This window comes from Vreelandella sp. 162(4c), from assembly GCF_058152265.1.
Map to the genome: position 1 here is coordinate 3,036,302 of NZ_CM176981.1, position 57,671 is coordinate 3,093,972.

Consider the following 57,671-nt stretch of genomic DNA (forward strand, 5'->3'; position numbering starts at 1 on the left):
GGGGCTATCAGCGTCAGCGTGCCACGCTATCGACTGCCTGATGATGGGCATCAACGTATATTGGAGTGTATCCATTCGCTATGCAGTGACGCTGGCTTGGTGTAGTGCCTTGGCTTAAGGCGTAATGAGCATTAATTAAATAGAGTGTAGTGCTGTAGGCAAGTCGTGATTAGCTAATATTATTGCGAAATGCCTAAGTCTCTTCGGTAATGGCACTCGCGTAAGCAGTGCCCTCCCAGCGGCGCACTCGGGGAGGTTAAATATCATGATTGTGTAGTCGGTAGCTATGGGGGTAAAAAATTCGATTAGCTTGCTAACATCAGTCTATCATGCTGATTCAATTTTGCGATCCTTACGGCTAGCTCATGGATATACTGGATAAACGTGCTTTCTATTTGTTGGAGGTGAACAGCTGTGGCGGTATTCGCGCAGCGGCAGAGCATCTGCATATCAACCCTTCCGTGGTGAGCCGTCAAGTACGAGGCCTCGAACGAGACTTGGGTATGGCGCTGCTAGAACGGCAGGGGCGTCATGTCATGCTGACGGAAGCGGGCCAATTGGTGGTGGATAGTTTTCTAGCTCAGCGGCGGTTGAACTCAGAGCTGGGGGATACGCTGTCTCGTCTGCGTAACATGCAGGCGGGGAAAGTGGTGGTATCTGTAGGTGATGGCTTTGTGGATAGCTTCATCAATTACGTGATGCGACGGGTTTCGAAGCAGTATCCAGATGTGCTGATCGAGATAAAAACAGGTATTTACTATCCACGCGAACCCCATGAAATGGTGGCTAACGACGAGGTTGATATTGCTATTACCTATGGTCCAGTTTCTGATCCGAGGCTCATTGTGCACTCTTTTGAGCGAGGGCCGCTGTGTGCTCTGGTTGCACTGTTTCATCCCCTCGCCAGTCAGGAAAGTGTTTCGGTAGCAGAGCTATTAAAGCATAAGCTAATTTTTCTACCGGACGTGTCGGGTTCGCAGCAATTTGTCAATTCACTGTTTAGCGCCGCCGGGCAACCGGCAACGCCCAGCTATCGCTGCAACTTACATTCCGTTTCACGGAGAATGGCGAGTGCGGGTGTTGGGGTGTCATTTATGACGGCGGCGGCTGCGCGCAATGAAATAGAGTCTGGGTTACTTAAAGCGGTTCCCATTCAGCATCCTATGGCTGCCAGCAGTCAGGGCAACCTAGTGCGCCGAGTCGGCAGAAGGCTGTCGCCTGCTGCCGACTATCTGTGGAAACTTATGCTGACAATGCAGTGATGCTTAGCGGCATCAGTTAGCCATCATGTAAACGCCGGGGCCAATCGGCCATCCCATGGCTAGCCAGAACATCAGAAACGCAGACCAGGCGATCAAGAAGCTCAAGGCAAGTGGAAGCATGGTGGCGATGAGCGTGCCTAATCCCATATCAGGCTTGTAGCGCTGCATATACACCAGGGCGACCGAGAAGTAGGGGCTCATTGGGGAAATGATGTTGGTACTAGAATCACCGATGCGGAACATCGCCAATACAAAGGCGGGATCAAAGTCGATCATCATTAGCATGGGTACGAAGACCGGCGCCATTAATGCCCACTGTGCCGAGCCACTGGTCATAAAGACGTTAAGTACCGCGCTCATCGCAATAAACGCACCTACTAGCGGAAGCCCAGTAAACCCGGTGCTTTGTAGAATGTTTGAGCCTTCAATGGCAATGTACTGACCAAGCTCCGACCAACGGAAGTAGGCAATAAATTGCGAAATGGCAAAGAACAGCACGAGGGTGGGTGCCAGATCGCTAGCTGACTCGGCCATGTGTTTGGGCACGTCACGGCTACTGGTGATCTTGCTGGTAGTGATGCCATAAACCAGCCCAATAGTGACGAAGTAGATAAACATAAGCGGCACCAGCGAGCGTAGGAACGGTGATGGAATCAGGCCGCCCTCTTCATTACGCAGTGGCGATGCCTCCGGTACCACGGCTATTAGCACCAGCGCGAGATAAAGCAAAGTGGCAATGCCGACACGCTTGAGGCCTCGCTTTTCTGCCTCAGTCAATTCTGGTTTGACGATATCAGTTTTAAAGTCCTTGCCCATCGGCAGGGTACGTTGAAGTCTGGGCTCCACTATTTTATCGACAATCAAGGTGCCCATAGTCGCAAGTACAAATACTGAGCAGGCCACGAAATAGTAGTTGTCGATCGGTGACACATAGGCTCCAGGGTTGACTAAACGCGCAGCGTCAGTGGTAATGCCGGCAAACAGTGCGTCCCCTACGGTAATGAAGAGGCTAGCATCAAACCCCGCTCCAGCGGCAGCGTAGGCAGCTGCTGCACCGGCAATCGGATGTCGCCCAACCGAGTAGTACACCATAGCCGCTAAGGGAATTAAGATTAGGTAGTTGGCGTCTGATGCGATGCTGCCGCAAATGCCGGCCATAAATACACAGAAGGTAAGCAGAGAGGGTGGCGCTTTCGCCACACTGACCTGCATCAACGTTGACATCAGGCCGACTTTATCCGCCAAGCCAATGCCAAACATGACGACTAGAATCAGTCCCAGTGGGGGGAAGTTGACAAAGTTACTGACCACACTGGTCAACATGAACTCGATCCCATCCGATGAGAGCAGGCTGCGAACGTAAACCTCTGCATCGGTTTGGGGATTAATCGCAGAAACACCCAAGGTAGCGAGTATGGCGGAAATCATCACGACAATAGCCGCTAGAATGGTAAACAAAATAAAGGGGTGGGGCAGCTTATTGCCCACTCGTTCTATAGAAGAGAGTACGCCTTGCATCATTTTGACCCTTATTTTTAAACGTTATTTTTAAACCTGATGGCTTGGTAAAGGACTATTAGTAAGTGGGTTTTTAGTGCTTGGTTAGCAGTTCTTTGGCTAGGGCTACGAACATTCCGCCTGCCACTGGTAGGATTTGATCATTGAAGTCATAACGCTCGTTGTGCAGGTAAGCACCTTCGCCGTTGCCGACAAAAAAGAAGCAGCCAGGTACTTCCTGGAGATAAAAAGCAAAGTCCTCTGCGCCCATGGTGGGCATATAGTCCAACTGCTGAATATCATTGCTCACGGTGTGCTTGGTGGCTATAGACAGCACTCGTTCCGACCAGGCTTGATCATTGACTAGCGGGGGGACTTGGTGCAGGTGCTCCATATGGTAATAAGCACCATGCGCTGCACAAACACCTTGGGTCACTTGCTCAAGTTTTCCCGCCAATGCTTCTCGGGAAGAGGGTCGGTCGCTACGAATATTAACCAGTAGCTCGGCGTGGCCGGGAATAACGTTGGCAGCATCGCCAGCATGGAAGGAAGCTACTGTAATAACGCCCGCTTCCAGTGGCGATTTATGACGCCCTACCAGCCCCTGCAACTGTTGCACCAGCGATGAACCTATATAAATAGGATCTACCGCCAGGTGCGGCATGGCTGCGTGGCCAGAGACGCCTTCTATAGTGACTTTATAAGTGTCGTTTCCTCCCATTGCCGGGCCAGGTTTAACGAACAGCTGACCGGCAGGAAAGCCTGGGCGGTTATGGTAGCCAAACACGGCGTCCACTTGTGGGTTTTGTAGCACGCCCGCTTTAACCATTAAATCGGCACCGTTTCCACCTTCTTCGCCCGGCTGAAACAGCAGTTTGATATGGCCGCACAGCTCGTCCTGCATTGCCATCATAGTTTCTGCGGCAAGCAGCAGTGTGGCGGTATGTCCATCGTGGCCGCAGGCGTGCATTAGACCTTCTCGCTGGGAACGGTGGGCAAAGGCGTTGGTTTCATTAATCGGCAGTGCGTCCATATCGGCACGAAAAGCAAGCACGGGCCCTTCCCGACCTGTATCCAGTTCCGCCATGACACCAGTGGTGGCGATGCCTTCCGTTACTTGATAACCAAGTTCGCTAAGCCGCTTGGCAACGAGTCTCGCAGTATCGTTTTCTTGGAATTTAAGCTCTGGGTTCTGGTGAAGCTTATGCCGCAGTTGGGTGGCTTCATGCAGTTGCTGTTTTGAAAATACTTGCTCTGAAAACATGTCCTGTCCTTGCCGTTATCGATGTATTTTTTGGCGCTTTTACGTTAAGCGACTTGGCAGGCAGAAAAGAGGCAGTTGAGTAACGAGTTTGTTGCTTTGAAAGCAACATTGGTGGGGGAAGTGACCCCTTGCATGGTTGCACAAGCTATAGCGCAGTGTTCAGGGAGACGAGGATTAGCGACGAACCTATCGTCAAACGTTGAACGACCAAACGACAAGCCGCGGTGATGATGGATATTTTAAAGGCAAAACCACGGCCGTAGGGTGGCTCATGAGTATTCGCTCAGTGTCTCCGAAGTCGATGGTGGGGTCGAAGAGAACCAGCGCAACATAGCGAATGGTTTCCGAGCATGCCCGAAGGATTTCTGTGGACAGTATGAATCCGAGCGGCGGGAGCCAGGGAGACTCCGGGCGAGGCCCTGCATACCGAAGCACGAAGCGTTCCATGCTCTTGTCGAAGTGGTTGCCATGGATGCCTTCTTAGAGGCCACTATTACTACCAAAGTATACCGTGATGATTGAGGCCCTATGAGCTATCGTGTGCATTGTGGTATGCAAAGGTATTCAAAAGTATTCGTTTGCAGGTGTTAGCTTGATTAGCACTCTTGGTTTGTTTGGCCTGAGGACGACGGATGACCTCATGTGTAAAAACGTGGCCGAAGGGGCTGATAAGAAGGTGTTGACGTGTGAACTACCTGCTGATGAGGTGACGTTTGCCGATGCGCCCGTAGTGATTATTAGACAGCCAAAACACGGCCTTTGAGTCGTTATTAACATTGGCGCACTGAGGTTTATCATGGCGACATTACAGGAACACAGAACCATGACAGGTCATATTGAACAACCCGGCCTGATAAGAGCGTTGGATAAGGTTTGTAGATGCCTGGAAAACGCTCTTATTTTTGTTGCCGGATCTATGATTATTTGCGCCATGGCAATTACTTTTGTCGATGTCGTAATGCGTTATATTTTCAACTCGCCGCTTAATTGGTTTTTTAATTTAATTACCATGTATCTGCTTCCTGGGTCTTATTTTTTGGCGTTTTCTTATGCGTTGAGAATGGGAAGCCACCTGAAGGTTGATTATTTCAAAAGCAAGCTGCCTTTAAAATTTACCAGCTTTTGCCTTTTGGTCTTCGGCCTCATCGCCACATTGATGTTTAGCTATATTGCTTATACCTATTCTTTAAGGGCATACAGTGCCTGGCAAGAGAACGAGATCGTTTATGGCGTTGTGAGCTGGGTTGTTTGGCCGTCTGAATTTATTATCGCTATCGGCTCCTTTGTTTTCTCGTTCAGGTTGTTAATAACAACAATAAATAACTATGTTTCTAAAGGGGGCGAGCTGTGATGGTCATTGCTTTATCTTTTCTCTTTCTGTTTTTTCTTTTGATAATAGGCATTCCGGTTGCAATCAGTCTTGCGATATCCGGTGCTTTGGGAATTTTTCTAACCACTGGGATAGATGTCCTGCTGGGGATCCTATCGGCTTCGCCAGGCTCTGCTCTGACGACCTACGAGCTGCTCACCATTCCGATGTTTATCCTCATGTCGGAATTTATGGGGGTCAGCGGTATCACCGGCTCCCTGTTTAGCGCCATTGCCAAGTGGACAGACAAGATACAGGGTGGCGTGGGGATTGCTGCTGTTGTCACAGGTGCTGCTTTTGGTGCAATTTCTGGCTCCAGTACAGCGGCTGCAGCCACGCTGGGGAAAATCAGCACGCCCGCCATGCAGGCTGAGGGGTATTCTCCGAAAATGGCTGGCAGTATTGCCGCTATTTCGGGCACTATTGCCATGCTGATTCCTCCCAGTGTCGCACTGATTTTCTATGGGCTGCTCAGCGGGGTTAGCATCAGTGACCTTCTGATTGCTGGCATAGTGCCTGGCATATTGGTGACGCTCACTATCGCCATTACCATCAAGATTCTGATCATCCGAAATCCAGTAGCCTCTAATAATAAGACCTATAGCTTCCGCGAAAAGCTGACAGCATTGAAGGTAGCTACCCCCTTTCTGATGCTGTTCAGTGTTGTTACGGGATTAATCTACACTGGCATTGCCACACCCGTTGAGTCCTCGGCTTTGGGTGCACTAGGCGCACTTTTGCTTGCTTTTAAATCAGGCAATCTCAATGCTGAAGCATTCAAAAATGCCGTTATAAATACGTGCTGCATTTCTGCCATGATCGGCCTTATTGTTGTTTGTGCACATGTTTTCGGTTACTTCATAACCATGACCGGCATCACCCGAAACTTAGTCAACTATGTGGGGCTGCTGGATGTTTCGCCATACCTTATCTTGTTCTTTTTGGTGATCCTCTATCTGGTTCTGGGGTTGTTTCTAGACCTGATCTCCATTTTGATTCTCACTATTCCTGTGGTTCTTCCGGTTGTTGTTTCGCTCGGATTCGACCCGATCTGGTTCGGTGTGATCGTCATTTTGTTGGCTGAGATAGGTATCGTCACGCCACCGGTCGGCATGAACGTCTTTGTGGTGGCGAAAGTGGCCAATGTGCCTGTCGAGGAGCTTTTTTCAGGCGTCATACCCTACATCGTCATGCTGCTTGGTTTGATCGCTTTGTTAATAGCATTTCCACAGATTGTGCTGTGGCTTCCATCAACGGCTATGTACTGACGCGTAATGTTGGTAACTAGTCTTCGCCAATTTGTAGGAGTTTGGGTCAACGATAGATAGGGTTCATCTATATAAAGGTGGGTTAAGGTTTAAGCTTGTTGTAAAAACGTTATACCTATCATCAATGCACCATGCATTATTGGAAGATTTTGTTTATCCCGCTGTATTCATTAATAACTGGCACAAAAACTGAAGAGCGATAAAAAAAGGGAGTACCATCATGAATAACTATAAAAAGCACCTTCCACTGCTGTTGACGGGTGTTTTGGCATGCGGTTCAGTCTCCGCGGCAGAGGTTGAACCAGTGACATTGAAGTTTGCCGAATGGCTGCCCACCACTTCTTTTGCCATAGAGTATGGGGCCAACCCGTTTATGGAAAAGGTGGCGGAGCTCTCCGACGGACAGATACAGTTCGACTTTTATCCGGCAGAACAACTTGGGCGTGGTTCTGAATCTCTGACCTTGTTGCAGACAGGTGTGGCGGATATTGCCAACGTATCTCCGGCTTATATACCGGAAAAGCTCCCTTTGTCTGGCGTTGTTGAGCTACCGGAAATCGTAAAAAACTCCTGTAGCGCGGCGGATAGCTTCTATGAGATGGCCCAGCCAGGTGGGGCTATTTATGAAGCGGAGTTCAAGCGGCATCACATCCGCCCTCTTTGGGTGGGCAATATGGGGCGCTATCGAATACTGACCAACAACAGCGATATTTCGTCGCTCGATGACTTGAATGGTCTGCGAATGCGTACTGCCGGTGGACCTATGACACTCACCGCTGATGCTCTGGGTTCAAGCCCTGTCACAATGCAGGCTTCAGACGTACTAACATCACTCTCTCGCGGTACGCTGGATGGTGTGTATTACCCGCTTCGAGGCATCCTGGACTATGGCCTTGCACCAGCACTGGATCAATTAATTCCGAACTTCTCCGTCGCTAGCTTTGGTCTCACCTACTCGATTAGTGACCGAGTGTGGGAGCGCCTGTCACAGCAGCAACAGAATATTCTGGTAGAGGCAGGAAGGTACGCTATGCAAACCTACTGTGATTACGTGGATAACTCTGAACCGGAAATCATCCAGACACTTGAGGAGGAGTACGGTATTGCCCAAGTGCCCCTATCTGATAACGATCTTGAACAAGCACACGCCAACCTTGAAGGCGTCTATGACCGCTGGGCAGAACCCTTGAAAGCGCGCGGCCTGCCAACTCAAGAGGTAATTGAAGGTATGCAGTAAGTGGTGTCGCCGGGCTCAGCAAATGGCCCGGCAGTTTTAGGCGGGTGTGCAGGGCTGCGGGAAAAGCAGGCAGTTCACAGGAGAGATGACATGAGCAGAACAAAATTGCAGGGCAAGGTGCTAGCCAGTGGACTGGCGTTTCCTGAAGGGCCGATTGCCATGGAAGATGGCAGCATATTAGTCGTGGAGATTCAAAGAGGCCGCTTGACGCGTGTCCTACCTGACGGCGAGCTACAGACCGTGGCGGAGGTGGGTGGGGGGCCAAATGGGGCGGCTCTCGGGCCGGATGGGCACTGTTATATCTGCAACAATGGTGGATTCAGTTGGCGTACTGACGATGGCTACAGCCGACCTACCGGCGCTGCATCCGATTATGACGGCGGTTCGATTCAAAGAGTCAACCTTGTCACCGGCTCTGTTGAGACGCTTTACACCCACTGCCAGGGCGTTCCGCTGCATGGCCCTAACGATATCGTTTTTGACGATCAGGGTGGTTTCTGGTTTACCGACTTTGGCAAGAAATTTGATGACCGCATTATGCTGGGTTACCTCTACTATGCCCGATGCGACGGTAGCTCGATTCGCCGCGCGGCAAAGCATCTGCTGACGCCCAATGGGGTTGGCCTGTCGCCAGATGGGCGTATGTTGTACGTCTCTGAAACCGAAACCAGTCGGCTTTGGCGTTATCCGATCACCGCGCCCGGTGAGCTGGGTCAGGAGCCTTGGCCATCTCCCAATGGCGGCAAGTTGGTTCACGGCCTGCCGGGCTATCAGCGCCTTGATTCTATGGCTTTGGAAGAGAGTGGTAACATTTGTGTCGCTACCCTGGTGGATGGGGGGATCAGTGTTTTTTCTCCGCAGGGGGATTTGCTCGAGTTTCATGAAGCCCCTGAAGGGTATTGCACTAATATCTGCTTTGGTGGATCAAACTTGCAGACGGCTTACATCACTCTGTCCGGTTATGGTCAGCTGTTAGCTGTCCCTTGGCCACGCCCTGGTTTGCGTTTAAATAATCAATAACTTCACCAGAGAGCAAGTGCTTTGGAAGTGCTTGAATAAATGGATGTGGCAGAATGTAAATCACAACAGCGATTGCTGATTAGCCAGCCAGTAATGGATGGCTTGAGCACCTCGGCGTAGACGTTCAGCGACGTGCGTCAGCCCAGCCTCTTGAGTAAGCCACTGAGCGCTTCTTGTTTCCTGCCTGCATGCAGACTGGCAGATCCGTGCTTCTTAGCAGGTGCTGTCGGTCTATGGCCCGTTGGTGTCGAGGGGCGGCAAGGTCGTCCGCTCTACCCATCTTCTGGGTGATCTCGGCACTCCTCACTACCTCTATTGCGCTGATCGCCACGCCAGTGAGCTTGCTGCTCCAAGTCCCCCTCTCATTGAGATCGACAACCCCTTAAGGCTGCAGGTTTGTGAGTGCTTATAAACGTACCACACACCCTGAGCGGCCAACGGCTAATGGTCATTGTCACAGGCGCGTACATCCGGTCAGTGCATGGTGCCTGGCGGGGCGCTTTTGTTCAGGCGTTGTTATGGCGCTCGGATCGTTTCCTTCAGAATGTGAGTAGCGGTTAGTTATCGGTTTTTTGCCCTGCATTGCGACCAAAGTATGTCGTGATAGTTGCAGCGCTATAGGCTAGTGTGTGTATTATAGTATCCAACGGTATTCAAGAGTATTCTTATTGGAGGTGTTGGTTTGATTAGTACTATTGGTTTTATTGGCCTGGGGGCAATGGGTGAGCCCATGTGTAAAAACCTGGCCAAAGGGTCTGGTAAGAAGGTGTTGGCCTATGACCTTGCCTCTGAGCCGCTGGAGAGACTGGCGGCTGAGGGTGTGCAGAAGGGCGAGGACGCTCTGCAAGTGGCGCGCGAGAGTGATGTCCTCTTCCTGTCTTTGCCAAGTGGCCAGCATGTAAAAAGCTTGATGCTAGGAGAGGACGGCATTGCCAATGAACTCAAGCAAGGCGCTACAGTCGTCGACCTGAGCACAACCTCCGTAGAGGATGCCAGGTGGTTAGAGCGTGAGCTGCAGGCCTACAAGGTGAAGTTTGCCGATGCGCCTGTCGCGCGCACTCGGCAGGCTGCGATTGATGGCAACTTGTGCGTCATGGTGGGTTGCGCCGAAACCATTTACGGAAATATTAAAGAGCTTCTGCAGCACATTGCATCAGACATTATTCATTGTGGAGATGTTGGCGCCGGCCAGTTGGCCAAGATTCTGAATAACATGGTGCTCTTCGATACTGTGGCCAGCCTGTCCGAGGCATTGGTGATTTGTGAGAAAAGTGGCGCCGACCCTAAAAAGATTTTTGAAGCTATGTCGTTAGGGTCCGCAGATAGCTTTGCCCTGCGCAACCATTGCATGAAATTCATGCTCGAAAATGATTTCCCAGAAAAAAAATTCCCTACCTCATATGCATTAAAAGACCTCAGCTATGCGCTGGAACTGGCAGAGAATTACGGCTTGACGTTGGGAATGGCAGAAAATACCAAGTCCCTATTTCAGAAAGCTATAAAGGAAGGATACGGAGAGCAGTACTTTCCGGTCATCGTCAATAGTATGCGCAATGACTGAGTTTAGTCTTTAACGGAAAGTTAAATATATAACAATTACGAGAGGTGACTATGGCTTATACGAAGCAAGCATCCGTGCTGGCGGTGGTAATTTCCTTATGTGCAGCAGGCGTTGCCCATGCCGATACTCGATTGACGATTGGTTCTACATCCTCTTCGTCATCACATTATGGTTATTTCGTCGCCGTTTCGCAGATCATTAACGAGAATGTCGATGGTGTGCGCTCTTCCGTCATGGAGACGGGGGCAACCATTGATAACTTGAGAAGGATCAAACGTAATCAGGCCGATATGGGGTTAGTGACCACCAATGTTGCCTATGATGCCTATCACGGCGAGGGGGCGTTCGAGGGTAATGAAGTCCCCACTAATGTGCTATGGGTGTATGGCCCTTCGGCTCAGAATGTCGTAGTGAGAGCGGATGCTGGCCTGAACACTATTAGTGATCTGGAAGGTGTCAAATTCAACCCGGGTATTGTTGGATCGGGCACGGAAGCGACTGCCGAAGCGGTGTTTGATGTGATCGGTGTAACGCCTGACTATGTGCGTGGTTCCACAACCGACATGGTTAACCAGATCAAGGATAATCGTGTCAAAGGTTATGTGAAGAGCGGCAATGGCCGAATGCTGGATGCCTCCAGTATCGATATCGCCACTATGACCCCAGTTAATATTCTTGGCTTGAGCGATGAGCAGGCAGATGCCATTCGCCAGGAACTGCCTAGCTTGGGCATCATGAATATTGAAGAGAATGAGGCTGGTGATGACTATCCGGCATATACCACCTGGGCGTATGGCAACACGGTAAGTTCAAGAGCTGACTTGGATGAAGAGGTTGCCTACAACATCGTTAAAGCTATCGTCGAGCATCAGGATGCTCAGGCGGCCGCTTTCTCAGTTTTAAAAGATGCAGATATCCCAGAGATGACAATTGAGCTTGCAACGACGCCTCTTCATCCCGGCGCTATTCGCTATTTTGAAGAGCAGGGATATGAAGTTCCTGAGCATCTTAAACCCTAAGTTGTGAAATAAAGAGTGGTCGTTTTTATGAAATAGAGCTGACTTGAGTGTTAGCTCTATTGCCTTCTGGCGTGAAGTTATCTTCATGGTGAGACTTATGTTAGAAGCTGTTGAATCGGAATCACAGCCTATAGAAAGCACATCATCCAGGCTTCCTGAGGTGATAAAAAAGCTGGTTGCATTCTCACTTGGCATGATGATCCTTTATACGGGGATCGCTGGTGCTTTTGATTCTCTTGTGCAGCGTTCGGTGATGCTGGCAAGTGTGATTTTATTGGCATTCATGGTGTATCCGCCAAGTATAAAAGGACGTTTTCTTTTCCTGGGGCGAGCCATTGATGGCTTGCTGTGCGTTTTTGCCATTGCCGCGTGCCTTTATGTGGCCTGGAATCAAAACCGCATCCTCACGCAGTTGCCCATCGCTGGGGTGGTGGATATCACCTTATGTGTATTTCTGGTGATCACGGTACTGGAAATATGCCGACGCTCCGTTGGGATCGCGTTTCCATTGATGGTGTTGCTGTCTCTGGCTTATGTCTTCTTTGGCGATAGATTGTCAGGTGATTTTGGACATCGTGGGTATGGCGTTGAGTTGGTTGTCGAAACCCTTTTCCTGTCGGATCTGGGGTTGTGGGGCATGCTGACGGGTATTGGCGCGACGGTTATTGCCTCTTTTGTGCTGTTTGGCGCTGTTCTTATCCGTACTGGCGGCAGTAAGGTCTTTATGGATCTTGCCATGATCTTTGCGGCTAACCGGGTTGGTGGGGCAGCCAAGATGGCAACTGTCGCCTCGGCAGCATTCGGTTCGGTAAATGGTAGTGCGGTAGCCAATGTGGCCACCACTGGTGCTATGACTATTCCCTTGATGAAAAGGATGGGCTATCCCGCACCGATTGCTGGTGCTGTAGAGGCGGTGGCTTCCACTGGTGGGCAACTGACACCACCGATTCTTGGTGCGGCGGCATTTATAATGGCCGAGACGTTGGGTGTCAGCTATCTGTCGGTGGCGTTGGCTGCTTTGATCCCTGCGTTGATGTTTTATTCCAGCGTGTTTATGACCATTCACCTAATCGCCTTGAGAAAGGGAATCGGCGGGCTGTCGGAAGAGAACGATGTGCCCAAGATTAGGGATGCCATTAAGCTTTCTAAATCAGCACCGCTGTTAGTTGGTCTTGGGGTGTTGGTGGTGATGGTGTTAAGCGGTCGCTCGGTCGCTTTCTCGGCCTCCTTGTCCATCGTGGGAATGCTGATTACCTATACGGTGGCCGTAATAGTCCGCGGCGAAGGCATCAAGCCGGTACTGAACACTTTTGTTGACTCGTGCGTGGATGCTGGTTACGGAATATTGATCATTATCACGATGCTGGTAAGCGCTCAGATTGTTGTCGCGATGATAAATATGACCGGAGTGGGCGTGACAATATCGTCCTTGGCAGTTGGTCTGGGCGGTGGTTACCTGTTTGGTGTCGCCTTTATTGTGGCGCTGGCCTGCTTGCTGTTGGGCATGGGCATTCCGACAACCGCAGCCTACGTACTGGTAGCGGCGGTCATGGCGCCCGCACTAGTGTCAGCAGGAGTGGAGCCGATTGCCGCGCATATGTTCGTCTTCTACTTCGCGACCATTTCGGTGATTACACCTCCTTTGTGTGTTGCCGTATTTGTTGCTTCCTCGATTGCCGATACCCGCTGGGAAAGAACTGCGCTGCAGGCTGTACGCTTGGCAGCCGTCACCTACGTGATTCCGTTTCTGTTTATTACCTACCCAGGCGTTCTCTTTAACGGAGATGTGTCCCAGATATTGGAAGCGGTGCTGTCTGGCGCAGTGCTAGTGGTATCAGCGTCGATCGTACTCTCTGATATTTTTGAAAAAGACATGAAGAGGAAAATAGGCGCACTGCTGTGCATTGTATCAGCGGCTATGGCCATTATCCCTTCCCTTTATGCCCTGTTCGCGGGAGCAGTTGTACTGCTGTTTGTTCTAGCGTTCGTGAAGCCATTCTCCAGAAATGCTGCAACGTTAAACTAATACATATAACTAAATTGAAGGAATGATGTAATGGGTGAGATGAAGCGCTATCAACTTCGTATTGGCGATCAATGGTGTGATGCGGCAGATGGAAACGTGCTGGAATCGATCAATCCGCTTAACCAGCAGGCATGGGCATTGATCCCTCAGGCAACTGCTTCTGATGTTGACGCCGCGGTGCAAGCTGCACGACATGCCTTTGAAACCGAATGGCGGTCTACAAATGGCCTACAACGTGCTGCGCTAATGCACGAATTGGCTAATCTGCTCGAATCCGACACCGAGCGCATGGCCCAACTTGAGACCACCGACAACGGCAAGGTAATCCGCGAGACACGGGTGCAGATGCGTTTTGCGGCTCGCAACTACCGCTACTTTGCTGGCTGGGCGGACAAGCTCCAAGGCGAGAGCATTCCGCTAGACCGCCCTGAGCTGGTTGATTTCACTACTCGCGAGCCGCGCGGCGTGGCAGCCTTGATCACTTCTTGGAACTCGCCGATAGCGATCCTCGCCAACAAGCTTGCACCGGCCTTGGCGGCGGGTTGCACCGTTGTAATTAAGCCCTCAGAGATGGCGAGCGTGACCACCCTGGCTTTCGCTGAGCTGTGCGAAAGAGCTGGCTTTCCTCCTGGCGTGATTAACGTGGTGACCGGTGACGGTAGCGTAGGTGCGGCACTCACCGGGCACCCTGATGTCGACCTGATCAGTTTCACCGGCGGTACCGCTACAGGCAAGGCGATTTCTCGGGCCGCCGCCGAACATCTAACACCGGTGACCCTTGAACTGGGAGGTAAGTCGGCCAACATTGTATTTGCCGATGCTGATCTTGAGCAGGCTGTGACCGGAGCCGTGGCGGGGATCTTTGCCGCCGCCGGACAGACCTGTATTGCTGGCTCGCGACTGCTGGTGCAGCGGGACATCTACGATCAGGTGGTGGCGCAGGTTTGTGAACGCGCCCGGGCGATTCGTATTGGTGACCCTCGCGATGAGAACACTGAGATGGGCCCGATGGCGACCCAGGGGCAGCATCAACGAGTACTTGACTTCATCGAACGTGCCCGCACTCAGGGTGCTAAGTTGGCGGCGGGCGGTAGGGTGCCGCAGGGCGACGTATATGGTCGCGGCTATTTCGTCGAGCCGACGGTATTCTCTGATGTGGCGCCGGACTCCGAACTGGCTCAAGAAGAAGTGTTTGGGCCAGTGTTAGCGATTATTCCCTTTGATACGGAGGAGCAGGCTATCGCCATCGCTAACGGCACCGCTTACGGGTTAGTCGCCGGGCTATGGACGCAAAATTTGGCAAGAGCGCATCGCGTTGCCAGACAACTTCAGGTTGGTGGGGTATGGGTCAATACCTATCGCACAAATGCTGCACAAGCACCATTCGGCGGGGTCAAGGCCAGTGGTAGTGGCCGTGAGCGCGGAATGCACGCTTTAGATGAGTACCTTGAGATTAAAAACCTGATGATCGACTTGTCTAACGAAGCTCGCGATCCTTTTGCGATTCGTACTTGATTCAGTCGCCATCACTCTCAAAAAAGGCCTCTAGGCGGATCTTGTAAGCCTCGCGGATATGGCTCCGTGCCACTTTTTCTGCGGCTTCTGGATCACGTGCTTCAAGCGCGTTAATGATGGCTTCGTGCTCACTACGCGCGGCTTTTGCACGGCTTGGTTTAGCTAACGTGCTAGGCCCGAGCAACATCATTGCTTCGTGTAGTGAGTTCAGCATTTTAAGCAGATAGCGGTTGTGAGCGCAGCGGTAGAGGGTGCTATGAAACAGTTTATTGTTCTTAACTAGATCATGAGTCTCCTTTAGCCGTGCGTCGCGATCGCTAATTTCGCGCAGAAAAGCGATTTCAACCTCTGAAGCGTGCTGTGCGGCAAAGCCCGCAGCCGTTCCCTCTAGCATCTCGCGCATAGCATATAGCTCGCTAATCATGCTGTGGTCGAGTTCGGTGATGATGGTGCCGCGGATCGGGTCATTAGCGACCAACCCTTCAAGCTGTAAACGATTAAGCGCTTCGCGTACAGGCGTACGACTTAAGCCTATGCGCTCAGATAAGTCGACTTCACGAATCCTTGTTCCTGGGGGCAGGGTGCCTTCCTTAATAGCGTCGATGATGTAGCTGTAGGCCTGTTCACTGCGCGGTTCGCCGCGCTGATTGGCTGCCTGGTTGGCGTGCTTGCGTGGTTTGGATTCAGTCATGGCGACCAGCCTCAAGTTGCGGGTTAGACGAATGGCCATGATATGACAATGAACAATACTTGTCATTTTGAACACTGTTGGATACATTTGTATTTATTAGAATTTGGTGAGAGTTTTTACCGTCACCATCTCTTCTTGTTAGTCATCATGAGGGAGTTCCAATGTTGTCATCGACTGGAGAGCGGCTCAGTGAGGCCGATCTGACTGGCCATGACGTGCTGGTGATTGGTGGAGGTAATGCTGCGTTGTGTGCCGCTTTATCGGCGCGTGAGCAGGGTGCCAGCGTGCTATTACTGGAGAGTGCTCCACGTCAATGGCGCGGTGGAAACAGTATTCACACCCGTAACTTGCGTTGCATGCATCGTGAGCCCACCGATGTGCTGAGTGACGCCTACCTTGAGGATGAGTTCTTCGATGACGTTTGGCGTGTTACCGGCGGCATCACCAACGAAGTGTTGACGAAGCATGTGATTCGAGCCTCAGAAACCTGCACCGATTGGATGAAAAGCTACGGTGTGCGCTTTCAACCATCGCTGGGTGGCACTCTGCACCTGGGGCGAACCAACGCCTTTTTCCTGGGGGGCGGCAAAGCACTCGTCAATACCTACTACCAGGCAGCTGAGCGACTTGGGGTGACAATCCTCTATGAGGCTGAAGCTGAACAGTTGGTCTTTGATGACAACCGCTTTGACCATGCGTTGGTGACTTACAATGGCTCACCACGCAAGGTGAGTGCTAAGTCAGTGGTGATTGCCTCGGGCGGCTTCGAGTCCAACCAAGCGTGGTTGGAGGAAGCATGGGGAGAGGTCTCCCGTAACTTCCTGATCCGTGGTACTCGCTTCAACCAGGGTAAGATGCTGCGCAGCCTGATTGATAACAGCGCCATGGTGATTGGGGATCCAACGCAAGGTCACGCGGTAGCTATCGATGCACGCGCGCCCAAGTACGATGGCGGTATCGTCACCCGTGTCGACTGTGTATCCCTGGGGATTGTGGTTAACCGCGATGGCAAGCGCTTCTATGACGAAGGCGAAGACTTCTGGCCCAAGCGTTATGCCATCTGGGGACGGCTGATTGCCAAACAGCCGGGGCAGGTGGGCTATTCGATTACCGACTCCAAGGCGCAGGGGCGCTTTATGCCCTCAGTTTTTCCCCCTGAGCAGGCCGATACGCTTGAGGAGTTGGCGCTTAAGCTCAACCTGCCGGTTGACGCCGTACTCAAAACTGTCGATGAATTCAATGCTGGCGTACAGCCTGGCAACTTCGATCACAGTGTGCTCGACGATTGCCATACACAGGGTGTTACACCCGAAAAGACCCATTGGGCGCAGCGTATCGACGAGCCTCCATTCTACGGCTACCCACTTCGTACTGGCATTACCTTCACCTACTTAGGCGCTAAAGTCGATGAAAAAGCGCGTATGTACATGGCTAACGGCGAGTTGGCGGACAATGTTTTCCTAGCCGGTGAGATCATGGCCGGTAATATTTTAGGCCAGGGCTATGTTGCTGGCTTTGGTATGACCATCGGCACCGTATTTGGTCGCATCGCAGGCACAGAGGCAGGCAATTATGCAAAAGATTGACGCACTAATCGAAGAAACCCGCAACAACATGACGATCTGCAATGCCTGCCGGTATTGTGAAGGGTTCTGCCCGGTATTTCCGGCCATGGAGCGGCGTCGTACGTTCACTCCCGAGGATCTTAAGTATCTGGCCAACCTATGTCACAACTGCGGTGAGTGCTACTACGCTTGCCAGTACGCTCCGCCCCATGAGTTTGCCGTTAACGTACCGCAGTCAATGGCCAAGCTTCGTGTCGAGTCTTATCGACAGTATGCTTGGCCACAGCCGTTGGCCCGTCTGTTTGACCGCAGTGGCTTGCTTGCCGCCTTGGCACTGGCGGTAGGGTTGACGCTCATCCTGTTGATTGCCATTGCGCTAAATGGTGATCTGTCGGCACTGGTCACCACACAGCATAGTGGCGACTTCTACGCGCTATTGCCACATAACACCATGGTGGTGACCTTTGGCTCGGTGTCGTTGTTTGTGCTGTTAGCGTTGATCATGGGGATGGTGCGCTTTTGGCGCGAAAGCGGCGAGGGCGTAACTGGGCTTGGCGATGCCGAAAGCTGGCGGCAGGCACTCAAAGAAACTTTTTCACTCCAGCATCTGCACGGTCAGGAAGAGGCTGGCTGCACTTACCCAGATGCCTATCATTCGCACTGGCGGCGGCGCTTCCACCATTTTACCTTTTACGGGTTCATGCTTAGCTTCGCAGCGACCGTGACCGGCACCATCTATCACTATGTGTTTGGCTGGCAGGCGCCCTACGATTTTATCAGTCTTCCCAAACTGTTCGGTACCTTGGGCGGTATCGGCCTTTTGATAGGCCCGGCGGGGCTTTTGTACCTCAAGCTGGTGCGTGATCAGGACACTGCTGATGTGCGCCAGATGGGAATGGATGTGGCTTTCATAGTGCTGCTGTGGCTGACCGGCTTAACAGGCCTGTCCCTAATGCTGCTACGTGAGACCTCAGCCATGGGGGTTATGCTGGTGGTCCATTTAGGCGTGGTTATGGCACTTTTCATTACCATGCCCTATGGCAAGTTCGTGCACGGTTTCTATCGCTTATTGGCGGTCTATCGTAACGCCCTGGAGCGCAATCGCCTTGACCAATAAGCTTCTCTCCAGAGGCAGCACCCGCACGCCAGCCGACATAATATCGTCTGTAGGCCTCTACCAGGTGTCACCTTACCGCTTATCAAGTGGCCGCGAATCGACTTGTGACTAAGGTTATTAGCCATGAGAGGTTGCCCTCTCATGGTTGTTACGACGAAGACGCTGAGCGGCACGGAAAGCGTCAATGAGGAATTGTAGCCCTAGTGCGGCGAAGCCGATCGGTAGGAGTACTGACGTTAAGCTCGCTGGCTACGCTTGTTTCACGAAGGTATTCGTTTGCCTGGTAATGGCCATTTAGAATCCGCTGGAGTCCTGAGAGGCACCTCAAAGGTCTTATTAATCCAGGTTATCGAGCGATCAGTTCGGCAATTCGCTGGGCAGCTGCTTTTACTTCCGTGATAGCGGTCTCTTTATCTAGATCCTCCATGGCCACCACGCCCACACAGGCCTCAATGGTAGGGCGAAACGATGTGGACGAGATAGCGCTGGCCACGCCTACTGCCCCGCGTTGTAGCTGCCCATGAGTCAGGCTGTAGCCGTCGAGTCGTGCCTGCTTTATCGCCTCACCTTCTTCCGGGTGAGAGGGCCGTTCGGCAAGGATGGCAATACCGGCAGCGCCCAACGTCAACGGATGGCGGCTACCCACTCGGTAGCCGATTTGCAGAGGCATTTCTCCTGACTCTGCCACCATTAACACAACGCATTCCTCCCCCTGAGCGACAGAGATGAAAGCGGTGGCGCGGGTGGCTCTGGCTAGTGCTTGCAAGAGTGGCTGGGCAATAGCGCGTAGATGAGGTTCAAAGCGAGACGCAAGCAGTGCCGTACCAGCACCCAGGCGAATGGGGCCTTCGGGGGTGCGCGTAATCAGCCCATGGCTGGCCAGAGTGGTCACGATGCGGTAGGCAATGGCTCGATGAATATCGAGGCGTTCAGCTAGATCGGCAATGGAAATGCCATCGCTATGCTCGGAGACAATTTCCAGTGCCTTGAGTCCGCGATCAAGCGTTTGCAACGTGTTGTTAGCCATAGAAAGCACCTCGGTATTAGGGTTCGGTAAGTGGGCGCGATAACAGGACTCAATAGTTAGCCAAGCGATACAGACTAACGCAGCTACGCTGAGGAGTTGACTCGCCGACAGAAACTGCCTACCTTCATTGTGCATTAAAAGAAACTAAGTGTTCGATAAAAGTAAAACAAATACGAGCCACTTAATTTTACGGAGCCCTTCATGGCATCAGTGTCTCACCGTTCTGGTAGTGCATCAGGCGAGTGCCCTTTTCAACCATCACAGGCGTCCGTGGCATTATCGCCTACCGGTTGCCCAGTCTCCCCTGAAGCGGCCGAATTCGATCCCTTCGATGCGCCTTATCAGCTTGACCCCGCTGAGGCGCTGCGTTGGTTCCGCGAACAGGAGCCGGTGTTCTACAGTCCCAAACTCGACTACTGGGTCGTGAGCCGCTATGAAGATGTGAAGGCGGTTTTCCGTGACAACGTCACCTTCTCGCCCTCTATCGCGTTGGAGAAACTAACCCCCGCACCGCCCGAGGCGACGAAAATTCTCGAGGGCTACGGTTTCGCAATGCGTCGTACCATGGTCAACGAGGATGAACCGGATCACATGGAACGCCGCCGCCTCCTGATGGATGCCTTCCTGCCCGAGAACCTTGAGAAGCACGAAGCGTGGGTACGTGAGTTGGTGCGTGACTATATGGATCGCTTCATCGACAAGGGGCATGCAGATCTGGTGGGTGAGATGTTTCGGGAAATTCCCATGACCGTCGCACTGCGCTTCCTGGGTGTTCCCAATGAAGATGCCAAGGAGCTTCGCAAGTTCTCGGTTGCCCACACGCTGAATACCTGGGGCCGCCCATCCCCGGAGCAGCAACTGCAGATTGCCGAGGATGTGGGCCAGTTCTGGCAAACCGCACAAACTATCCTCGACCACATGTGTGCCGATCCCAGCGGCGAGGGGTGGATGTACGACTCTATCCGCATGCACAACAGGCATCCTGACATTGTGCCGGAGAGCTATTTGCGCTCGATGATGATGGCCATTCTGGTGGCTGCCCATGAGACCACCGCGTTCGCCACCACCAATGCCTTTCGTACTCTGCTATCGAACCGGGAGTCATGGAACGACATCTGCGAGAACCCTGCTTTGATCCCCAGTGCCATCGAGGAGTGCCTGCGCGCCGCCGGTTCGGTCGTGGCCTGGCGACGTATCGCGACCGAAGACACCCAGTTAAGGGGCAAGACGATTCCGAAGGGGGGTAAGCTGTTAATCGTGCAAGCGTCGGCCAACCGCGATCCGAGACACTTTGAAAATCCTGACGAGTTTGATATCTACCGCCATAACTCAGCGGAGCACTTCACTTTCGGCTACGGTGCGCACCAGTGCATGGGGAAGAACATCGCCCGCATGGAGATGCGCATCATCCTTGATGAATTTGTCCGTCGGTTACCCCATATAGATCTGGTCGAGGACCAATCGTTTGAGTATCTGCCCAACACCTCTTTCCGTGGGCCCACGTCGCTATGGGTGGAGTGGGAGCCTGCGCAGAATCCTGAACGGCGACACCACGATGTGTTGGAGAACCCTACGCTTTTCCATATTGGCGCACCTATCAAGGAGGATATCGTGCGTCGGGTCGTGGTCGCCGAGGTGAAACGTGAAGCTGAGGCGGTGATCTGTGTTGGTTTGGTGGATCCCCATGGGCGTGAGTTACCCGACTGGACCCCCGGTTCGCATATAGAGCTGGTATCGGGAGAGTGGCGCCGCTACTACTCACTGTGCGGGACACGCGATGACCGTAACCGTCTTTCCATCGCCATCCTACGAGAACCCGAGGGGCGCGGCGGCTCGGTGCACTTCCACGACACGGTCAAGCCGGGGGATGTACTGCATATCGCTGGTCCCAAGAACCATTTCCACCTGGATGAGACGGCAACGCGCTATACCCTGATAGCCGGTGGTATTGGCATCACGCCGATTATTGCCATGGCGGATCGACTCAAGGCTCTCGGCAAGCCCTATGTACTCCACTACTGCGGTGCCGGACGGCGAACCATGGCCTTTTTGGAGAGAGTCGAACGTGACCATAGCGCTGCGCTAACCCTCCATGCCGGTGATGAAGGGTGTCGCCTTAATCTACCGAGTGCACTTAGCAGCCTAGCCGAAGGTGAACAGGTCTACGCCTGCGGCCCTGAGCGCCTGCTGGAGGCGCTTGGGTCGCTGGCGGAGAAGTGGCCCGAGGGTACCTTGCACGTTGAGCACTTCACCGCTCGCTCCAACATCCTCGATCCTGAGAACGAGCACGCCTTCGAAGTAGTGCTGGCGGACTCCGACCTGACGCTGCAGGTCGGTAACCACCAGACCCTGCTTGAGGCGCTAACCTCGGCGGGGGTGGATGTACCGAGCGACTGCTGCGAAGGCCTGTGTGGTACCTGCGAAGTGGCTGTGATCGAGGGGCATATCGATCACCGAGACCTAGTGCTCAGCCGTACTGAGCGCGACGCCAATGATCGCATGATGGCCTGCTGCTCGCGGGCAGCGGGCAAGCGCCTGACTCTGGCGCTCTAAACGCTAACACCCTTAAAAGAACCTCTGTTTTACACTGGCACCATCGGGTACATGAACCATCAAAAAGGATAATCACAATGAAAAAAATGGCGACGTTGACCACCTTTTCAGCCCTGATGCTCTTGAGCTCTTTTCAAGGCGCGGCAGCGGCCGATACCGTGCTTCAAGTGAGTACCTGGGCGGGCCCTAACCACGGCGTTAATACCATCGTCTGGCCCACATGGGGGAAATGGGTTGAAGAGGCGACCGATGGTCGCGTCAGTGTCAATGTGACCCACGACCTTGGGCCGCCTAACGCGCAAATGGAGTTGGTGGCAGACGGTGTCGCCGATGTCACCTGGCTCTTCCACGGTTTAATGCCAGGGCGCTTTGAGCTGACCAAACTACCGGAATTCCCCACCTTTGAAGACTTTTCATCAGAAAATGCCTCCGTGGCTTACTGGCGTACTCACCAAGAATACCTAAGCGATGCCGGAGAGCATCGCGGCGTAGAAGTCCTGGGGTTGGGAGTGCATGGCCCTGGGGCGCTCTTCCTGGCTGAACCGATCGAAAGCCTTGACGATTTGCAAGGTAGACGGGCGCGCATAGGGGGCGGCGTGATGGCAGATATTTCCAGCGCGCTAAGCCTCACCGGTGTCGCACTACCGCCAGGTGGGACATACGAAGCAGCCACGCAAGGGGTGATCGACGGTGCAATGCTAACCCTTGAGGGACTTAAGAGCTTTCGATTAGCCGAGGTATTGCCCTACACGGTACAAATGCCGGGCGGCTTCTATCGTGGCAGCTTTTCCCTGGTCATCAATCCTGATACCTGGCAGTCGCTTTCCGAGCAAGACCGTAACGCCATTATGGATGTCTCAGGCGAAAAGCTGTCCCGTCTGTTTGGTTTCATGATGGATACCGTCGATGTGCGTGGCGTTGAGTTTGCCAAGGAGGAGGGCAACACCTTTATCGAGTTGCCTGTTGAAGAGGTCGAAAACTTCATGCAATTGGCGGCTAACCTTCCCAGCGACTGGTTTGAAGTGGCAGCTGCGAAAGATGTTGATGGAGAGGCCGCCCGCGCATTCTTTCTCGAACAATTGCAGGTTGTCGCAGGTGACGATGAAGGCCTGAGCGCTGACGATGTGGTTGATCCTGACGCCTAAACTACGTGTTTTTAATGTGCTAACTCGTATTCAGTCGATGCTGCCTCGCTTAGAGAAAGAGATATTGGCAAAAACTTATCGGAATGAGGGAATCTTGATCTAGGCAGTAATAGGCTTTTGGTGAGTATAGCGTTTCTGAGGAGCTGTATTGCTCATAAGCGAACTCGTTGAGTTCGCTTATTATGCGGCTGAATAGTTGTGGAGTTTTATTCGACTCCATCACTATTGTCAGATGTTTAACTAGAGATTTGGGAATAAGTTATAACTTGTTGGTGAGTTTTTTTAAGGCTTTCTGTGTGCGATGCATAAGTTGCCTGCTAGGTCTTCAGATACAGGTATGGCGTCAAGTTTGTCACAGTCGCCTGTTAAGCAGTCTCCCGTTTTAATGTCAAACGCCGCCCCATGCGCACTGCATAGAAAACGGTGGCCATCTGATGAAATGATACTGTCCGACCGATAGTTTAAAGGTAAATATTGGTGGGGGCAGGCATTAACGTAGCAATAAATCGTGCCATTTATGCGTGTTGCAATGACCGGGAAAGATCCATTGCTGCTCATTACTTCCACGCAGCGTGCTTTGCCTTCTGGTATAGCGCTAGAAGGGCAAATAACAGCCCCCTCTTGGGGGGCATTTTCATAGTTACGCCAAGCGTCATGCACGGTGTGCCCTTTTACTATTCAGCGGTACTTTGCAACACGCCGCGGTTAATCTGATCCTCTTCGATGGACTCGAAAAGTGCTTTAAAATTGCCCTCTCCAAAACCATCATCGCCTTTACGCTGGATGAACTCGAAAAAGATGGGGCCAATCACCGTTTTGGAGAAAATTTGTAGCAAAATTCGGGTTTCGCCGCCGCCCACGACACCTTCGCCGTCAATCAAAATGCCACGGCTGCGCAGTTTATCGAGAGGCTCCTGGTGGTCTTTAACACGCTCTAGCGACTTTTCGTAGTAGATGCTCGGCGGGCCAGGCATAAATTCGAGACCTGCATCAGCGATTAAGTCAGTACCGGAGTAGATGTCGTTTGTGGCAATGGCGATATGCTGAATGCCTTCGCCGTTATATTCGCGCAAGTACTCTTCAATCTGGCTGTGATCGTCGGCACTTTCGTTAATGGGTATGCGAATTTTACCATCTGGAGAAGTCAATGCACGGCTGGTAAGACCTGTCATTTTACCGGTGATATCAAAGTAGCGTATTTCGCGGAAGTTAAAGGTGTCATGGTAAAACTTATACCATGTGTCCATATTGCCGCGAATAACGTTATGAGTGAGGTGATCAAGATAGTAAAAACCAAACCCCTTAGGATTAGGATCTACCTCATCGAACCACTCAAATTCGTTTGAATAACAGCTGCCTTTTTCGCCATACGTATCAATAAAGTAAAGCAGCGAACCGCCTATGCCAATAACCGCAGGCGCATCGATGGACTTATTACCTGTGAACTCTTCTGCACCCAAGTCGACGGCACGTTTTAGCGCATGCTGAGCATCAACGACGCGCCAAGCCATTGCTGGAGCACAGGGGCCGTGCGCCTCAATAAATGCTGACGCATGCGAGTTAGGCTCACTGTTAAGCAGGTAGTTGATATCGCCTTGACGATAAACGGTGATCGACTTGTCACGATGTTTTGCAACGGGAACGAAACCCATTTGCCGAAATAAACTATCTAGTTTTTCCGGCTCGGGGTGTGCAAATTCAACAAACTCGAAGCCATCTGTGCCCGCTGGGTTTGCATCATTTATGGTTGCTTTGGGTGCGTCATGAGGGAAGGGGCCCATCGTTGTCTCTCCTTTATTGTCTTGTTGGGTGACAAGTTCAGTATAGGGAAGAGCCGGTACAATTAGGTTGCAAACTAACCTAAGATGCAGCCAAATAGTGCATAAAGTGTGCGCAAAAGGAGTGCTGTATGCACGGAATTTCATTGGATCGTTATGATCTTGCAATTTTGTCAGCATTGCAAAAGAACTCAGCCCTCACTAATTCAGAGCTGGGTGAGCGAGTCAGCCTGTCTCCCTCTCAGTGCTCCCGACGCAAAGCGCGGCTAGAAGCCGAAGGTGTGATTAAGGGCTATTCGGCTAGGCTTGATGCTACTAGCCTAGGGTTTGGGCTGCGCGCTATCACCAGGGTTAATCTCAAAGCTCATGGTGAAAGCATGGATGATGATTTTGTGACATTACTGACGAAGCACGCCATGGTTCGTGAGGCCTATTCTGTGTCGGGAGACGCAGACTATGTGTTACATATCATCGCCAAGGATCTAACAGCGTTTTCGGACTTTATTCATCATCATTTATTACCTCATCCTAATGTCACCCAGGTTCGCTCTGAAATAATACTGCGTAGTATGAAAGAGGAGCAGGGGTTGCCGGTGGAAGGTGGCTAAGTAACTGCGTTTGTTTTGTGCTGTGAGGGTTCTATGCGTCTTAAATTTCACTGTCAGAATCGAATCGGCATTCTTCGCGATATTGTGGCCCAATTTGCTGACTACAGAATTAATGTCGCGCGAGGTGAAGTGGGGGGCGATCACGGCAGTACCATCTATCTACATGTCCCACAATTACTTAATGCTCAGTTGAGTACGCTTAAACCAGTATTGGAAGGCATTCCCGGTGTGTTTGGAGTTAAGCGCGCTAGCTTGATGCCCAGCGAACGGCGCCATTTGGAGTTGGATGCGCTGCTATCCTCGCTTTCTGACCCAGTGATGTCGATAGATATGCAGGGTCGGATTGTGGCGGCCAACCGTATTGCTGTCCAGGTATTGGGGGTGCGTGTTCAAGAAGTACCAGGGCTCTCGCTGGATCGTTACCTTGATGAGGTAGATCTTCCCGATTTAATTCGCCGTAACAACTCACGCATCAATGGGCTGCGAATCAAGCTGAAAGGCGATACCTATCTTGCTGATATCGCTCCCCTGCACACCGAAGACACGAATGTAGATTCATTAGCCGGAGCGGTTGTGACGTTACATCGTGCTGACCGCATCGGTGCCCGTATTTATCAAGTACAGCGCCAAGAGCTGCGTGGCTTTGAAGCCATCTTTCAATCGAGTTCGCGATTGGAGGCCGTGATCAACGAGGCGCGTCGCATGGCGCCATTGGATGCACCGCTACTGATTATGGGTGAAACGGGAACTGGGAAAGAGCTGGTGGCCAGGGCCTGTCATTTGGCCAGCCCCCGTGGGCAAGCGCCGTTTGTGGTGCTTAATTGTGCTGGGCTTCCTGAGTCGATGGCCGAAACAGAGCTTTTCGGTTACGCACCCGGTGCCTTCGAGGGCGCTCGCCCGGAAGGAAAGCTTGGCCTTCTGGAGCTTAATGCAGGCGGTACGGTCTTTCTTGATGAAGTCGGTGAAATGAGCCCTCGGCTGCAGACGAAACTGTTACGCTTCCTTCAGGATGGCGGATTCCGTCGAGTTGGGAGCGACGAAGAAACCTTTCTTGATGTGCGGGTGATCTGCGCCACTCAGCAAAACCTACCTCAGCTATGTAGTGAAGGTCTGTTTCGGCTAGATCTTTATCACCGTCTCAATGTGCTCTCTCTACAGGTGCCCCCTTTGCGCGAATGCCTGGACGGCATCGAAGACTTGGCGGCCTATGTGCTTGATCGTGCGGCGCGTCAGATAGGCTGTCCTTTACCGGAGCTTTCGACTGCTGCGTTGGAAAAGATAACCGGCTACGACTGGCCGGGTAATGTGCGTCAGTTGGAAAATGTGCTGTTTCAGGCGGTGTCATTATGCGAAGAGACGGCCATTCAGCCAGCGCATTTGCGCCTTCCGCAGAGCGAAGTGTCGCCTGCGCTTACTGGCATTCCCTTAGAGGGAAGCTTGAGCGACATGTTAGGGGAGGTGGAAAGAAATATCTTAAGTACGTTGTATCAACAGCATCCTTCCAGCCGCCAGTTAGGAAAGCGGTTGGGCGTTTCGCACACCACTATTGCCAATAAGCTCAAGCGTTACGGCATTGGTGCTCAAGAAGATTCTTAAAAAGTCCCATGGCAGGTGAATTAACTGTCACGATTTGTTTACGGGGTGTCAGAAAAACGCAACGGCAAGACCCCAGCCCTCGGCATATCCTCTTACGCGTAACGATTAGTTTACAGTTGAGACTCGCTTATGTGGGTAGCATCGCGCTCAATGTGATGTGACCCCATTCCTGCCCTATCGCTATCCCCATAGACTCTTTATAGATTGCTCTTTATGACTGGTTGATCACAGTTGGTTGGCTTTTATAAGTAGCTAATCGCTCTTAAGTAGCTGTTCTAGCTGCTCATCAATAAATAGCCTAAAAAACAATATCAATTTATAAGGTTTCCCAATGACAACGACAAATACGCCTCCCAATACGCTGTGGCTGGGCCGCTGGGGATTTGTACTGGCAGCCACTGGTTCTGCAGTGGGACTCGGTAATATCTGGAAGTTTCCTTACATCACGGGCGAGTTCGGGGGTGGCGCTTTCGTGCTGGTCTACCTGGCCTGCATATTGGCGGTAGGCGTCCCCATCATGATGGCTGAAATCAGTTTTGGCCGCCGCGGGCGAGGAAGCCCGGTTGACGCTATCCGTCGGGTGGTGCATGAATCGGGTCATGGTAGCTTCTGGTCGATCTTCGGCTGGATGGCCATGCTCTGTGGCTTCATGATTTTGTCTTTCTATGTGGTGGTCGCTGGCTGGTCATTCTCCTACCTGTGGAAAATGCTGAGCGGCGGACTGGCAGGCAATAGCGTCGATGACATGGCGGCAATTTTCGCCGCTAATAATGCCAACCCTTTCACGCTAGGTGCTTGGAGCACGCTAGTGACGGTGCTGACCATGTTCATCGTCGGCAAAGGCGTGCAGGCTGGCATTGAAAAGAGTGTCAGTTGGATGATGCCAGGTATGGTGATCATGCTGGGTATATTGATCGGCTACGGTGCTTTTTCCGGTGGCTTTGCTGAAGCATGGTCTTTCCTGTTCTCTTTCAATACCGAAGGGTTAAGCAGTGAAGGATTATTAGCAGCGCTGGGGCATGCCTTCTTTACCTTGTCGCTCGCATCGGGTGCGATTCTTACCTACGGCTCTTACCTGCCAGAAGGGCACTCCATCGCGCGCACGACATTCAGCGTGGCCATTGCCGATACCGTTGTCGCACTAATGGCAGGCTTGGCTATTTTCCCGATTATTTTCGCAAACGGAATGAATCCCGGCCAAGGGCCAGGATTGATCTTCATGAGCTTGCCATTGGCCTTCCAAGCGATGCCGTTTGGTACGCTGTTTGGCGTTCTGTTCTTTGTCATGCTGTCGATGGCTGCGCTTACGTCGTCGATTTCGATGATTGAGGCGACAGTCGCCTGGCTTGTTGCAAGCAAAGGGCTGACGCGTAAACGAGCATCGTGGGGTGTGGGTATCGTGCTGTGGTTGGTGAGTACCTTGGCAATGCTGTCATTCAACATGGGCGCGGATTGGACGTTTGCAGGTCGCACTTTCTTCGATTGGCTGGACTACCTGACCTCCCGCTGGATGATGCCGTTAGGCGGTTTGGGTATGGCGCTAATGGCAGGTTTCCTGCTGCGTACTGAAATATTCAGGGAGGAGCTAGGGCTCTCCCGTACCCAGCATGCACTGTGGCTATTTATGGTGCGTTACGTCAGCCCATTAGGCATCGTGTTAATTTTCATTGATACGCTGGGCCTAGCGACACTCCAGATAGGTACTCAGTGGCCGTGGTTGCTAGCACTGCTGGTGCTGATCACCGTGGTAGGAGAGTTCGCTAGCCCGCGATTACGTCAATCGGCTTCCTGAAGCTTTTCAGGAACAAGTGCTCAATAGATCTGAATAGAGAGATTGAAGCGCTCCCATCCACAGATGGGGGCGCTTTACGTTATAGGGATACAATGAGCCGGTTTGCCTGCTGCCAGTTGCCCTGCCACTTCCTGTTTTAAGTTGTGGGCTAACGTTGCGGTTGACGTTACATAGCAGCGTTTTGTTAGCGAATCGGAATAGCGGTCTCTTCTTTGATATTACGTAGCACGAAATTGGAATTGACCTGGGAAATGCCATCCAAGGTGAAGAGTTTCTCATTCAGAAAGCGGTCATAAGCCGCCATGTCTTCGATAACCACTCGCAGCACGAAATCCGCGTTGCCGGTAGTGGCATAGCACTGCAGCACTTCTGGGTATTGCAGGATGCGGTTTTCGAACTCGACGGTGTTGTCGATGTGGTGGCGAACCAACGTCACCATCACCAATGCCGACAGTGGCTGGCCCACCAGGCTGGGTTCCACCAACGCCGCAAAGCGGCGGATCACGCCACTCTCTTCCAAAGCCTTGACGCGTCGCCAGCAGGCGGCGGGGGATAGCCCGATCTGTTCGGCGAGCTCATTGTTGGTAATGCGCCCCTGTTGCTGAAGCAGGGTAAGAATGCGCTGATCATGCCTGTCTAAGGTGATTAGTTTAGTCGCTTCTTTCATAGTGCCATTTCATTTGTTTGTGGTTTGTTGAATATCATTGCGTTAAATCTCAAAAAATGAAAGTAATGATCAATAACCAGGCTTTTGAAGAGTGAATTAGCAAGCACCTTTAGTGCGCTCTTGGCTAGACTCAAGCGTATTACAACCATAACTCTTCAACCGTACTGGTGAACTCCCATGACAACCCCCTCGATCGCTGAGCAGGCGGGTTCTATTGCCCAGCCTCTCGATATTGCACTCGATGACAATCTTCTCGATGACTATGCGCTGGCCGATCGCTATACCCGCGGAGAAGGCCGTGTCTTTCTCACCGGCACCCAGGCATTGGTGCGTATCGCCTTACGCCAAGCCGAGCTTGATTGCCACAATGGCCGCCATACGGCAGGACTCATCAGCGGCTATCGAGGCTCGCCCTTAGGCGGTGTAGACCAAGAGATCTGGCGGGCGAAAGCCGCCATGGAAGAGCACCACATCGATTTTGTCCCTGCTATAAACGAAGACCTTGCCGCCACCATGATGCTGGGTTGCCAGCAAGTCGAGACAGACCCCGATAAGCAAGTAGATGGCGTGTTTGGCATGTGGTACGGCAAGGGGCCTGGCGTTGATCGCGCGGGCGATGCCTTAAAGCACGGTAATGCCTACGGTAGCTCGCCGACTGGCGGTGTGCTGGTGGTCGCCGGGGATGACCATGGGTGTGTGTCGTCCTCCATGCCACACCAGTCTGATGTCGCCTTTATGGCGTGGTTCATGCCGGTAGTGAGCCCTGCATCATTGGCGGAATATGAACGCTTTGGGCTTTGGGGCTATGCACTTTCACGCTTCTCGGGTTGCTGGGTGGGTTTCAAAGCCGTTTCTGAAACCGTAGAGAGTGGCGCGTCGGTGGACGTGCCTCCCTTGCCAGAATATGTAACGCCCGATTTCGATATGCCGGAAGGCGGGCTGCACTACCGCTGGCCCGATCTGCCGGGGCCACAGCTTGAGACTCGCCTTGAGCACAAGCTGGCTGCCGTTCAGGCGTTTGCCACGGCCAATCCGATTGATCAGTATCTATTTCGCCAGGAACAGGCGACTTTTGGGCTAGTCACCACAGGCAAGGGCCATCTGGATTTACTTGAAGCGCTGCGTTTGTTGGGGCTGGATGAAGCCAAACTGCGTGATCTAGGGATTGAGATATATAAGGTCGGGATGGTGTGGCCGCTTCATCGCCCCGGCATCCTTGAGTTTATTCATGGCAAGCGCGAGGTGCTGGTCATTGAAGAAAAGCGCGGCATTATCGAAAGCCAGCTGAAGGAGTACATGTCGGAACCCGATCATCCAGGCGAGGTCATCGTGACCGGCAAGCAAGATGAAACCGGCAAGCCCTTGATTCCCTTTGTTGGAGAGCTGAGCCCGCGTCTCTTGGCAGGCTTCGTGGCAGAGCGTTTGGAGCGCTTTTTCAAGATTGATTTTAGCGACAAGCTGGCAACCGTTGATGCTTGCCAAGCCGGCGTTAAGGAGCTCGGCGGTGTACGCCGCATGCCCTATTTCTGCTCCGGCTGCCCGCATAATAGCTCGACTAAGGTACCCGAAGGCAGCAAGGCGCTGGCGGGTATCGGATGCCATTTTATGGCTTCGTGGATGGATCGCAGCACTGAATCGTTAATTCAGATGGGTGGCGAAGGTGTTAACTGGGTGGGCAAGAGCCGCTTTACCGGCAATGGCCATATTTTCCAGAACTTAGGCGAAGGCACCTGGTTTCACTCGGGCTCAATGGCCGTGCGCCAGGCAGTGGCTGCCAACGTTAATATTACCTATAAAATTCTGTTCAACGACGCGGTTGCCATGACGGGCGGACAACCTGTGGACGGGCAAATCAACGTGCCCATGATTGCCCGGCAATCGCTGGATGAGGGCGTTCGCCGAGTCATGGTGGTCAGTGACGAACCGGAGAAGTACTGGGGGCATGAAAAGGAATTCCCTAAAGAGGTTACCTTCCATAGCCGCGAAGAGATGGATACGCTGCAGCGTGAGCTGCGCGAAATTCCAGGCTGTACGGTGTTGATTTATGATCAGGCATGCGCGGCTGAGAAACGTCGTCGGCGCAAGCGCGGTCAGTTGGAAGACCCTGCCCGCCGGGTGTTTATCAACCACCATGTTTGCGAAGGCTGTGGTGATTGTTCCGTACAGTCCAACTGTTTATCGGTGGTGCCTCGCGAGACCGAGCTAGGTCGCAAGCGCAAAATCGACCAGTCCTCCTGTAACAAGGACATGTCCTGCGTCAGTGGTTTTTGTCCCAGCTTTGTCACTGTAGAAGGTGGCGGGCTGCGTAAAGGCCAGGGCGTTGCGGCAGATAATGCCTTTTGGAAACGTATAGCGCATTTGCCTAGTCCTGCTATCGCCCCTTTGAATGCTCCTTATGACCTGCTGGTAGGGGGCGTTGGTGGCACGGGGGTGGTGACCGTCGGGCAACTGATCACCATGGCGGCACACCTGGAAGGCAAGGGCTCCAGCGTGCTCGACTTTATGGGGTTTGCGCAAAAAGGTGGGGCAGTACTGAGCTATGTGCGCTTGGCATCTCAGCCCAGTGAGCTTAATCAGGTACGTATCGAAGCGGGGCAGGCCGATGCGATGATCGCTTGCGATATGGTGGTGGCGAGTTCTCAGAAAGCGCTGAATGTGCTGCAGCCGACCACGCGTATTGTGGCGAATCTGGCCGAGCTAGCCACAGCGGATTATGTGCTTTATCGCGATGCGGATATGCAGCCCAGCAAGCGTCTTAACATGTTGCGTGAAGCGGTAGGAGATGAACGCTTTGCTTCTCTAGATGCCAATCGCCTAGCTGAACAGCTGCTAGGGGATACCGTATTCTCCAATATGATGATGCTCGGGTTTGCCTGGCAGCAAGGGCTGGTGCCGCTTTCTGAGCCTGCGCTGCAGCGTGCTCTAGAACTCAATGGCGTCGCAGTGGAAAAGAACCGCCAAGCATTTGCCTGGGGGCGCTTGGCAGCGGTGGAACCCGATTACCTCCAGCAGCACCTGGATAAGATGCCACTGTCCGCGAATGCCACACTGGACGAAGTGGTAGCGCGTAATCGTCGCCACCTGGAGCGCTATCAGAACCGAGCCTGGGCTGAACGTTACGTGACCCAGGTGACTAAAGTGCGTGAAGCAGAAACAGCGCTAAAATGTGGCCAATCACTGAGTGAGGCCGTTGCTCATCAGCTCTATCGTTTGATGGCGTATAAAGATGAATATGAAGTGGCGCGACTTTACACCCAGAGCGATTTTCTAGATGAGATCAAAGCAACGTTTTCTGGTGATTACCAGTTAACCTTCCACTTGGCGCCGCCGCTTATAGGTGGTCGTAAGGATGCTCAGGGGCGTCCAGTGAAGCGCCGCTTCGGCCCCTGGATGCTGAAGGCAATGGGCGCGTTGGCAAAGATGCGCGGTTTGCGCAACACGGCTCTCGATCCTTTCCGCTTCAGCGCCGACCGCAAGCTCGACCGCGCCTTATTGGCTGATTACGAGCAGCTTATCGATGAGTTAGTGGCTCGTCTTGATGGCACTAATCATGGGACTACCTTGGCGCTGGCTAAGCTGCCGGAAGAGATTCGTGGCTTCGGGCCAGTTCGCGAAGCAGCTGCCGAGAAAGCCAACGAGCGCCGCGAGACGTTGCTGGTGGAGCTACGCGAAGGTCACTCGAAGACCATCGCTGTGGAAGCCGCTTGAGTTGACTCATATAGGTAAGAACAGGCCACGTAATGCGTGGCCTTTTGCTATGCATCTATACAACGACCCACTAAGCCTCTTTTCGGCGGCGTACCAGCAGCCAGTGGCTTAGCAAGGCGAGTAGCCCCATCAGCCCGATCGTCAAGGCCATGGTGCGCGAGCTGCCGTCGTGGAATTGCCCGACTAATCCACCTACCACAGCGGCAATTGTCATTTGCAGAAAACCAAACAAGGAAGATGCCGCGCCTGCACATTGAGGGTTGGGCGCCAGTGCACCGGCCATTGTTTGTGGCATCAAAATGCCCACCCCCAGCATAAACACTATATGGGGGCCCACCACCGCCCAGGGGTGATGGACGCCAACGGCAGCCAAGCCCGCCATGACGAGGCCCCCAGTTGCGCAGATTACGGTGCCCAGGGTAATGAGGCGATCACGACCCAAGCGGTGGCTATATCGGCCGCTGACCAGCGTTCCGACGAAGAAGCCCGCGACAATCAGCGTGAACAGCACGCCATAAAGGGTAGGGGCGACGCCCATGTACTCGATGAGCACAAAAGATGAGCCAGAAAGGTACGCGAATAACCCGGAGAACGCGGCAGCATTCACCAAGGTGTAGCCAATAAAGGCACGCTGAGTCAGTAGTAAGCGAAAGTTAGCCAGTACGGATTTCGGGTGGATCGATTGCCGCCGCTCCTTCGCCAACGGCTCGGGCAGCATAAGTATCAGCACCGCCAGCATCACTGCCGCGTAGAGCGCCAGCACCACGAACACCGATTCCCAGCCAAAAAACAGCAGTAACCCCGCGCCTACCACAGGGGCCAGAGCAGGGGCGAGCGCCATGGTACTTGCCATATAGGCGAGGATACGTCCGGCCTCGATGGGGCCATGAATATCACGTACCGCTGCCCGTGCTAATACCGGTCCAGCAGCACCGCCGAAGGCCTGCAAAAAGCGGCCTGCCAGTAACCACTCGACGCTAGGCGCCCAGGCACACAGTAGGCTCGCAGCGAGAAACAGCGATAACCCTGCGATCATCACCGGGCGGCGGCCAAAGCGATCAGAGATTGGCCCGCACAATAGTTGGGCCAGAGCGAATCCAGCCATATAGAGGCTAAGGGTCAGCTGTATTCGGTCTGGGCCAGTATTCAGCGCTTCTGCCATGGCGGGCATGGCTGGCAAGTACATATCCGTCGCCAGCGGGCCGAGCGCAGTCACTGCAGCCAGGGCCACGACGGTGGCGGTAGAGGGCAGCTTTAGCACCCCTTAACTCCTTATGGTTGGACGTGATGCCCCTTCGGACACGAGGCGGGCGCCTTCCCGAATGGAAAGACGCCCGCTTATGTTAGCCTGCTTAGTATAGCTTGACTTAGCTGGCGTCAGGCTGCACCTCTGGTGCTGCCTTTTCGAAGGCTGGCAGTGAACGACAATTGGCAGCGATACGCTGAATCGTCGGATAGGCTGACAAATCACACTCGAAACGTTCCGCGTTGTACACCTGGGGAATCAGGCATATATCCGCAAGCGTAGGGGTGTCGCCATGGCAAAAATCTCCACTGCTGGGGGCATTGGAGAGCGTTGCTTCCAGGGCGGTGAAACCTTCGGCAATCCAGTGGTGGTACCAGGCTAGCTTAGCCGCTTCATCCGCTCCCATTTCTCTCACTAGATACTTGAGTATCCTCAGGTTGTTGAGTGGGTGAATCTCGCAGGCCACCGACTGAGCGAGCGCACGAACCCGCGCCCGCTCTAACGCGTTAACCGGCAGCAGGGCGGGCTCTGGGTGTACCTCATCGAGATACTCACAGATCGCCAGTGACTGGTTAACCACCGAGCGATCGTCCAACACCAGGCTAGGCACCAGCCCCTGAGGGTTACGCGCCAGATGTTCTCCACCTCGTTGCTCGCCTTTCACCAGATTGACCGGGATCTGGTCGTAATCCAGTCCCTTAAGGTTTAAGGCAATACGCACCCGGTAAGCAGCCGACGAGCGAAAATAGCCGTAAAGCGTCGTCATGTTGCCTTCCTTTATTTGGGCTGGTACTGCACTACTTGCTGATCGATCGTACCAAATATGTTGTTGCCATCGCGGTCAAACATCTCGATACGAACCCGGTCGCCAAAGCGCATAAAGGGAGTTTTTACCTGACCGTACAGTATCTGCTCCACCATACGCACTTCGGCCAAACAGCTATAGCCTACGCCGCCGTCAGCTACTGGCTTTCCAGGGCCGCCATTGGGGTCTGGGTTGGAAACAGTGCCTGAGCCAATGACGGCACCTGCGCCGAGATAACGGGTCTTCGCCGCATGGGCCACCAGCTGTGGGAAGTTAAAAATCATATCTGGCCCGGCTTCTGGCTCGCCAAACTTCTCGCCATTCAAGTGCACCGTAAGCGGCAGGTGCACCTTACCGTCCTGCCAGGCATCGCCCAGCTCATCGGGGGTCACCGCAATGGGCGAGAACGAAGAGGCGGGCTTGGCTTGGAAAAAGCCGAAGCCCTTTGCGAGCTCGCCGGGAATCAGACCACGCAGACTCACGTCGTTGACCAGCATCACAAGCTTAATGTGCTTAATAGCTTCCTCGGGGGATACTGCCATCGGCACGTCACCCGTAATGACCGCGATTTCACCTTCAAAGTCGATGCCATGCTCTTCGCTCACCGCCTCGATATCGTCGGTGGGTGCCAAGAAGCAGTCGCTACCGCCCTGATACATGAGCGGGTCTGTCCAGAAGGTTTCAGGCATCTCGGCATTGCGCGCCTGGCGTACCAGCTGTACATGGTTCAGATAGGCGGAGCCGTCAGCCCACTGATAGGCACGCGGTAAAGGGGAGTGCAGCGCACTCTGATCAAGCTTAAACGCGTTTTCAGCACCACCTTTATTAAGCTGAGCATAGCGCTCTTCAAGCTGAGGGCTAACCGCTTCCCAGTTCTCGAGGGCAGCCTGAAGTGTGGGAGCAATATCAACGGCGCTCACAGCGCGGGAGAGGTCACGCGAGACGATGATGAGTTCTCCGTCGCGGCCCTTCTTAAGTGTTGCCAGTTTCATAGTGATTCAATCCTTGTCGTCAGGGTGGTATAGGGTTCAGGGCTGGCTTGGGTTGAAGTGGGAGCGCAGCGTCGACCAAACATCCACATAATCACGTTGACGGAAGTCAGCATTCAGTGCCGCAGGGGTCGGGTGAAAGAAGTAGCGGCTTTCAAACATGAAGGCCAGTGTATCGCCTATGAAGTGGGGCTTAAGCTCCGCGTTGGAGGCCTTTTCAAAGGTCTCAGCATCGGGGCCGTGGGGCGACATTGAGTTATGTAGACTGGCGCCACCAGGGGTGAAACCTTCCGCTTTTGCATCGTACTCGCCATGAATAAGCCCCATAAACTCGCTCATTAGATTGCGATGGAACCAGGGTGGCCTAAAGGTATTCTCGGCAACCATCCAGCGTGGCGGAAAAATCACAAAATCAATATTAGCCATTCCCAGTGTATCGGAGGGTGATGTCAATACGGTGAAGATTGACGGATCCGGATGGTCGAAGCTCACCGTATTGATGGTGTTAAAGTTGGCGAGATTATATTTATAAGGCGCGCAGTTGCCGTGCCACGCCACCACATCTAACGGTGAGTGGTCGAGTTTGCTCTCCCAGAAACGACCAGAGAACTTAGCCACTAGGCGGTAGTCGCCCTCCAGGTCTTCATAGGCCGCCACAGGGCTTTGGAAGTCACGCGGGTTTGCTAGGCCGTTAGCCCCGATAGGGCCGAGGCCGGGCAGCTCTAAAGGACTACCGTAGTTCTCGCAAATATACCCCCGTGCAGCCTCAACACCCTGAGCTTTACGCACTTGGAATTTCACACCGCGAGGAATGACGGCAATTTCACCGTTATCGATCTCAATGTCACCAAATTCGGTACGTAGACGAATGGCCCCCATTTGCGGAACGAAAAGCAGTTCTCCATCGGCGTTGTAAAAAAACCGCTCGGTCATGTCCTTATTAAAGGTGTAGACATGCACGCCCACGCCCGCTTGAGTACCCGCATCGCCGTTCACCGCAATGGTAAACAAGCCATCGATAAAATCAGTCGACTCATTAGGTAATGAAACGGGATCCCAGCGCATCTGGTTAGGATCCGCCGCTGGCTTGTCTAACGGGGCCGTGTGTACGTTGTTATTTTCTAGTGGCTGGTAAGCGCTCTGAACGACAGAAGGGCGAATGCGGTAAAGCCAACTGCGAAAGTTTTGATGACGTGGCGCTGTGAATGCGGAACCGGTTAGTTGTTCAGCGTACAAGCCATAAGCACAGCGTTGAGGTGAGTTTTGCCCAATCGGCAGTGCACCCGGCAGCGCTTCGGTTGAAAAGTGATTATGAAATCCATTTTGATATTTCAATTGTTCATTCATTGTTAAGACCTGCTTTATTGGAACGTTATTTTGATAAAGCTATATTTTGATAAAACTGTATGTTGATAAACCAAGGGGCGCGGCTATTGATCGCCATCACCAACCGCATGGGAAATCGCTTCTTCAAGCACGGTTTGATCGCCGATGTGATTAGCAAGTAAGAGAATCAGGCGTGCATTGATGCGCTCGCTCTCTGTTTCGCTGCGGTCGCGATGTAGCGCCGTGAGCGCAGCGTAAAAGGCGTCTGGATCAGTGAAGTTCGAATTCAGCTCAAGCCTTGGCATGGCAGCTTTCCTGGAAGGTAGTGTCAGCGGCACCCGCAAGATAAACGCCCAGCGCGCGGTCTAATGCGTCTTCAACCCTGCGGGCCATGATGGCGTGCCAGCGGGCAGCAACGTGTTGATCAGGGCGAATAAGGTACCCGCCACCTGCTTTCAGGCCATATCGTTGTGTCACTAGCCCCTCGGAATCGTCTACGATGGTTGTGCGCGGTAGAGCGCTAAGCTCATCCGTTGCTGGGCCAACGACCACCAGGCTTAAATCAGTGCGACGGCCTAACAGCTCTTTCAACGGCGCGGCAAGCGTGTCGGTGTGTCCATCCTCAAAGCGGCCGTCGAGTAACAACACAAAGCCATCGCCAAATTGATTGAGTAGCCAGGCGTTCTCTTCTCTCAATCGAATGGGAGCGTCCTTGGCCGGGCTGCCGGGGCGCAGTTCTCTCGGGCCACCATTAACATCGGGTGTATTGAGCGGTGAGGTGTCATAGCGGCAGGGCATGGAAAGGCGACCGCTGTTGACCAGGCTACGTGCGAAGGCATGTTTCTCAGCCAGCTCCAGCGTCACATCTCGGAACACTTGGCTGATATGGCTCTTCGGGGTAATAAAATCAGTGGCGCGGGTCGAGTTAAGGATGTTCTCTGCCGCGCCATGCTGGCGCTCAGTGTTGTAGGTGGACAAAAGCGTTTTTGGCGCCTGCTGTTTGAGAACGCGGGCTAGTTTCCACACTAAATTATCCACACCCTGTAGGGCACCATTGGCGCCCCTGGCGCCAAAGGGGGATACCTGATGAGCCGCGTCACCTATGAATATCACGCTATGGTGAATGAAATTATCCATCTTACGGCAGCGGAAGGTGTAGACACTGGCCCACTCAAGCTCGAACTCCACGTCTTGGCCAAGCATTGCCTGAACTCGTGGGCGAATGTTCTCTTCTTTCTTTTCTTCTTCCGGGTCAGCATCACATCCTAATTGAAAGTCGATACGCCACACATTGTCCGGTTCTTTGTGCAGCAGGACTGACTGATTGGGATGAAAGGGCGGGTCAAACCAAAACCAGCGTTCTGTAGGGAAGTCGGCCTTCATCACCACATCAGCAATCAGGAATCTGTCCTGAAATACTTGGCCTTTGCACTCAAGGCCCAGTATGTCTCGGATTCGGCTGTTAGCTCCATCCGAGACGAGGAGGTAGTCACAAGTCAGCTGGTAATCACCGTCTTGGGTAGAGACCTTGATGGCGGAGCACTCAGGCTGAGCATCGACATCAATGACCTTATGTTTCCAACGAAGGTCAATTTGCTCTGGAAAGTCGTGAGTGCGGTTGACCAGAAACTCTTCAAAGTAATACTGCTGTAAGTTAATAAAGGCGGACATACGGTGGCCGTCTTCTGGCAGCAGGTTGAAGTCATAGACCTCGCGATCCTGGAAGAAGACGCGACCGTGCTGCCAGGTGACGCCTTTTGCAAGCATCGGCTCGACGCAACCCAGGCGGTCTACAATTTCCAGCGAACGTTTAGCAAAACACAGGGCCCGCGACCCCACGCTAACGGTGTTGTTATCGTCCAGAAGAATCGAATTAACGCCTTGGTGAGCCAAGTCGATGGCGGCGGCGAGGCCGCTAGGTCCCGCTCCGACAATCACTACCGGATAGTGGCGAACTTCTTGAATATCGAGTTCAGGCGGGCGCCGATAAGGATAGACAGGATTTTTATAGGTTGTTGGCATCTATTTGCTCCCGTTCAGCGTCGGGTGCGTGACACCCGACTGCTGGGCATGATCAGTGGGTGTCACTGGTGGCACTTACTGATTTTCGACGGCGTCCTGTAGCGAGTGCCACATAGCGGTATCGCGTTCTGCCGTCCAGATGCGGGGATCCGGGTACTCGCCGCCTGCTTCGTCGTAGCAGCGAGTGATATCGAAAGGCACACAGTGATCGAAGATGACCCAGTGACCATACTTCAGCTTAAGTACCGCGTAGGTCTCGGCGTAACACTCGGAGAGAGACTTGCCCGCCGCCTTGCCCGCTTTAACACTTCCATACATATCATTTAGGAAGTCGCGAGTGCCCTGAATGGCTTCCTGGCACTGTTCGGCAGTTTGCAGTGCATCACCGCGGCCGGGCACCAGCTTTTGGGGCTGCATGGATTGCAGGCGATCAAGCGTGGCAGGCCAGTCCTCGTGGTAAGCGTCACCGGTGTAAGGGGTGGCGCCATACTCAACGAGGTCACCGGAGAACATTACTTTTTCCTGAGGTAACCAAACGATGGTATCGCCCTTGGTATGTCCGCGGCCTAGGTGAATGATTTGTACCTCACGCTCACCCATGTAAACCGTCAGCTTTTCTTGAAAAACTATGTTTGGCCAGGTTAAGCCAGGCACAGAATCCACACCCTTGAACAGGCGAGGGAAACGACCGACTTCTGACTCATAGTCTTGCTGACCACGCTCGTTGATCAGGTCATAGGTGTTCTGGCTAGCGTAGATATTCTCTGCATCGTATGCGGATGCTCCGAGAACACGCACGGCATGGTAATGGGTCATTACCACATGCTTAATCGGTAGGTCAGTCACTTCGCGGATACGGCGGATGACATCCTGAGCCATGACGGGCGTTGCCTGGGTGTCGATAACCATCACGCTGTCATCGCCAATCACGATGCCCGTATTGGGGTCACCTTCAGCAGTGTAAGCATAGAGCCCTTCTGCCAGCTTGGTGAAGCTGATCTTCTTCTCTTCGGTATCGGCATGGGACGCGAATTTCTTGCTCATGATATCTCCGGTGCTATCAGGGTGATTCAGGTATTCATTGAATTGTTGTGTGCTTGAAGGATAGTTTCTAATGAAACTAAATGTCCAATGTTTCATGGACGAATCACTCTGTCTTTTGCATCGTATTGACGATAATTCTTAATAAATCAGGTGATTATTGCAAATTAATACTTAAGTATAATAAATAAAATTGTTAAATTAGTTGCAAGGGAGAGTATCTGTCGGCACTGTTCCACCTTATGATAGGTGCATTGCTGGAGCCTACATTCCCAGCTATCGTGCGGATTTTGGTCATCACCACTTCTGATAAACGGTGGCTTTAGGAGAAACAAAATGACGATGGATAAAGCAGACGGCGATGTGTCACTGGAATCTTCAGCCAGGGTAGAGCTGGATCTCAACCAATTTTTACCCTATCAGCTTAACCGTTTAGCTGACCGAATCAGCCAGGCGTTAGAGAAGCTTTATGCCGAGTCTTATGAACTCAATATTGCCCAGTGGCGTGTGCTTGCCTGGCTTAGCCACTGTGATGATTTAACCGCTAAGAAGGTCTGCGCTTACACCAATATGGATAAGGCTCGCGTGTCTCGCGCTATTCAGTCACTGGAAGACCGTGGACTGATAAGCCGCACGCCCTCACAGCAGGATCAGCGACTACATGACTTGCAACTGACGGACGCCGGACAAGCGCTACTCAATAAGTTAGTGCCCGAAGCCCAGGCGTGGGAGGCCGGCCTGGTGTCGACCCTGAGCGTTGGTGAATATCGTGATCTGCTTAATACAATGCGCAAGCTTGAACGGCAACTGGAGAGAATTGGCTAGAGGCTTGATGCTGGGAAGTCGAGCCCAGGTGACAAATCGCATTTTTGCCGGTGGTGTGTCGTTAGTGTATTGATAGATAAGATTTGTGTAACAAAAGAATGGGCGAAAAATAGCCCCATATAGCCATTGATAGTCACTCGAAGAAACAATGCTTTTGGTGTAAGTGGTTGTAGTTTAAGTTAATAATGTAAATTAATACTTAAGTATTAGAATCTATTAGTTGATGGATCGTTGCATGATCCACGTATCTAAAGGCATTGTGATAAATAACGTGATTCGTATAATTTCTATATTTTAATAATAAAGTATCACGTTAGGCGCAATGAGTGATTAACTAGCAATCTCACCCACCGCACGCATGGCTTATCAACATCATTCAACAAAAACGATGAGCGCTTTACCCAGTTCGTGACGACCAGAGGAAAGAGAAGTGAATAAAACAACAAACCTGATGATCGGCGCTATTGCCGCCGCAACGCTGAGCACCTCCGCCTTTGCACAAACGACAATCACCGTGAGTACCTGGGCTGGTCCCAATCACGGCATCAACACCATGGTATGGCCAACGTGGAAAGCGTGGATTGAAGAAGCCACTGACGGGCGCGTGACCGTTGACGTTGTGCACGACCTCGGACCTCCCGCCTCCCAGATGGAGATGGTCGCCGACGGCATTGCTGATGCTACTTGGGTATTCCATGGCTATAACGCAGGGCGTTTTCTGGCCACTCAGTTACCCGAATTTCCTACCTTTGAAGACTTCTCCTCGGAGAACGCCTCTGCTGCTTATTGGCATACGCATCAGGAGCATTTAGCCCAAGCTGATGAGCATCGCGGCGTTGATGTGGTGGCTGCGGGAGTACATGGCCCGGGTTGGATCTTTAGTCGTGAGCAGTACCAAACTCTTGCTGATTTAGAGAACGAGCGCATTCGCGTCGGCGGCGGGGTCATGGGAGATCTCTCTAATGCCCTTAATCTGACCGGCGTGGCTTTGCCGCCAACCGGGGTCTATGAAGCTGGCTCTCAGGGCGTTATTGATGGCGCTATGCTGGTGCCGGAAGGCCTTAGAAGCTTTCGGGTAGCCGAGGTATTTCCCTATACCTTGACGGTGGATGGGGGCTTTTATCGAGGCAGCTTCACCATTGTAGTGAATCCGAGTATCTGGGATGAGATGTCTGCAGAAGATCGTGCCGCTGTGGAAGACGTCTCGGGTGAGCGGTTATCGCGACTGTTTGGCTACATGATGGATGTATCCGATGAGCGGGGCGTCGAGTTCGCCGAAGAGCAGGGCCATACCTTTACAGCCCTCGGCGACGAAGATCTTGAGACGCTGCGCGGTATCAGTAGTGATCTGGTTGACACCTGGTCCGAGAACGTAAGTGAACGGGGTGTCGATGCGCAGGCGGCGCTCGATTACTTCCACCAACAGCTTGAAGAAGCTGCTACACAAGAGAGCGTGGCATCCTTAGTGCCACAATCATAATTACCCTTCGCCAAGTGGAGGGCGACTATGCAGATCCTGACGTCTCGCTGGTCAAATGTCGGTAGGGTCATGCAGCTGGCGCTGGAGGGGGTGGCGGGTGCCACCCTCTTTGCCTTGATGCTGCTGACGACTGCTGATGTAGTAGGCCGTTATTTCTTTAATTTACCTATCCTTGGAACCGTCGAGTTGACCCAGCAGATGCTGGCCGCTGTGGTGTTCTTGTCACTGCCAGTAGCATGCTGGCGTGAAGAGCACGTTAGCGTGGATCTCTTGGATGCCATATTCCCTGTGCGCTGGATATGGCTGCGCCAGATGATCGTCAACTTAATTATCGCCGTGGCTTTATGGGTGATCGCTACACGGGTTTGGGCACTGGGCGTGCGTGCTTTCGAGTGGGGCGATGTCACTGAGTTTCTACGCATTCCCGATGGTTACCTTATTTACCTGATTGCCATCATGCTGTTTCTTTCCGCTCTACTCACCCTCGGTCGAGCGGTGAGTTACCTCCTAGAAGGCGTGGGTGTGATTAAGTGCGGTGGCCCAGTCAGCCAGGGAGATAAGCATGATTGAAGCACTTTATGGGTTTGCAGCGCTGTTGATATTGGTATTCCTGCGCATGCCTCTGGCTTTTGCCATGGGGATCGTGGGTTTTGTGGGCTTCTACTACCTGACCGGTAACTGGAACGCGGCTGAAGCCATGGCGTCGCGCCGGGTAGTCGACACCGCTAGGGACTACGGTCTATCGGTGATACCACTGTTTATCTTGATGGGTAACTTGGTGTCCCATGCTGGGCTCTCTGATGCGCTATTCCGGGCCTCCAATGGTTTTCTTGGACACCGTAAGGGCGGTCAGGCGATGGCCACCATCGTGGCTTGTGGTGGTTTTAGTGCTATTTGTGGGTCGAGTCTTGCGACCTGCGCCACTATGGGGCGTGTTGCCATGCCCCAGATGCGCAAGTACGGCTACAAGGACTCGCTGGCGGCAGCCTCCATTGCAGCGGGCGGAACCCTTGGGATACTGATTCCTCCCAGCGTGATGCTGGTGATCTACGGCATCATTACTGAGACCAGTATCCGTGAACTGTTTGCAGCGGGCTTTATTCCCGGCATATTGGGCATTGTGATGTATCTCGGCGCGGTTAAGTGGGTTCTGTGGCGTGATCCCAGCGCTGGGCCAGCGGCCGAAAAAGTACCCTGGAACGAGCGCCTTGCGGCCCTAAAAAATGTGGGGAGTACCCTGGCGCTGTTCGTATTGGTTATCGGCGGCATCTATTTGGGTATATTCACCCCAACGGAAGCGGCGGGTATTGGCGCAATGGGTGCCTTTGTGATTGCGCTGCTCAAGCGTGCTTTGACGCCGACTATACTCATGAATGTCCTGATGGACACTGTGCGAACAACAGCGATGCTGTTTGCGGTGGTGTTGACGGCGCTAATCTTTGCTAATTTCATTAACCGCGCGGGGCTTCCCAATGACCTCCTGGCGTTGGTCACCGGGCTGAACGTGGCCCCCTTCGTGGTAATTCTCGTTATCTTGGCCATTTACGTACTGTTAGGCTGTGTATTCGAAAGCATGTCGATGATGCTGCTGACCGTGCCAGTCTTCTTCCCGGTCGTGGCGGGGCTTGGCTATGATTTGGTGTGGTTCGGTATTCTGGTGGTTATCGTCATTGAGATCAGTTTGATAACGCCTCCTGTCGGTATGAACGTGTTCGTACTGCGTGCCGTATTACCGGACGTATCGACAGGCACTATCTTCCGCGGCGTCACCCCTTTCTGGGTCGCCGGTACCATACGCGCACTACTGGTGCTTATATTCCCAGCGATCGTGCTTTTCCTGCCGCAGTTACTGTATTAAAACTACACTATTAATACGGTTCTATTAACGTCCTTGCTAAACAAACGGATGACAGGGTTAAGTGCCCTGTCATCCGTTTTTTTGTATTACATTTTTGTCTGGTTGTATCGGCTGGGACGTTACTGCCGCTTCGCGACCAGCGTTAAAATGTCGTAGCTGGCGACCAGTTCATCATGTTGATTGGTCACCGCTACGTCCCACATCACCACCCCTTGTGGGTGCCCATCGGGAGAAGTTCGGCCCTGATCAATCTTGCGCTTGCAGGTTAGGCGGGCGCGGATAGTGTCGCCGACCAACACAGGTGTAATAAAGCGCAGTGTATCCAGGCCGTAGTTAGCCAGTACGGGGCCTTCGCCTGGGTAAACGAATAGACCCGCAGCGGCAGACAGCACAAAGTAGCCGTGGGCAATGCGCTGGCCGAACTGGGTCTCTTTGGCGGCAATGTCGTCGAAGTGCATATAGAAGTGGTCGCCGGAAAGGCAGCCAAAATTGACGATGTCGGCTTCAGTGACGGTGCGGCGGTGGGTTAACAGTGACTCCCCAACCTGCAGGTCGTCGAAATGGCGGCGGAACGGGTGGACGTCAGTCTCGATCACCTTGGCGCCACGCACATATTCCTTTGTGACTGCCGCGAGCATGCTCGGAGAGCCCTGGATGGCGGTGCGCTGTAGATAGTGGTGAACCGCACGAATGCCGCCGAGTTCCTCGCCACCGCCTGCGCGGCCGGGCCCGCCATGCTTGAGCATCGGTAGCGGAGAGCCGTGGCCAGTGGATTCCTTTGACGCCTGAGCATCCAGAATCTGCAGGCGGCCGTGCTGGGCGGCCAGAATGGGGATCATTTCAGCCGCAATGGCAGGGTCTTTCGTGGTCAGCGTGGTCACTAAGCTGCCCTTGCCCTTGGCGGCGATGGTCAGGGCTTCGTCGATGCTGCTGTAGGGCATTAGCGTTGCGACGGGGCCAAAGGCTTCAATGTCGTGAGCGCCGCCGTCGTTCAACGGGTTACGATTGATCAGCAAGTGGGGAGTAATGAAGGCGCCGTTTTCAACACCCTGGCCGACAGGCTTAAAGCTGCCGTCTCTGCCGAAGACGCACTCACTGGTCTCTAGCAGTTGTTCAATTGCGTGGTTAACGTCTCTCAATTGGTCACGGGAAGAGAGCGCGCCCATGCGTACGCCTTCTTCATGAGGATCACCGACCACAATGTTGGCAAGCCGCGACTTAAGTGTGTTCGCCAATGCATCCAGATGCTCGGCAGGCACTAAAATTCGGCGGATCGCGGTACATTTCTGACCTGCCTTGGCGGTCATCTCCTTGACCACTTCTTTGGCAAAGATTTCGAACTCTTCGTCTTCCGGGCTAACATCCGGGGCCATGATGGCGCTGTTGAGCGAGTCCGCCTCGGCGTTGAACGGGATGCTCTTCGCCATGATGTTAGGGTGGCTTTTCAGCTTCAGGGCGGTGCTTGCCGAGCCGGTGAAGGTGACAAAGTCCTGCTCTTCCAGATGATCCAGTAAGTCACCGGCTCCGCCGATAACCAGTTGCAGCGCTCCTTCCGGCAGCAGGCCTGAGTCGTTGATGACGCGCACGGCTGCTTCGGTCAAGTAGCTAGTGGCGGTTGCCGGTTTGAAGATACACGGCATGCCTGCCAAAAAGGCGGGTGCGAACTTCTCCAGCATGCCCCATATGGGAAAGTTAAACGCATTGATATGCACAGAGACGCCGCGGCGGGGCACCAGAATATGGGTGCCATTGAAGTGGTTATCCTTACCTAATTGGGTCACCGGGCCTTCATGGGCCACATTGCCGGAGGGTAGTTCCTTGCGGCCCGTGGAGGCGTAGGTAAATAGGGTGCCGAAACCGCCGTCGATGTCGATCCAGGAATCGGCCTTAGTGCAGCCAGTGTGGTGAGAGATGGCATAGAGCTCACGCTTACGCTCTTGGATATAGGCGGCCAGGGCTTTAAGAATGGCGGCCCGCTGCTGGAAATCCAGTGCCAGCATATTTTTCACACCGGTGTTGCGGGCATACGCCACCGCTTCACGAAAGTTGATCTCTTCTTGGTGGGTATGCGCAACGGTTGTGCCGTTAATGGCGCTAATCAGTGCTTTGGACTCGGTCTTTCCGAACCACTGGCCTGCGATGAAACTCTGTAAAACTGGCATTGAGCGTTCTCCTGCAAAACATGGACTATGCCGACGCGGTCGCCGGCTTGGAAGTGGGTGGGTTAGGGTTTATACCTCGTCATAGTCAAGTACCACCCTGTCGCTGATCGGATAGCACTGGCAGGACAGCACGTAGCCGGCATCGATTTCGTAATCTTCCAGGGCGTAATTGGCGTCCATTTCCACCTCGCCTTCGATGACTTTTGACTTGCAGGTGGAGCACACCCCAGCCTTGCATGAGAAAGGTATATCCGCGCCGTGCTCGTTACCTGCGTCCAGAATGCTCTGGGTATTGCGGGGCAGGTCGTACTCAATGGTGCGGCCGTCGATGATCACTTTGATGTGCGAGGTTTCTGCTTTCACCTGGGCCGCTTTCGTCGCCTGCCGGCGCTTGGCGCCTGCCGTCGGTAGCCCAGTGGTGAACAGCTCGAAGTGCACTTTTTCCTTCGGCATTCCATGTTGGCTCAGAACACCACGCACGATCTCGGTCATTTCGTGCGGGCCACAGATAAACGCGGCGTCGAGCTTGGGTACGTCTACCCAACGGTCAAACAGAGCGTTGCATTTGTCGGCGTCGATCCGGCCGTTGTAAAGATCGATCTCCTGTTGTTCGCGGCTGAACACATAAATGATGTTGAGGCGCTCCAGGTAGCGATCCTTGAGATCCTGAAGGCGTTCGCGAAACAGCGTACCCGTGGTGGAACGATTGCCATAGATTACGGTAAAGCGGCTCTTTGGCTCGCTTTCCAGCGTGGTGGAAACAATCGACATAATGGGCGTGACGCCACTGCCAGCGGTTACCGCCAAATAGTGTCCTTCACGGCTGGGGGCGAGCGGCACGAAGAACTTGCCCTGGGGCGGCATCACTTCCAGGCGGTCGCCGGGCTGCAAGTGCTGGTTGGCAAAGGTGGAGAAACTGCCGCCCGGCACCAGCTTGACGGCGACTCTCAGCTCATGTTCGTGGACACCGGTGCAAATCGAGTAGGAGCGACGGACATCCTCGCCTTCAATGTCGCGGCGTAGCGTCAGGTACTGCCCTTGGGTAAAGCGAAAGGCGTCCAGCAGGTCATCGGGAACGTCGAAGGCAATGGAAACGGCATCATGGGTTTCCTTGCGCACATCCTTGACGGTCAGGGCGTGAAATCGGCTCATGGGAAATGGTCTCGTCGTTTTACAGACACTTGAAATAATCGAAAGGCTCCAGGCAATCGCGACAGCGGTAGAGCGCCTTGCAGGCCGTAGAGCCGAATTCGCTGACGCGTTCGGTCGCGTTGCTGCCACATAAAGGGCAGGGCACTACCGGGTCAGACTGGCCCGTCAGGCTACGTTTGCTAGCACTTTCTACCGGTGGCGCGATGCCGTAGGCACGCAGCTTTTCGCGTCCGGCTTCGGTCAACCAATCGGTGGTCCAGGCGGGGGACAGGCGGCGCTGAATTAGCGGGTCTGAGTAGCCAGCGGCCACCAGCGCTTCATGGATATGCTGTTCGATAACTTCTGTGGCCGGGCAGCCGGAGTATGTTGGGGTCACATTGACCACCAGCCGTCCATCAAGCCAAGCGATATCGCGCACAATGCCCAGCTCAACCACACTGACCACAGGCACTTCCGGGTCGGGCACTTCCTGTAGTACAGCCAGCACGGCGTTGACATCGCCTTCGTCACCGGCGGGCGGCAGCCCGCTGCGGTCGCTGCCGATCAAGTCGCTGGAAGGCCAGTCATCGGTAAGCCTGTCATCGCTAGACGCAGACGGATGGTTACCAGACGGTCGCATCGGGATATGCCCTCGGCAGATATTGCATTTCCGCCAACAGAAAGCCCAGGTGCTCGGTGTGATGCCCGACTTTGCCGCCGGTATACATCCAGGCGTCGTAAGAAGGCCGCTCCAGCGTGGCTTCTTCAAGCACCTCTTCCACGGTGGCTTTCCAGTGGGCGGCAATGGTTTCCGGGTCAGGCGCGATGCCGGCCTCTATCATGGCCTGATCAATCTCGTCGACCTGTAATAGCTCACCGGTAAACTGCCAGAGGTTGTTGAGCGCGCGCTGCATACGGGTGTGGCTCTCGTCGGTGCCATCGCCCAGGCGAATCACCCATTCTGAGGAGCGGCGTAGGTGGTACGTTGCTTCCTTAAGCGACTTGGCGGCCACTTCAGCAATGCGTGGGTCGCTGGAGTGAGACAGCCCATCGAGCAGGTGGACGTGCCATGCATCGAACAGGAACTGGCGCCCCATGATGTCGGCGAAGTCACCATTGGGCTGTTCGACGAGCAACAGGTTATGGAAGTCCTGAGCGTCGCGACGAAAGGCCAGATGGTCGGCATCGATCTTGTCAGCCATCCGTTCAGCAGCCATCAGTTCAGAAACATAGCCCAGCCAGTTGCGCGCCTGACCGAAGAGGTCGAGGCCCACGTTCATTAAGGCCAACTCCTCTTCCAGCGCGGGTGCCTTGCCGCACAGTTGTGCGTGGCGCTGGCCGAGTACCAAGGCGTTGTCGCCAAGGCGCAGCAGGTATTCGATCAACGGGGTTTGTGCTTTTTGAGCTATGTTTTTCTGGTTCATGTTTTGCATCACTGCCTCCCCTACATGTGGCCGACTTCTTTCGGCAGTTTGTAGAAGGATGCGTGGCGATAGACCTTGTCGTTAGACGGGTCAAACAGCGGCTCTTTCTCGTCGGGAGAAGAGGCGGTGATTTCGCTGGCCGGAACCACCCAGATGCTCACCCCTTCATTGCGACGGGTGTACAGCTCACGGGCGTTTTCGATTGCCATGCGGCGGTCGGCTGCATGCACACTGCCGACGTGCTTGTGATTAAGGCCGTGCTTGCTGCGTATAAAAACTTCGAAGAGGGGCCAGTCAGCCATGAGAGATGCCTCAGTGGTCATAGGAGTCTCGCGAGACTCCCTATTGTTTTAAAAGTCGGGTTTTAAAAATCAGACGTTGCCAGTTCAGGCTGCTCGGTGTTGACGCTTGGCGGCGTGGGCCACGGCGGCTTCACGTACCCAGGCACCGTTATCGATGGCGTTACGGCGTGCTTCGACACGCTCGCGGTTGCAGGGGCCGTTGCCCTTCACTACGTCGAAAAATTCCTGCCAATCGATTTCACCGAACTCGTAGTGGCCGGTCTCTTGGTTATATTTGAGATCCGGATCAGGGGCGGTGCAGCCCAGCAGCTCTAGCTGCGGTACGGTTTGGTCGAGGAAGCGCTGGCGCAGCTCGTCATTGCTGTGACGTTTGATCTTCCAGGCCATCGACTGAGCACTGTTGGGCGAGTTTTCGTCGGACGGGCCGAACATCATCAGTGCTGGCCACCAGAAGCGGTTAATAGAGTCCTGCACCATGGCTTTCTGATCGTCAGTGCCTTCTTGCATCATGGTCAGCAGAATCTGATAACCCTGGCGCTGATGGAAGCTCTCTTCCTTGCACACGCGAATCATGGCGCGGGCATAGGGGCCGTAGGAGGTGCGTTGAAGCGGCACCTGGTTGACGATGGCTGCGCCGTCGACCAACCAGCCGACGGTACCCATGTCTGCCCAGTTGAGTGTTGGGTAGTTGAAGATACTGGAGTACTTGGCGCGACCGTCGTGGAGCTTGTCGATCTCTTCGTCGCGGTCGGCACCCAGGGTTTCCATGGCGCTATAGAGGTATAAGCCGTGACCCGCCTCATCCTGAATCTTGGCCATGAGCTGCAGCTTGCGCTTGAGGGTCGGCGCACGTGTCAGCCAGTTGCCTTCCGGCAGCATACCGACGATTTCTGAGTGGGCGTGTTGCGAGATCTGACGGATCAGGGTCTTGCGGTAGGCGTCCGGCATCCAGTTCTTGGGTTCTATTTTAATTTCATCATTGATGCGCTCCTGGAACTGGCGTTCCTCAGGGCTCATCTCATCAAGCGTTTTGAGTTTGTTAGAACCGGTTTCAACGAGCTGCGCGTACATAGAGACCTCCGCGGCGTCGGTATATCAGGGAGTGTGGCTTATCTTTTCTAAAGTATAGTGACACGAAATATTTTATCAATAAGTATTTTTGTGTGTCACTTTAAGACTTTGTGATAACAGATGTAGATAGGGCTTAGCCATAAAAGGAAAAAAATAGCTAAAACAAGTGATTCAAAAATGCCTTCAGAGGGAAAAGTTATTTACGCTAATATGCAGAACCTTTTTTGTGGACGCTAGGTGCGGTCTGAACAGTCGGATCGCAAGTAAGGCTCTAACAAGGGACGGCGCCGCCGTTGCTTGTGGCGCCAAATTTCAGTGGAATACTTGCCTGGCTGCTTTGAATTTCCAGCCCTTTAACGTGGGGGACGGCGTAGACTCGTGATCAATTCACGGCGGTGGGAGCCTGGTATCGTCAGGTCTAGAGTGGTTGCCAGGATGTTGCACGCTGTGTCACTTCTGTTGGTAAAACAGAAAGTGAGTCAGCGCTGCTAACCTGTTGTGAAATGCTCTTCACCGATGCGGGTCATTGCAATGAGAAAAACAAGGTAGCTGTATGCTCGAAACACAACAAGATATTAAGAAATTCTTTAAACATGATTTGAAGCTTAGACACCTCCAGATAATTGCCATGCTTGCCCAGTTAGGGCAGGTCAGTCATGTGGCGAAAGCAATGAACGTGACTCAGCCGGCGATTTCTAAGCAAATCGGTGAGATTGAGCGTTCCCTGAACAGCCCAATCATTCAAAGGCAAGGTAACCGCGTTGTTTTCACCCCTATTGGTGAAAGGTTGGCAGCCCATGCGACTGAAATCATACAATTAATTGAAAGGGCTGAATTTGATGTCGATGCTGTCCACCGGGGGTTAGGAGGCCACGTTGTAGTGGGTGTGGTCGCCTCACTTGCACCGACACTGTTGCCAGAGGCCATTAAACGGCTCAAGGTAATTGCTCCTTCTGCAGTCGTTTCTATCACTGAAGGCCACTTTAATCAGCTATTACCTCTGCTGGAAAATGGCAATCTAGATATCTTGATAGCTCGGGCATGGGAGCCTTTCTTTCGCGAGGGCATCAGTAAAACCTCGATATTAAAGGAACCTATTCTGGTGGTAGCCGGCTCTCAGCACCCGCTTGCGGTGCGAGCAACAATCGAATGGAAAGACGTTGTAGCTTGGCCATGGATTAGCCCAGCAGAAGGGTCATTAGCCAGGCAAGCCGTTGACACATGCCTTGCCAAGGCCGGTTTAGCATTCCCTTCCAGTTATATCGAATCTACATCACTACTGCTCAACTTTGAGCTGATGCGGATCGCTCCGTTCATCAGCCTCATGCCTGAGTGGTTGGCCAGACATCATGCGGGAAAGGGAGATCTAAGTATCCTGCCGTTGCAATTTGATGAAATTCTTTCGGAGGCCTACTGCTATTGGAGAAGCAATTCATCTAATGCAACTAGCAAGCTATTTCAAGAATGCCTGGAACAGGCAAGTCACCAGTCTCGTTTTACTTCCCATTGAGTCAGAGTAAAGTGAAGCGCTCTCTTCGTATTACTGTTTGGTTATGCGAAGAGAGCAATTTGTCATTTGTCTGCCTTCACATCACTGAGTATTCTCAAATAAAGACAAGTATAAGTTCTGTTAGTAGCAACGCCTTCGGAGCCTTGTATGGCCTATGCTATCGTAGCTTTTTGTGTATTCCTGTTTTCGGGTACAGCATTCGCTTATCTAGTAGGTGCCACTGCGGTCATCGCATTTTTGACGACTGGCTATCCGCAATACATAGCGATACTTCCTCAACGTATCTTTGCTCAGTTAGATGTCTTTGCTTTTATGGCTATGCCCTTGTTCATACTCACCGGAGAGCTGATGAATCGTGCTGGTGTGATGGGGTCTCTGATCGATTTTGCTATGGCTCTGCTTGGTCGTTTCAAGGGTGGTCTGGGGCATGTCAATATTATGACGAGCCTATTCTTTTCTGGTATATCAGGTTCCGCGGTGGCCGATTCAGCAGCTGTGTCCAACTCTTTGATTCCAGCTATGCGCGAACGTGGTTATCCACCATATTATGCAGGAGCACTAACCGCCGCTTCATCAATGATTGGGCCGATTATTCCGCCTAGCATCATTATGATCATTTACGGAGGGCTAACAGGCACCTCCGTAGCAGCGCTTTTTGTGGCTGGCATTTTGCCTGGTTTGCTACTGGCCTGTTTGCTCTTCGCATTTAATGCCTGGATAGCACATCGAGACGATCATCCCGGTGGTAGCACTATTGATATTCCTCCACTGTTCGCTAGCTTTAAAAGAGCGTGGCCTGCTTTATCTATACCCATCATTATCCTTGGCAGTATCGTCTTTGGGCTTACAACTCCAACTGAAGGCGCAGCACTTGCTGTTATTGCGGCTATATTAGTAGGTTGGTCGATGGGAGGGATGTCTTGGAAAGTGCTCTATTCAGCCGTGGAGGCGACAGCACGTTTAACAGGCTCTATCTTTATTGTCATTTGCTCTATCGCAGTACTTAGTTATCTTGCAGGACTGCTGGGTTGGCCTCAATTATTGGCAGGCTGGATAGCCTCAATGGGGCTTGCCGGAAATAATTACCTTTTGTTACTTATTTTTGTGCTTCTTGTTGCCGGTATGTTCATGGACACACCTGTGGCACTCACATTACTCGTACCATTGCTTGTGCCTACAGCGCTGTTACAAGGTTTCAATCCGGTACATCTAGGTATTATGGTTTGCTTCAACCTTTGTATTGGATTGATAACACCTCCTTTTGGGAAATGTTTAATTGTGGTTTCGGGGATTGCGAAAATAAATTACTGGAACCTTGCTAAAGCAACACTACCCTTTATTGGAATACAGTTAGTAATATTGTTGATAATTGCCTTTTTTCCGAATATTAGTCTCTTGCTTCCACGGATATTCGGGTTCAACGTGCTCTAGATTAAAAAATCACAACTTCTATCGATAACAAGCATAATGGAGACACTGTATGAAATTGCTAAAGATTCTCGCAATGGCGTCAGCCCTAATTGCATTTCCTATGTCGGTTCTTGGTAGCGAAATCAAGGTTGCTCTGGATAGTCCAACGGACTTAGAAAGGTCAGGCTCCTATGTTTGGGCACATAATTTTACTGAAGCTCTCAAAGAGCGCGGCTTAAATGCTCGCGAAATACCTCGAGATGCTATGGGGGGAGAGGCAGAAAAACTCGACCAACTTTCAATGGGCCTGCTAGAAGTATCTTTGTCGGACGTAAATTCAGTCGCACGCATCGATCCGTTTATTTTCGGCGTACGTTTGCCTTATCTTTTTGATGGAGTGAGCCACATGGATCGAGCTCTCACTGAAGGTGATGTTCTGTCACGCATCAATGAAAATATTAAGCATGCTGGGGTTCGTTTATTGACGCTCGCACCGCTTGGCCCTCCCTCCGGTATTATCACAACACGCAAGGCTGTCACTCAGCCTGAAGACATGGCCGACCTGCGGATGCGTGCCATCGACGATGTACAAAACGCGCTCTATAGAGCTTGGGGCGGAAGCGGAACAATTGTTGCCTGGGGAGAGGTGGCGGCAGCAATGCAGACAGGTATTGTCGATGGCTATATTAATACTTCACTTGTCCCAATTATGTTTGGACAAACGGACATCATAAGCTATTACACTGATACTAATGTTATGAACGCTTTACGTGCGGTTCTGGTTTCTGACGACTGGTACCAGGGTCTGAGTGAGCAGGAAAGAAGTATTGTCGATGAATCCGTTGGTATTGCTAATCAGGCCAACCGGGCATGGCTTCAAGATATTACACCCAAGGTTTTAAACGAGCTTAGGGAAAATGGTGTGGAAGTAACAAAATTGTCGGCAGAATCGCGTGATAGATTTCGTGAGTTATCTCGCTCGGTTTACGATCAGACGGAGCTGACACCCGCACAAGTCGAGACGTGGACTGATCTTGCCGAAAAGACGCGCTAAATCCAGCTGTTAGTTACCCTATCCAGTTATATTAACCTGGATGCAGGGGGGCTTTTCTAGTGATTATGCTGAGCGTAAGGTGTATACAATATGTGCCGTTCAATAGTTATCCTCAGTGATTGTCTAGATTGGCTTGCTCGCCGAGTATCAGTATTGTGCTTAGTGTTGATGCTGCTATTCGTAGCAATCCAAGTGGTGGCTCGATACGCTTTTAACGCACCGCCATCATGGACAGAAGAAATGGCTCGTTACATGATGGTGTGGGGCGGGCTGCTCGGCGCTACGCTTTCTTTTAAGTCGAAAGATGACCCTGCGCTTTTTCAGGGGGCCATGCACTTTAAGAGCTTTTCATTGAGGCTTTTTTCGGCACTGTTGCGCGGTGTGGCAGTGCTCATCTTTTTTGTTCCTATTATCTATTTCAGTATCTTGGGGTCTGGAATGGATCCGTCACGTGGTTTTATCGCACGTCAGTCACAGATTAGTGCAGATACGTTGGGATTTCCGATGTCATGGGTGGTGTTATCTGTGCCAATTTGTGCAGCTATTATTTTGGTGCATCTGCTTGCTCGTGCTTGTGAATCGAAAATTAGCAAGGAAGGATCTACTTTCTATCATTAATGATTTTCTATTAATTGTTAAGTGTAATTGTGGTTTTTTAACTTTCTTACCCATGTTTTAAATGATCGTTGAGATAGTATTTTGATGTCAGTCATGCTGAAAAAGATAAAAGTGACGTTCTGTTGGTGATTGTTTTATGTATCGTAAAGATTTTTGTCATTGTTAATGATGGTGGCTATTGTTTTTAATAAAAACCTGGTTTTATCGGCTATGTCTTTTGATAAATTACATAAAGGAAGATGTTTGAATGATACCTTGTGATTTGAGTGCTACTCAGGCTCGTCGCCTGCTTTCTTCAAAACAGCTCTCTGCTGTCGAGCTTGCTGAGAGCTGTATCGCCCGAGCGGAAGCTGTGAACCCGGCAGTAAATGCTTTAGTTAGCTATAATCACGACTTAATGCTTACTCAAGCTCGCGATGCTCAAAGGGAAATCGACCAAGGTAAGCCTCTTGGTGTACTGCACGGTCTGCCATTGTGTGTAAAGGATATGGTCGATGTAGTTGGTTTTCCTACAACTTATGGTAGTGAGTTATATGCCGATAATATAGCTACGTCAGATGACCCGATGATCACCCAGCTACGCCAAGCAGGTGTCGTCATTATGGGTAAGACAAATAACCCTGAGTGGAGTGCTGGAGGAAATACTCGAAATGCGGTGTATGGCGTCACTGCGAATCCCTTTGATTTATCTCGTTCTGCAGGTGGTTCATCGGGAGGCTCGGCCGTGGCTGTTGCCTGCGGCATGGCACCTTTGGCGACTGGTTCGGATACCGGCGGTAGCCTGCGAAGCCCAGCGGCATTCAATGGTGTTGTTGGCTTTCGTCCCTCGCCTGGCGTAGTTCCTGGATCGCAGCGTTCATTAGCACTGCTTCCTTTATCTACCAGCGGGCCAATGGCACGGACTGTAGCTGACACCGCACTCATGCTATCAGCCATGATTAGACCTGACCGAAGAGATCCATGGGTATCGGTAGTTGAGGAAAAAAGCCACCATAACCCTGACTCTTACACGCATTTACCCTCTTCTGATCTGAGTAGTGCTAGAGTTGCGGTTACCCATGATTTTGGTTTTGCGATAACAGAGTCGCTTATTGCTGAAACCTTCCTTGATAAATTACATCGGTTCGGTCATGTATTTGCTTCCTTAGAGCACACCCACCCGGATTGCCATGGTGCAGATAGGGCTTTTTCAGTTTTAAGAGGATTGTTGTTTTCCGGCCATCATCGTGAGTTGGTTAGAAACCATCCAAGTAAGGTGGGCCCGAATATCAAGGCCAATGTTAAAGAGGGGGCTTCATTCTCTGCGTTAGATGTCGTGGAGGCCATGAATTTGCAGACCCAAATATACCGGCGCTGGCAAACATTTTTCGAACGGCATGATTTTATTATTGCGCCGACTACGACTATTAGTCCACGAAACTGGCATGAGCTTTACCCCAGTGAGATAGACGGAAAACCGATGGAAAGCTATTACCATTGGCTTTCAATGGCTTATGCGTCGACATTGGTTGGCCACCCATCTATTACGTTACCTGCCGGACGGGATCTAAATGGTCTTCCTTTTGGTTTGCAGATCATTGGCCGCCGTGGCGAAGACCTGGCTACGCTTGCTTTTGCTCAGGAACTAGAAGCCTTGTTCAATACTGTTCCAGAGCTCTCACGTCCTCAGGTCGATACTAAATCGCTTTGCAATGCCCAGCCACTGAGCTTCTCTGAAGGCTTCCTCGGCTTCGGTTAATTGATTTTCAATAAGTATCAGGAGATACGCTATGAACATGCCATTTTCTAAGTTTCGCGAAGTCAATGATCTGGTCATGCTTTCCGGAGAAGTTCCTTTAGATGAAGAAGGAAGAGTTCCGGAGGGAATTGTTGCGCAAACTGATCTAGTAATGAAGCGCATTTCTTCAACACTGGCCCAGAGTGGTCTGGGGTTAAGTGAGATTGTATCAGTCACTGCCTATCTCACTGATAAAAGTGATTTTGAGCTTTTCAACAGTACTTATAAGAACTATTTTTCTGCGCCTCTGCCGGTTCGCACTACTATATGTTGTGAGCTTTTTATCGATGCTAAGGTAGAGCTAACAGTGGTAGCCGCTCGTTCACTTTCAGCTT

Annotated in this window: 48 protein-coding genes (2 of these 48 running past the window's edge); 28 read left to right on the forward strand and 20 right to left on the reverse strand. The window is 52.6% G+C overall.

The window, feature by feature from the left end:
- Positions 1 to 105, forward strand: the final stretch of a protein-coding gene (locus AC4EYZ_RS14085) for an IclR family transcriptional regulator (RefSeq protein ID WP_022521403.1). It extends 678 nt beyond the left edge of the window; the window shows 105 of its 783 coding nt (coding positions 679–783); its start codon lies beyond the left edge, outside the window; the stop codon is at positions 103 to 105.
- Between the two features lie 260 nt (positions 106 to 365).
- On the forward strand, positions 366 to 1,262 hold the full coding sequence (locus AC4EYZ_RS14090; RefSeq protein ID WP_022521404.1) for a LysR family transcriptional regulator: 897 nt from the start codon (positions 366 to 368) through the stop codon (positions 1,260 to 1,262).
- Positions 1,263 to 1,274: 12 nt separating this feature from the next.
- On the opposite strand, the gene AC4EYZ_RS14095 is transcribed toward AC4EYZ_RS14090, so the two are convergent.
- Entirely contained in the window at positions 1,275 to 2,783 is a 1,509-nt protein-coding gene (locus AC4EYZ_RS14095; RefSeq protein WP_474191973.1) for an AbgT family transporter, read from the reverse strand.
- A 70-nt stretch (positions 2,784 to 2,853) separates the two neighbouring features.
- Positions 2,854 to 4,023 carry a M20 metallopeptidase family protein gene (locus tag AC4EYZ_RS14100; RefSeq protein ID WP_474191974.1) on the reverse strand — a complete coding sequence of 390 codons (1,170 nt, stop codon included), beginning with the start codon at positions 4,021 to 4,023 and terminating at the stop codon, positions 2,854 to 2,856.
- 796 nt (positions 4,024 to 4,819) lie between these two features.
- Between AC4EYZ_RS14100 and AC4EYZ_RS14105 the strand changes: the two genes are divergently transcribed.
- From AC4EYZ_RS14105 to AC4EYZ_RS14140, 8 genes are all read left to right on the forward strand, one after another.
- Positions 4,820 to 5,374 (forward strand): TRAP transporter small permease, encoded by a 555-nt coding sequence (locus tag AC4EYZ_RS14105; RefSeq protein WP_414120119.1) that lies wholly within the window; start codon positions 4,820 to 4,822, stop codon positions 5,372 to 5,374.
- The gene (locus tag AC4EYZ_RS14110) at positions 5,374 to 6,660 is read left to right on the forward strand and encodes a TRAP transporter large permease (protein WP_474191976.1); all 1,287 of its coding nucleotides are present in this window, start codon (positions 5,374 to 5,376) and stop codon (positions 6,658 to 6,660) included. Before AC4EYZ_RS14105 ends, AC4EYZ_RS14110 begins: the two co-directional genes overlap by 1 nt.
- A 220-nt stretch (positions 6,661 to 6,880) precedes the next feature.
- A complete protein-coding gene (gene dctP, locus AC4EYZ_RS14115; RefSeq protein ID WP_474191975.1) occupies positions 6,881 to 7,897 on the forward strand; it encodes a TRAP transporter substrate-binding protein DctP in 1,017 nt (338 codons plus the stop codon).
- Between the two features lie 90 nt (positions 7,898 to 7,987).
- Positions 7,988 to 8,917, forward strand: coding sequence for an SMP-30/gluconolactonase/LRE family protein (locus tag AC4EYZ_RS14120; protein ID WP_190374391.1), 930 nt, complete (start codon positions 7,988 to 7,990; stop codon positions 8,915 to 8,917).
- Between the two features lie 682 nt (positions 8,918 to 9,599).
- Positions 9,600 to 10,478, forward strand: coding sequence for an NAD(P)-dependent oxidoreductase (locus AC4EYZ_RS14125; protein ID WP_199105065.1), 879 nt, complete (start codon positions 9,600 to 9,602; stop codon positions 10,476 to 10,478).
- Between the two features lie 50 nt (positions 10,479 to 10,528).
- Positions 10,529 to 11,497 (forward strand): TAXI family TRAP transporter solute-binding subunit, encoded by a 969-nt coding sequence (locus AC4EYZ_RS14130; RefSeq protein ID WP_414120116.1) that lies wholly within the window; start codon positions 10,529 to 10,531, stop codon positions 11,495 to 11,497.
- A 97-nt stretch (positions 11,498 to 11,594) separates the two neighbouring features.
- Positions 11,595 to 13,523, forward strand: a complete 1,929-nt coding sequence (locus AC4EYZ_RS14135) for a TRAP transporter permease (protein ID WP_490203837.1) — start codon at positions 11,595 to 11,597, stop codon at positions 13,521 to 13,523.
- A gap of 30 nt (positions 13,524 to 13,553) precedes the next feature.
- Positions 13,554 to 15,038 (forward strand): aldehyde dehydrogenase, encoded by a 1,485-nt coding sequence (locus AC4EYZ_RS14140; RefSeq protein ID WP_022521414.1) that lies wholly within the window; start codon positions 13,554 to 13,556, stop codon positions 15,036 to 15,038.
- Position 15,039: 1 nt separating this feature from the next.
- Here the strand turns inward: AC4EYZ_RS14140 and AC4EYZ_RS14145 are convergent, their stop codons facing one another.
- Positions 15,040 to 15,795 carry a GntR family transcriptional regulator gene (locus AC4EYZ_RS14145; RefSeq protein WP_201304254.1) on the reverse strand — a complete coding sequence of 252 codons (756 nt, stop codon included), beginning with the start codon at positions 15,793 to 15,795 and terminating at the stop codon, positions 15,040 to 15,042.
- A gap of 95 nt (positions 15,796 to 15,890) precedes the next feature.
- Here AC4EYZ_RS14145 and tcuA point away from each other — a divergent pair, with 95 nt between their 5' ends.
- Both tcuA and tcuB read left to right on the forward strand, forming a co-directional pair.
- Positions 15,891 to 17,315: an FAD-dependent tricarballylate dehydrogenase TcuA gene (gene tcuA, locus AC4EYZ_RS14150; protein WP_138800693.1), complete on the forward strand. Its 1,425-nt coding sequence runs from the start codon at positions 15,891 to 15,893 to the stop codon at positions 17,313 to 17,315.
- Positions 17,302 to 18,411, forward strand: a complete 1,110-nt coding sequence (tcuB, locus tag AC4EYZ_RS14155) for a tricarballylate utilization 4Fe-4S protein TcuB (RefSeq protein WP_041159078.1) — start codon at positions 17,302 to 17,304, stop codon at positions 18,409 to 18,411. Before tcuA ends, tcuB begins: the two co-directional genes overlap by 14 nt.
- Before the next feature lie 346 nt (positions 18,412 to 18,757).
- Here the strand turns inward: tcuB and AC4EYZ_RS14160 are convergent, their stop codons facing one another.
- Complete coding sequence (locus AC4EYZ_RS14160; RefSeq protein WP_022521418.1) at positions 18,758 to 19,438, reverse strand: IclR family transcriptional regulator; 681 nt, start codon at positions 19,436 to 19,438, stop codon at positions 18,758 to 18,760.
- A gap of 201 nt (positions 19,439 to 19,639) precedes the next feature.
- Here AC4EYZ_RS14160 and AC4EYZ_RS14165 point away from each other — a divergent pair, with 201 nt between their 5' ends.
- Positions 19,640 to 21,991, forward strand: a complete 2,352-nt coding sequence (locus AC4EYZ_RS14165; protein WP_490203838.1) for a cytochrome P450/oxidoreductase — start codon at positions 19,640 to 19,642, stop codon at positions 21,989 to 21,991.
- Between the two features lie 77 nt (positions 21,992 to 22,068).
- Complete coding sequence (locus AC4EYZ_RS14170; RefSeq protein WP_022521421.1) at positions 22,069 to 23,136, forward strand: TRAP transporter substrate-binding protein; 1,068 nt, start codon at positions 22,069 to 22,071, stop codon at positions 23,134 to 23,136.
- 282 nt (positions 23,137 to 23,418) lie between these two features.
- Here the strand turns inward: AC4EYZ_RS14170 and AC4EYZ_RS14175 are convergent, their stop codons facing one another.
- Positions 23,419 to 23,796, reverse strand: a complete 378-nt coding sequence (locus tag AC4EYZ_RS14175) for a Rieske (2Fe-2S) protein (protein WP_138800689.1) — start codon at positions 23,794 to 23,796, stop codon at positions 23,419 to 23,421.
- 14 nt (positions 23,797 to 23,810) lie between these two features.
- Positions 23,811 to 24,917, reverse strand: coding sequence for a 4-hydroxyphenylpyruvate dioxygenase (gene hppD, locus AC4EYZ_RS14180; protein WP_022521422.1), 1,107 nt, complete (start codon positions 24,915 to 24,917; stop codon positions 23,811 to 23,813).
- 128 nt (positions 24,918 to 25,045) lie between these two features.
- Here hppD and AC4EYZ_RS14185 point away from each other — a divergent pair, with 128 nt between their 5' ends.
- The 3 genes from AC4EYZ_RS14185 (at position 25,046) to AC4EYZ_RS14195 (ending at position 28,910) form a co-directional block, all read left to right on the forward strand.
- Complete coding sequence (locus AC4EYZ_RS14185) at positions 25,046 to 25,522, forward strand: Lrp/AsnC family transcriptional regulator (protein ID WP_022521423.1); 477 nt, start codon at positions 25,046 to 25,048, stop codon at positions 25,520 to 25,522.
- Between the two features lie 33 nt (positions 25,523 to 25,555).
- Positions 25,556 to 27,118 (forward strand): sigma-54-dependent transcriptional regulator, encoded by a 1,563-nt coding sequence (locus tag AC4EYZ_RS14190; protein ID WP_159177587.1) that lies wholly within the window; start codon positions 25,556 to 25,558, stop codon positions 27,116 to 27,118.
- Positions 27,119 to 27,449: 331 nt separating this feature from the next.
- A complete protein-coding gene (locus tag AC4EYZ_RS14195) occupies positions 27,450 to 28,910 on the forward strand; it encodes a sodium-dependent transporter (RefSeq protein WP_474191199.1) in 1,461 nt (486 codons plus the stop codon).
- Positions 28,911 to 29,094: 184 nt separating this feature from the next.
- On the opposite strand, the gene AC4EYZ_RS14200 is transcribed toward AC4EYZ_RS14195, so the two are convergent.
- Entirely contained in the window at positions 29,095 to 29,577 is a 483-nt protein-coding gene (locus AC4EYZ_RS14200; protein ID WP_138800687.1) for an Lrp/AsnC family transcriptional regulator, read from the reverse strand.
- Between the two features lie 177 nt (positions 29,578 to 29,754).
- Between AC4EYZ_RS14200 and AC4EYZ_RS14205 the strand changes: the two genes are divergently transcribed.
- Positions 29,755 to 33,285 (forward strand): indolepyruvate ferredoxin oxidoreductase family protein, encoded by a 3,531-nt coding sequence (locus tag AC4EYZ_RS14205; protein ID WP_474191200.1) that lies wholly within the window; start codon positions 29,755 to 29,757, stop codon positions 33,283 to 33,285.
- Between the two features lie 70 nt (positions 33,286 to 33,355).
- Here AC4EYZ_RS14205 and AC4EYZ_RS14210 read toward each other — a convergent pair whose 3' ends face one another.
- The 7 genes from AC4EYZ_RS14210 to AC4EYZ_RS14240 form a co-directional block, all read right to left on the reverse strand.
- Complete coding sequence (locus AC4EYZ_RS14210; protein WP_233974938.1) at positions 33,356 to 34,546, reverse strand: multidrug effflux MFS transporter; 1,191 nt, start codon at positions 34,544 to 34,546, stop codon at positions 33,356 to 33,358.
- Positions 34,547 to 34,652: 106 nt separating this feature from the next.
- Positions 34,653 to 35,297, reverse strand: a complete 645-nt coding sequence (maiA, locus tag AC4EYZ_RS14215; protein ID WP_141440467.1) for a maleylacetoacetate isomerase — start codon at positions 35,295 to 35,297, stop codon at positions 34,653 to 34,655.
- Between the two features lie 11 nt (positions 35,298 to 35,308).
- Positions 35,309 to 36,328, reverse strand: a complete 1,020-nt coding sequence (locus AC4EYZ_RS14220; protein WP_141440468.1) for a fumarylacetoacetate hydrolase family protein — start codon at positions 36,326 to 36,328, stop codon at positions 35,309 to 35,311.
- 36 nt (positions 36,329 to 36,364) lie between these two features.
- Complete coding sequence (gene hmgA, locus AC4EYZ_RS14225) at positions 36,365 to 37,672, reverse strand: homogentisate 1,2-dioxygenase (RefSeq protein ID WP_490203839.1); 1,308 nt, start codon at positions 37,670 to 37,672, stop codon at positions 36,365 to 36,367.
- Positions 37,673 to 37,755: 83 nt separating this feature from the next.
- Entirely contained in the window at positions 37,756 to 37,956 is a 201-nt protein-coding gene (locus tag AC4EYZ_RS14230) for a DUF2783 domain-containing protein (RefSeq protein WP_027958349.1), read from the reverse strand.
- A complete protein-coding gene (locus AC4EYZ_RS14235; RefSeq protein ID WP_009286069.1) occupies positions 37,943 to 39,673 on the reverse strand; it encodes an FAD-dependent oxidoreductase in 1,731 nt (576 codons plus the stop codon). Before AC4EYZ_RS14235 ends, AC4EYZ_RS14230 begins: the two co-directional genes overlap by 14 nt.
- 75 nt (positions 39,674 to 39,748) lie before the next feature.
- Positions 39,749 to 40,717: an MBL fold metallo-hydrolase gene (locus tag AC4EYZ_RS14240; protein ID WP_027958348.1), complete on the reverse strand. Its 969-nt coding sequence runs from the start codon at positions 40,715 to 40,717 to the stop codon at positions 39,749 to 39,751.
- Between the two features lie 333 nt (positions 40,718 to 41,050).
- Between AC4EYZ_RS14240 and AC4EYZ_RS14245 the strand changes: the two genes are divergently transcribed.
- The 4 genes from AC4EYZ_RS14245 (at position 41,051) to AC4EYZ_RS14260 (ending at position 44,877) form a co-directional block, all read left to right on the forward strand.
- On the forward strand, positions 41,051 to 41,539 hold the full coding sequence (locus tag AC4EYZ_RS14245; protein ID WP_022521435.1) for a MarR family winged helix-turn-helix transcriptional regulator: 489 nt from the start codon (positions 41,051 to 41,053) through the stop codon (positions 41,537 to 41,539).
- A gap of 430 nt (positions 41,540 to 41,969) precedes the next feature.
- Positions 41,970 to 43,019 (forward strand): TRAP transporter substrate-binding protein, encoded by a 1,050-nt coding sequence (locus AC4EYZ_RS14250; protein ID WP_009286067.1) that lies wholly within the window; start codon positions 41,970 to 41,972, stop codon positions 43,017 to 43,019.
- A 27-nt stretch (positions 43,020 to 43,046) separates the two neighbouring features.
- Positions 43,047 to 43,589, forward strand: a complete 543-nt coding sequence (locus tag AC4EYZ_RS14255; RefSeq protein WP_022521436.1) for a TRAP transporter small permease — start codon at positions 43,047 to 43,049, stop codon at positions 43,587 to 43,589.
- The gene (locus AC4EYZ_RS14260) at positions 43,582 to 44,877 is read left to right on the forward strand and encodes a TRAP transporter large permease (RefSeq protein ID WP_022521437.1); all 1,296 of its coding nucleotides are present in this window, start codon (positions 43,582 to 43,584) and stop codon (positions 44,875 to 44,877) included. Before AC4EYZ_RS14255 ends, AC4EYZ_RS14260 begins: the two co-directional genes overlap by 8 nt.
- Positions 44,878 to 44,996: 119 nt before the next feature.
- Here the strand turns inward: AC4EYZ_RS14260 and paaZ are convergent, their stop codons facing one another.
- The 6 genes from paaZ to paaA form a co-directional block, all read right to left on the reverse strand.
- A complete protein-coding gene (paaZ, locus tag AC4EYZ_RS14265) occupies positions 44,997 to 47,039 on the reverse strand; it encodes a phenylacetic acid degradation bifunctional protein PaaZ (RefSeq protein WP_041159069.1) in 2,043 nt (680 codons plus the stop codon).
- Positions 47,040 to 47,108: 69 nt separating this feature from the next.
- A complete protein-coding gene (paaE, locus tag AC4EYZ_RS14270; RefSeq protein ID WP_041159068.1) occupies positions 47,109 to 48,191 on the reverse strand; it encodes a 1,2-phenylacetyl-CoA epoxidase subunit PaaE in 1,083 nt (360 codons plus the stop codon).
- Positions 48,192 to 48,210: 19 nt separating this feature from the next.
- Positions 48,211 to 48,810, reverse strand: coding sequence for a 1,2-phenylacetyl-CoA epoxidase subunit PaaD (gene paaD / locus AC4EYZ_RS14275; RefSeq protein ID WP_233974948.1), 600 nt, complete (start codon positions 48,808 to 48,810; stop codon positions 48,211 to 48,213).
- Entirely contained in the window at positions 48,794 to 49,603 is an 810-nt protein-coding gene (gene paaC / locus AC4EYZ_RS14280; protein WP_474192256.1) for a 1,2-phenylacetyl-CoA epoxidase subunit PaaC, read from the reverse strand. Before paaC ends, paaD begins: the two co-directional genes overlap by 17 nt.
- Positions 49,604 to 49,614: 11 nt before the next feature.
- Complete coding sequence (paaB, locus tag AC4EYZ_RS14285) at positions 49,615 to 49,896, reverse strand: 1,2-phenylacetyl-CoA epoxidase subunit PaaB (RefSeq protein WP_022521442.1); 282 nt, start codon at positions 49,894 to 49,896, stop codon at positions 49,615 to 49,617.
- An 84-nt stretch (positions 49,897 to 49,980) separates the two neighbouring features.
- Positions 49,981 to 50,967 carry a 1,2-phenylacetyl-CoA epoxidase subunit PaaA gene (paaA, locus tag AC4EYZ_RS14290; RefSeq protein ID WP_474192255.1) on the reverse strand — a complete coding sequence of 329 codons (987 nt, stop codon included), beginning with the start codon at positions 50,965 to 50,967 and terminating at the stop codon, positions 49,981 to 49,983.
- A gap of 553 nt (positions 50,968 to 51,520) precedes the next feature.
- On the opposite strand from paaA, the gene AC4EYZ_RS14295 reads away from it, so the two are divergent.
- From AC4EYZ_RS14295 to AC4EYZ_RS14320, 6 genes are all read left to right on the forward strand, one after another.
- Entirely contained in the window at positions 51,521 to 52,477 is a 957-nt protein-coding gene (locus AC4EYZ_RS14295; protein WP_474192254.1) for a LysR family transcriptional regulator, read from the forward strand.
- A 147-nt stretch (positions 52,478 to 52,624) separates the two neighbouring features.
- On the forward strand, positions 52,625 to 53,908 hold the full coding sequence (locus AC4EYZ_RS14300; RefSeq protein ID WP_474192253.1) for a TRAP transporter large permease: 1,284 nt from the start codon (positions 52,625 to 52,627) through the stop codon (positions 53,906 to 53,908).
- 49 nt (positions 53,909 to 53,957) lie between these two features.
- Positions 53,958 to 54,941: a TRAP transporter substrate-binding protein gene (locus AC4EYZ_RS14305; protein WP_009286064.1), complete on the forward strand. Its 984-nt coding sequence runs from the start codon at positions 53,958 to 53,960 to the stop codon at positions 54,939 to 54,941.
- Between the two features lie 168 nt (positions 54,942 to 55,109).
- A complete protein-coding gene (locus tag AC4EYZ_RS14310; protein WP_236614924.1) occupies positions 55,110 to 55,559 on the forward strand; it encodes a TRAP transporter small permease in 450 nt (149 codons plus the stop codon).
- A gap of 247 nt (positions 55,560 to 55,806) precedes the next feature.
- Positions 55,807 to 57,297 carry an amidase gene (locus tag AC4EYZ_RS14315; protein ID WP_009286063.1) on the forward strand — a complete coding sequence of 497 codons (1,491 nt, stop codon included), beginning with the start codon at positions 55,807 to 55,809 and terminating at the stop codon, positions 57,295 to 57,297.
- Positions 57,298 to 57,328: 31 nt separating this feature from the next.
- Positions 57,329 to 57,671, forward strand: the 5' portion of a protein-coding gene (locus AC4EYZ_RS14320) for a RidA family protein (protein WP_474192252.1). It continues 11 nt past the right edge of the window; 343 of the gene's 354 nt are visible here — the first part of the coding sequence; it begins with the start codon at positions 57,329 to 57,331; its stop codon lies off the right edge, out of view.

What these genes read in the sequence shown, in the direction of transcription:
- dctP (WP_474191975.1), top strand. Translation starts at nt 6,881, where the DNA reads ATGAATAACTATAAAAAGCACCTTCCACTGCTGTTGACGGGTGTTTTG.
- tcuB (WP_041159078.1), top strand. Translation starts at nt 17,302, where the DNA reads ATGCAAAAGATTGACGCACTAATCGAAGAAACCCGCAACAACATGACG.
- AC4EYZ_RS14220 (WP_141440468.1), bottom strand. Translation starts at nt 36,328, where the DNA reads ATGAAACTGGCAACACTTAAGAAGGGCCGCGACGGAGAACTCATCATC.
- AC4EYZ_RS14100 (WP_474191974.1), bottom strand. Translation starts at nt 4,023, where the DNA reads ATGTTTTCAGAGCAAGTATTTTCAAAACAGCAACTGCATGAAGCCACC.
- AC4EYZ_RS14305 (WP_009286064.1), top strand. Translation starts at nt 53,958, where the DNA reads ATGAAATTGCTAAAGATTCTCGCAATGGCGTCAGCCCTAATTGCATTT.
- paaE (WP_041159068.1), bottom strand. Translation starts at nt 48,191, where the DNA reads ATGAGCCGATTTCACGCCCTGACCGTCAAGGATGTGCGCAAGGAAACC.
- AC4EYZ_RS14315 (WP_009286063.1), top strand. Translation starts at nt 55,807, where the DNA reads ATGATACCTTGTGATTTGAGTGCTACTCAGGCTCGTCGCCTGCTTTCT.
- maiA (WP_141440467.1), bottom strand. Translation starts at nt 35,297, where the DNA reads ATGACGACGCTTTACGGCTATTTTCGCTCGTCGGCTGCTTACCGGGTG.
- paaC (WP_474192256.1), bottom strand. Translation starts at nt 49,603, where the DNA reads ATGCAAAACATGAACCAGAAAAACATAGCTCAAAAAGCACAAACCCCG.
- AC4EYZ_RS14300 (WP_474192253.1), top strand. Translation starts at nt 52,625, where the DNA reads ATGGCCTATGCTATCGTAGCTTTTTGTGTATTCCTGTTTTCGGGTACA.
- AC4EYZ_RS14140 (WP_022521414.1), top strand. Translation starts at nt 13,554, where the DNA reads ATGGGTGAGATGAAGCGCTATCAACTTCGTATTGGCGATCAATGGTGT.
- hppD (WP_022521422.1), bottom strand. Translation starts at nt 24,917, where the DNA reads ATGGGCCCCTTCCCTCATGACGCACCCAAAGCAACCATAAATGATGCA.
- AC4EYZ_RS14195 (WP_474191199.1), top strand. Translation starts at nt 27,450, where the DNA reads ATGACAACGACAAATACGCCTCCCAATACGCTGTGGCTGGGCCGCTGG.
- AC4EYZ_RS14120 (WP_190374391.1), top strand. Translation starts at nt 7,988, where the DNA reads ATGAGCAGAACAAAATTGCAGGGCAAGGTGCTAGCCAGTGGACTGGCG.
- paaZ (WP_041159069.1), bottom strand. Translation starts at nt 47,039, where the DNA reads ATGCCAGTTTTACAGAGTTTCATCGCAGGCCAGTGGTTCGGAAAGACC.
- AC4EYZ_RS14205 (WP_474191200.1), top strand. Translation starts at nt 29,755, where the DNA reads ATGACAACCCCCTCGATCGCTGAGCAGGCGGGTTCTATTGCCCAGCCT.
- AC4EYZ_RS14240 (WP_027958348.1), bottom strand. Translation starts at nt 40,717, where the DNA reads ATGAGCAAGAAATTCGCGTCCCATGCCGATACCGAAGAGAAGAAGATC.
- hmgA (WP_490203839.1), bottom strand. Translation starts at nt 37,672, where the DNA reads ATGAATGAACAATTGAAATATCAAAATGGATTTCATAATCACTTTTCA.
- AC4EYZ_RS14295 (WP_474192254.1), top strand. Translation starts at nt 51,521, where the DNA reads ATGCTCGAAACACAACAAGATATTAAGAAATTCTTTAAACATGATTTG.
- AC4EYZ_RS14235 (WP_009286069.1), bottom strand. Translation starts at nt 39,673, where the DNA reads ATGCCAACAACCTATAAAAATCCTGTCTATCCTTATCGGCGCCCGCCT.
- AC4EYZ_RS14165 (WP_490203838.1), top strand. Translation starts at nt 19,640, where the DNA reads ATGGCATCAGTGTCTCACCGTTCTGGTAGTGCATCAGGCGAGTGCCCT.
- paaD (WP_233974948.1), bottom strand. Translation starts at nt 48,810, where the DNA reads ATGCGACCGTCTGGTAACCATCCGTCTGCGTCTAGCGATGACAGGCTT.
- AC4EYZ_RS14170 (WP_022521421.1), top strand. Translation starts at nt 22,069, where the DNA reads ATGAAAAAAATGGCGACGTTGACCACCTTTTCAGCCCTGATGCTCTTG.
- AC4EYZ_RS14260 (WP_022521437.1), top strand. Translation starts at nt 43,582, where the DNA reads ATGATTGAAGCACTTTATGGGTTTGCAGCGCTGTTGATATTGGTATTC.
- AC4EYZ_RS14160 (WP_022521418.1), bottom strand. Translation starts at nt 19,438, where the DNA reads ATGGCTAACAACACGTTGCAAACGCTTGATCGCGGACTCAAGGCACTG.
- AC4EYZ_RS14190 (WP_159177587.1), top strand. Translation starts at nt 25,556, where the DNA reads ATGCGTCTTAAATTTCACTGTCAGAATCGAATCGGCATTCTTCGCGAT.
- AC4EYZ_RS14135 (WP_490203837.1), top strand. Translation starts at nt 11,595, where the DNA reads ATGTTAGAAGCTGTTGAATCGGAATCACAGCCTATAGAAAGCACATCA.
- AC4EYZ_RS14200 (WP_138800687.1), bottom strand. Translation starts at nt 29,577, where the DNA reads ATGAAAGAAGCGACTAAACTAATCACCTTAGACAGGCATGATCAGCGC.
- AC4EYZ_RS14245 (WP_022521435.1), top strand. Translation starts at nt 41,051, where the DNA reads ATGACGATGGATAAAGCAGACGGCGATGTGTCACTGGAATCTTCAGCC.
- paaB (WP_022521442.1), bottom strand. Translation starts at nt 49,896, where the DNA reads ATGGCTGACTGGCCCCTCTTCGAAGTTTTTATACGCAGCAAGCACGGC.
- AC4EYZ_RS14095 (WP_474191973.1), bottom strand. Translation starts at nt 2,783, where the DNA reads ATGATGCAAGGCGTACTCTCTTCTATAGAACGAGTGGGCAATAAGCTG.
- AC4EYZ_RS14110 (WP_474191976.1), top strand. Translation starts at nt 5,374, where the DNA reads ATGGTCATTGCTTTATCTTTTCTCTTTCTGTTTTTTCTTTTGATAATA.
- AC4EYZ_RS14230 (WP_027958349.1), bottom strand. Translation starts at nt 37,956, where the DNA reads ATGCCAAGGCTTGAGCTGAATTCGAACTTCACTGATCCAGACGCCTTT.
- AC4EYZ_RS14310 (WP_236614924.1), top strand. Translation starts at nt 55,110, where the DNA reads ATGCTGCTATTCGTAGCAATCCAAGTGGTGGCTCGATACGCTTTTAAC.
- AC4EYZ_RS14090 (WP_022521404.1), top strand. Translation starts at nt 366, where the DNA reads ATGGATATACTGGATAAACGTGCTTTCTATTTGTTGGAGGTGAACAGC.
- paaA (WP_474192255.1), bottom strand. Translation starts at nt 50,967, where the DNA reads ATGTACGCGCAGCTCGTTGAAACCGGTTCTAACAAACTCAAAACGCTT.
- AC4EYZ_RS14130 (WP_414120116.1), top strand. Translation starts at nt 10,529, where the DNA reads ATGGCTTATACGAAGCAAGCATCCGTGCTGGCGGTGGTAATTTCCTTA.
- tcuA (WP_138800693.1), top strand. Translation starts at nt 15,891, where the DNA reads ATGTTGTCATCGACTGGAGAGCGGCTCAGTGAGGCCGATCTGACTGGC.
- AC4EYZ_RS14145 (WP_201304254.1), bottom strand. Translation starts at nt 15,795, where the DNA reads ATGACAAGTATTGTTCATTGTCATATCATGGCCATTCGTCTAACCCGC.
- AC4EYZ_RS14105 (WP_414120119.1), top strand. Translation starts at nt 4,820, where the DNA reads ATGGCGACATTACAGGAACACAGAACCATGACAGGTCATATTGAACAA.
- AC4EYZ_RS14255 (WP_022521436.1), top strand. Translation starts at nt 43,047, where the DNA reads ATGCAGATCCTGACGTCTCGCTGGTCAAATGTCGGTAGGGTCATGCAG.
- AC4EYZ_RS14185 (WP_022521423.1), top strand. Translation starts at nt 25,046, where the DNA reads ATGCACGGAATTTCATTGGATCGTTATGATCTTGCAATTTTGTCAGCA.